The sequence below is a fragment of the Roseateles sp. Mitsp63 genome (assembly GCF_059491535.1).
Genome location: NZ_CP168509.1, coordinates 4,178,398 through 4,236,068 on the forward strand (window position 1 = coordinate 4,178,398; position 57,671 = coordinate 4,236,068).

Here is a 57,671-nt window from a genome sequence, read left to right on the forward strand (position 1 = left end):
CGCCGCCCGCAGCGTCGAGCTGGCCCGCAAGCTGCTGGCCCAGCCCGAGGTGATGCCCATCGGCCTGGGCGCGCGCGACTCGCTGCGCCTGGAAGCCGGCCTGTGCCTGTACGGCCACGACATCGACACCACCACCACGCCGGTCGAGGCCTCGCTGACCTGGGCGATCCAGAAGGTGCGCCGCGCCGGCGGCGCCCGCGCCGGCGGCTATCCCGGCGCGGCCGTGATCGACCGCCAGTTCGCCGAAGGCGCCGCGCGCAAGCGGGTCGGCCTGGTCAGCGCCGAGCGCATGCCGGTGCGCGAAGGCGCCAGGCTCGTCGACGCCGCCGGCCAGGAGATCGGCGTCGTCACCAGCGGCACGCTGGGCCCGACGGTGGGCAAGCCGGTGGCGCTGGCCTATGTCCAGACGCCGTACGCCGCGCTGGGCACCGAACTCTTCGCCGAGGTCCGCGGCAAGCGCACCCCGATGACGGTCTCTTCCACGCCCTTCACGCCCAACGGATACTTCCGCGGCTGATCCGCGATCCTGGATCACGTCCCGTCCTCCGAGACGATTTCCCCTTCACCTTTCCGATTCCACGGAGCCCCTCCATGAGCATCAAGTACACGCCCGACCACGAATGGGTCGACACCACCGACGGCATCGCCACCGTGGGCATCACCGTCCATGCGCAGGATGCGCTGGGCGATGTGGTCTTCGTCGACCTGCCGGAAGTCGGCAAGTCCTTCGCCGCCAAGGAAGTGGCCGGCGTGGTCGAGTCGGTCAAGGCCGCCGCCGACGTCTACGCCCCGGTGTCGGGCGAGATCGTCGAGGTCAACGAGGCGCTGCGCGACGACCCGTCGCTGGCCAACTCCGACCCGCTCAAGACCGGCTGGTTCTTCAAGGTCAAGCTGTCCAATCCGGCGGAACTCGACGGGCTGATGGACACCACGGCCTACGACGAGCTGGTGAAGAACTCCTAAGCCCAGCCCTCACCCCTGCCCTCTCCCGCCCGCGGGAGAGGGAGTTCTTTCCCCAGGATCGCCCCGCCATGTCCGCCCTGCCCTCCTTCGCCGAGCTCGAGAACGCCTCCGAATTCCACGCCCGCCACATCGGCCCCGACGCCCATGACGAGCAGTTGATGCTGTCGGCGATCGGCGCCGCGTCGCGCGCCGCGCTGATCGACGCCATCGTCCCGGCCGCCATCAAGCGCGCCGCGAAGATGGACCTGCCCGAGCCCGTGACCGAGTCGCAGGCGCTGGCCGAGCTCAAGGCCATCGCGGGGAAGAACCGGATCCTGAAGAGCTTCATCGGCCAGGGCTACCACGGCACCCTCACGCCGGGCGTCATCCTGCGCAACATCCTCGAGAACCCCGCCTGGTACACCGCCTACACGCCCTACCAGGCCGAGATCTCGCAAGGCCGCATGGAGGCGCTGGTCAACTTCCAGACCATGGTCTGCGACCTGACCGGCCTGGCCATCGCCAACGCCTCGATGCTGGACGAGGCCACCGCCGCCGCCGAGGCGATGACGCTGGCCGCCCGCATGGCCAAGAGCAAGAGCCAGACCTTCTTCGTCGCCGACGACGTGCTGCCGCAGACGCTGGAAGTCGTGCGCACCCGCGCCGAGCCGCTGGGCATCACGGTGCAGGTCGGCAAGGCCGAGGACGCCGGCCAGGCCGACTGCTTCGGCGCGCTGGTGCAGTACCCCGGCGTGACCGGCGTGGTGCGGCCGCTGCAGGCGATCGCCGACGCGGTCCATGCGCGCGGCGGCCTGCTGGTGGCCGCGGCCGACCTGCTGGCGCTGACGCTGATCGCCTCCCCGGGCGAACAGGGCGCCGACATCGCCGTCGGCACCACGCAGCGCTTTGGCATGCCCATGGGCGCCGGCGGCCCGCACGCCGCCTACATGGCCTGCCGCGACGAGTTCAAGCGCTCGCTGCCGGGCCGCCTGGTCGGCGTGTCCGTCGACGCGCACGGCAAGCCCGCCTACCGCCTGTCGCTGCAGACCCGCGAGCAGCACATCCGCCGCGAGAAGGCCACCTCCAACATCTGCACGGCGCAGGTGCTGCCGGCCGTCGTGGCCAGCATGTACGCCGTCTATCACGGCCCGCAGGGCCTCAAGCGCATCGCGCAGCGCGTGGCCGCCTACACCGCCGTGCTGGCCCAGGGCCTGAAGGCCCTGGGCCTGACGCTGGTCCACGAGACCGCCTTCGACACGCTGCACGTGAAGACCGGCGCGCACACCGGCCCGGTGCTGGCCGCCGCGGTCGCCGCCGGCATGAACCTGCGCCGCGCCGGCGAGGACAGCATCAGCCTGACGCTGGACGAGACCACCACCCGCGCCGACCTCCAGGCGCTGCTGACGGTCTTCGCCGAGGGCAAGCCGGTCGCGGACGCCTTCGCCGGCGCCACGGCCGCCACCCTGGTGCCGGCCGCGCTCTCGCGCACCAGCGCCTACCTGACGCATCCGATCTTCAACATCCACCACTCCGAGACGGAGATGCTGCGCTACATCCGGCTGCTCTCCGACAAGGACCTGGCGCTGGACCGCAGCATGATCCCGCTGGGCTCGTGCACGATGAAGCTCAACGCGACCAGCGAGATGATCCCCATCACCTGGCCCGAGTTCGCGCAGGTTCACCCGTTCGCGCCGCAGAGCCAGCTGCAGGGCTACGCGCAGCTGGACCAGCAGCTGACGGCCTGGCTGTGCCAGGCCACCGGCTACGCGGGCGTCTCGCTGCAGCCCAATGCCGGCTCGCAGGGCGAGTACGCCGGCCTGCTGATCATCAAGGCCTGGCACGAGTCGCGCGGCGAGGGCCACCGCAAGATCTGCCTGATCCCCGAATCGGCGCATGGCACCAACCCGGCGTCGGCGCAGATGGTGGGCATGCAGGTCGTCGTCACCAAGTGCGACAAGGAAGGCAACATCGACCTGGCCGACCTGAAGGCCAAGTGCGAGCAGCACAGCGACAAGCTGGCGGCGATCATGATCACCTACCCCTCGACGTACGGCGTGTTCGACACGCACGTCAAGGAGATCTGCGCGCTGGTGCATGAGCATGGCGGCCGCGTCTATGTCGACGGCGCCAACATGAACGCGCTGGTGGGCATCGCCGCGCCGGGCCAGTTCGGCGGCGACGTGTCCCACCTGAACCTGCACAAGACCTTCTGCATCCCGCACGGCGGCGGCGGCCCGGGCGTCGGCCCGGTGTGCGTGGTCGAGGACCTCGTGCCCTTCCTGCCGGCGCACCGCTCGGCGGGCCTGGGCGAGAAGACCGCCATCGGTGCCGTCTCCGCGGCCCCGCTGGGCAACGCGGCGGTGCTGCCGATCTCGTGGATGTACATCCGCATGATGGGTGAGACCGGCCTGAAGGCCGCGACCGAGACCGCGATCCTCTCGGCCAACTACGTGGCCGCGCGCCTGTCCGACCACTACGACATCCACTTCAGCGGCAACATCGCGGGCGTCAAGGGCGGCGGCGTGGCCCACGAATGCATCCTGGACCTGCGCCCGCTCAAGGACAGCTCCGGCGTCTCCGCCGAGGACGTCGCCAAGCGCCTGATCGACTACGGCTTCCACGCGCCGACGCTGTCCTTCCCGGTCGCGGGCACGCTGATGGTGGAGCCGACCGAGAGCGAATCCCGGTTCGAGCTGGACCGCTTCATCGCCGCGATGATCCAGATCCGCGAGGAGATCGCGAAGGTCGAGTCCGGCGCCTGGCCGCAGACCGACAACCCGCTGGTCAACGCGCCGCACACCGCCGAGAGCCTGCTCAAGACCGAGTGGACGCACGGCTACAGCCGCGACGACGCCGCCTATCCGGTGCCGGCGCTGCGGCATGTGAAGTACTGGTCCCCGGTGGGCCGCGTGGACAACGTCTACGGCGACCGCAACCTGGTTTGCTCCTGCCCGCCGCTTTCGGCGTACGCTGAAGAGTGATCGGAAGTCGCCGGTCCCGCGCCACGAGCGCCGGGATCCGGCCATCGTTACCCACGAAGGTTAGCCACGAGGGTTAGCCACGAGGTCCGCCATGGCAGTTTCCGTCTTTGATCTGTTCAAGATCGGCATCGGGCCGTCGAGCTCCCACACCGTGGGACCGATGCGCGCCGCGCGCATGTTCGTGCAGCGCCTGCGGCACGAGGGCGTGCTGGAGCGCACCGTGCGCGTGGCCACCGCGCTGTATGGCTCGCTGGGCGCCACCGGCAAGGGCCATGGCTCGGACAAGGCCGTGCTGCTGGGCCTGGCCGGCCATGAGCCCGACACGGTCGACATCGAGCGCATCCCCGGCATCCTCGACGCGATCCGCGACGACAAGCGGATTGCGCTGGGCGGCGACCATGCGGTCGCCTTCGACGAGGCCCGCGACCTCGTCATGTACCGCCGCCAGAGCCTGCCGCTGCACGCCAACGGCATGCGGCTGATCGCCTATGACGCCGACGGCAACGAGCTCCAGAACCGCGTCTATTACTCGGTGGGCGGCGGCTTCGTCGTCAGCGAGGAGGTGCTGGCGGACGGCTCCAAGCAGAAGCAGATCGCGCCCGACACGACGGTGCTGCCCTACCCGTTCAAGACCGGCGCGGAGCTGCTGGCGCTGGCGGAGCAGGAAGGCTGCTCGATCGCCGAGATCATGCGCCGCAACGAGCGCCACTGGCGCCCCGACGAGGAGACGCGCGCCGGCCTGCTCAAGATCTGGCGCGTGATGCAGGACTGCGTGCAGCGCGGCTGCCGCACCGAGGGCATCCTGCCGGGCGGCTTCAAGGTGAAGCGGCGCTCGGCGGCGCTCTACCGCGATCTGGTCGCGCATCCCGAGGCGGCGCTGCGCGATCCGCTGCAGGTGATGGACTGGGTCAACCTGTACGCGCTGGCGGTCAATGAAGAGAACGCCGCCGGCGGCCGCGTCGTGACGGCGCCGACCAACGGCGCGGCCGGCATCGTGCCGGCGGTGCTGCACTACTACGCGCGCTTCGTGCATGGCGCCAGCGAGGACGGCATCGTCGACTTCCTGCTGACCGCCGCGGCGATCGGCATCCTCTACAAGGAGAACGCGTCGATCTCGGGCGCGGAAGTCGGCTGCCAGGGCGAGGTCGGCGTGGCCTGCTCGATGGCCGCGGGCGCGCTGTGCGCGGTGATGGGCGGCACGCCGGCCCAGGCCGAGAACGCCGCCGAGATCGGCATGGAACACCACCTGGGCCTGACCTGCGACCCGGTCGGCGGCCTGGTGCAGATCCCCTGCATCGAGCGCAACGCGATCGCGTCGGTCAAGGCCATCAACGCGGCGCGCATGGCGCTGCGCGGCGACGGCACCCATCACGTGAGCCTGGACAAGGTCATCAAGACGATGCGCGAAACCGGCGCGGACATGATGACCAAGTACAAGGAGACCGCCCGCGGCGGTCTGGCGGTCAACATCGTCGAATGCTGACGCGCCGGCGGCGGACCGTCAGCTGTCGTCGCCGGCCCCGGCCGTGAGCGGCGCCGGGGCGGACCCGGCGTCGCGGTCCGCGCCGCGCGCGTCCTGGACCGCGCTGAAGACCAGTCCGATGACCATGGCGAGGCTGCTCAGCAACAGCGCGGTCTTGAACATGCTGGTACGTTCGGTCCTCGCGGCTTTGGCGTGCTTGGTGATGCTCATGGGGTCTCCTGTCGATCTGACGCATGGTCCACCCGCGCTGGCCCGCGAGGCAGACGCGGATGACGCATCACCGGGTCCTGCGATGACGTCAGCGCGCGTCGGCGATCCACCGACAGCGAGGATGACAGCGAGGATGTCGAAATCCGTCAGTCCCGATCGTCGTGAGGCGATACCCCGTCTGTCTTCACGAAGCTGTCACGGGTCCTGCCACCCTCCACTCCACGGACGCGAATCCCCATGACTGCCTCCCTTGATCCGACACGGCGCCGCTGGCTGGCGCTCGGCGTGCTCTGCCTGGGCGTGCTGATGATGGTGCTGGACACCACCATCGTGAATGTGGCGCTGCCCTCGATCCGGGCCGACCTGGGCTTCACCGAGACCTCGCTGGTCTGGGTCGTCAATGCCTACATGCTGACCTTCGGCGGCTTCATGCTGCTCGGCGGACGGCTGGGCGACCTGTACGGCCACCGGCGCACCTTCCTGGCCGGGCTGGCGCTGTTCACCGCGGCGTCGGCGGCCTGCGGCCTGGCGCGCACGCAGGAGCTGCTGATCGCGGCGCGGGCCGTGCAGGGGCTGGGCGGCGCGGCGGTGGCGGCGATCTCGCTGTCGCTGATCATGAACATGTTCACCGAGCCCGCCGAGCGCGCCAAGGCCATGGGCGTCTACGGTTTCGTCTGCGCCAGCGGCGGCAGCATCGGCGTGCTGCTGGGCGGCCTGCTGACCAGCACGCTGAGCTGGCACTGGATCTTCCTGGTCAACCTGCCGATCGGCGCGCTGGTGATCGGGCTGTGCCTGTGGCTGATCGAGCGCGGCGGCCCGACGGCGCCGGACGAGGTGCTGGACTGGGCCGGCGCGATCACGGTCACGCTGTCGCTGCTGCTGGCGGTCTACGCGGTCGTCAACGGCAACGAGGCCGGCTGGACCTCGACCCGGACGCTGGCGCTGCTGGGCGCATCGGCGGTGCTGCTGGCGGCCTTCCTGGCGCTCGAGACCCGGGTGGCGCATCCGCTGATGCCGCTGTCGCTGTTCCGCCTGAGGTCGGTGGCGGTATCCAACGTGATCGGGGTGCTGTGGGCCGCGGCGATGTTCGCGTGGTTCTTCCTGTCGGCGCTCTACATGCAGCTGGTGCTGGGCTACGACGCGATGCGGGTCGGGCTGGGGTTCCTGCCGGCCAACCTGATCATGGCGTCGTTCTCGGTGGGACTGTCGGCTAGGCTGGTGATGCGTTTCGGCCTGCGCAAGCCGCTGTGCGTCGGCCTGCTGACCGCGGCGCTGGGGCTGGCGCTGTTCGCGCGGGCGCCGGCGGAGGGCGGCTTCTGGCTGGACGTGCTGCCCGGCATGCTGCTGCTGGGCCTGGGCGCGGCCATGGCCTTCAACCCGGTGCTGCTGGCGGCGATGAGCGAGGTCGCGCCGAGCGAATCCGGCCTGGCTTCGGGCGTGGTGAACACGTCCTTCATGATGGGCGGCTCGCTGGGGCTGGCGGTGCTGGCGAGCCTGGCGGCATCGCGCACCGGCGAGCTGACGGCGCTGGGCGCCAGCCTGCCGGCGGCGCTGGCCGGCGGCTACCGCGTGGCGTTCGCGGTCGGCGCGGTGTTCGCGGCGTCGGGCGGCTTGCTCGCGCTGCTGCTGAGGGAGCCGGCGCCGCAGACGGGCGAGGCCGCGCCGGCTGCCTCACACGGCTGAGGCGGGCGCGACTGCAAGCGACGACGCATCTGCAGATGCGTCTGCAGCCCCGACAGGCTCCCAGCAAACGCTGCTTGCGCGAACCGGCGCTAGAACCGCGCCTGAACAAGGTCGGCCCCGCAGCGCTGCGGCAACCCGCCTGAGGGCCGGCGCGCCTTCGTGTCAGGCCAGGCGCCTGCCTGTCCTGCCCGCTGTCCTCACGACTGCGGCCCCGACCTGCGCAGAGTCTCGCCGATAAGGTTGATGGCCCTTCCTCTAATAGTCCACATAGACCAGCCCGAAGCTACTCTCCAGTTCAAGCGCAATTTCTCTCGCAGCTGCGTCGGAATCAAGATAGACCCCATCAAGTCCAACGACGAGGTCAACTGATTTAATTTTCGGAGACATGTCAAGGTAGTCCACGCGACTGGTATTAAGCGCGGCGACCAGTGTTGACGTCCCGATTTTTGTCAACTCATCCCACACCAACGATTCACCAATTTTTGGAAAACGCTCCAAAGGAATCCGACCTGCGGAAGTTCCGATTGGATTGGTAGGCGAGGAGAATATCGGTATCGTGACGTGCGCAATCATGGCTTACGGCATAACTCGATGATTCGGGATATAGAGTCCATTTGTCATTGTTATTTCCCTTGACTCGAGACCACGCGAATCCGTGCTGCTTGTCGTAGCTACCACTCCTAGTTGAGGAGCTACTGAACTAGGAAGTGCCCTTCGACTTCGCCATCATTGGAAACATATAGTGTGTCACCTGTCTGTAAGCGACCCTCAATGCTGATGGATACCTTCCTCCAGCAGTCGCAACCGGAATTGAACAGCGAGTTGCTTTTCTCTTCATGCAAAACAAGAGTTGCCCGATGCTCGTTGGTTTCAGTGAGGTACGGTGCCGCCAAAGAACCTCGGCATGGCATCGGCATAGCGCCGGTCACCAGAAGGGTTGCGCCGGTCTGCTTGATCTCGAGATGACGGTTTGCAATGCCTTCATGGCATTCAGACACTTCGATCAGCCGGACGCCGGTGGCGTATGTAAACGTAGCACTATTTTTCTCGGCCTTTGAGCAACCGAATAGGAACCCTAACGCTACGCAAAGTGAAATCAAAGACAAGAATTTCATGGCGCGAGGAGTTCTGGACATATGGACAAATTGCTGCATCAGAGTCCCGAAGACCGAGCCGGTTGGAGAGCGGCCTGGAGCTGGATTCACGCCTGACGCCCGGCAGCGCGCGCTCATCGAAGCTGCGGAGCGGCTGAACCGCGAATCCGTTGAAGCTGGTCATTTTGTCCCGGAGGAGCTTCAGCAGCGCATGCAGTCCGGGGCCGACGTGGGCGTGAACGTGGCGCGATGTCCTTTCTACATCACGATGGGTGCAGCCCTAGATGAGGCTGTCTCGCCGGCAGCATTGGAAGAGCTGCTGGGACCGGAGTTCGACAGGGCCAACCTCTATTGGCGCCGACCCTTCATCCTGGCCGTGGAGCGGCTAGTCGAGGCCGGCACGAGGTTGGAGGCGACGCTGAAGGTCGCGGCGAACATCAAGCGCGCCTTTCCCTCGCGCAGAGATGGTCGACATGAGTGGCCTACCGAGGAACCTCATCGCAGCGCTCGATGAGATGGCAGTGCAGGGCGCGCTGCCCGAGATGGAGCCTGGGGAAGGCGTGATGGATGGAGCGCTCAGTATTCACGAGCTGCGCAGCGAAACCGCCTCGTGGGCCGAGGCCGTGGTGTTCGAGGTCCTAGAAGAGCGCGGGCTCGTTCATCTGCGCGCAAGCGATGAGCGCATCTTCTCCTTCACCAGGGGCACCAACGTCTGGAACGGCTTCGAGAAGGTCGAGGAGGAGCAGCGCTTCCGATGTCTCGTGATGGGACGGTCAGGGGTAGTCCTGCGCGCGGAGCGTTTACTTGGTTGACCGACCACTGCCGCCCATCGTCGACCTGCCGCTTTCTCAGACGCGGCGGGACCCTGGGCAAGGTCTCATACACCTGGCCCTCTGGCGAGTGTTCCTGCTTGCGACCCCTGGGCGTGATGGCCCGGCTATCCACATCGTCGGCGTGAACATGCGAAACGGACGCAGCCGGGTGTCCTCACCGGTCACGCGTATCAACGCCTCCGCCAGATGCGTCGCGACGGAATCAGGACGGGTCTACACGCTGGTCGGTGGCCGCGGCCGTGCCGATATCGCTCTCTCGCTGCTCCAGCGCTTGACCGACGCCTGGGACGCGCCGGTCGTTGCCGACGTCACTGGTTGGCTATTCGAGCCCCTTGTTGCCAACGGTACCGACGCGTAGTGCTCGTGGCGATTGAGAGGGTCCGCGGGCACCGTGAAGCAAGCGCTCTGGAAGTCTGCTGAACTCCGGTTATGCCGCGTCCACCTCACGCACCAAGTCGATTCGTTTGAAGTTCTCGCCAAGGAAACCAAACTTTCGGGTGAACAGCGAGGCGATGCGCGCATCCGCTGTTGCAAAGAAAACTTGCTTTTTGGACGACACTGCCAAGTCGCGCAAGTAATCGAGGAACGACAGTGCATTCAAGTCATCTACGTGGGCGACTGGGTCGTCGATGAGGATGACCGGTGGGGCTTTCGCGGCGGTCCGGTGTACAGCCAGAAATACGGAGAGCGCAAACGCTGCACGTTGCCCAGTACTAACCTTGTGGAGAGTCCAATCTTCTTCACTCTCTTTGGAACGCAGCAGAACGCCATCGCTACCCACGTATTCGTATTCGTTGGGTGAATGAATGCGGGCGAAAGCTTCGTTAATCTCCTTGCCGATGGATTCCAACGACTTGGTTGTTGCACTTTCAAGAGAGAGTTCAGAATTTAACTTGTCGAGGGCGGTGGCTGCTGCGGCAAGTCTCATGTGTCGCAATAGCAATTCAGCCGTATGGTTCTTTTGACTTTCAATCGTTGAGCTGAGGGTGGCGATATCTGCTGACGCCGTTGCCTCTCGCGATACGGCTTGAACTGCCTCGTTCAGCGCGCGAAGCATGCCGGCCAGAGCGGCTTCAATATCCGATAGCTTCGTTTCATTACCCACGTCGAATCTGAGTACCAGTTCCTCGCGCTGTTTTTTCAGCGTCAGCATCTCCTGCTGCAATGTCGCGAAAGCGCGGACCCCCGAAGCTTGGGTGGCGCGGGTCCTCCATCCGTCTGTGAACAATCGCCCAATTTCTTGTGCAACCAGGGCTTCCAGTTCTGTAATTTTCGCCTTAATTGGCTGAATCTGCTCCCGGGCTTGTACGGCAGAATTGGCATACGTCTGACTATGCGTTGCAATCGCTGTCGTATCGTATGCCCGAGTATTTAGCGTGTCGATAGTGTTTATCGACACGAGCATCTGATTGTATTCAGCGTCAGACATCTGGGCGTGATGAAGCCGATTTAACGCTTCAGTCGCCGGAACCAAGTTCGCTTTGGCGTTTTCAAACTCGCGCTGCGCAATAGAAAGTGCGCCGACGATTTCACCGCATGATTGAGTTAGAGGGAGCGATAGGGTCAGAGCAATCTGCTGAACACTTTCCAGCACACCCCTCCATGCCAACCACTGCTTGTGCGTTTCTCGAGCGGCGTTGAGTTGGGCCGATACCTCGGTCAGCTCCGTCGGCTGTGCCAGTTCGGCGGTAATCCTCTCAACATGCGCGGCCAGAGCCGCTTCGCCGTGCACTGTTTTGCATACCGGACAAATGTTTGCCGGTGTGCCAGTTCTGAAGCTCGCGAGCACTGCGCTCTTGAGCTCTTGAGCACTTTGCGCGCGTAGTGCGGCAGCTTGACCAAACGACGCGCTCAGCTTATCCAACGAATCAACGTGATTTGCGGCAGATTCAATGCCTTGAATTGCGCCATTTAGAGCATCCACCAGGCGAACCGTCGTATACCCTGTATCGATTACGGGTGCCGTGGTATTTGCAAATACACCTAGTTTGCTGCCGCTTGCGCTAACCAAGTCGCGGCAGTGGATGTAATGGTCTCGAGTGGGTGCGTAGTTTTCCTGGACGTACTCGCTCCAACGATTTAGCAGCTTTGCCCAATTCTCGAAGTTTGTGGCTTGCGCTTCCGATTCGGCTATACGAGCGGATTCATTTTCAATTTGTCCAATCAGCGGCAGCACTTTGCTGTGAGCGCTCTCAATGTCGTGGGTTCGCCTGTCCAGTGATGCAAGACTTTGGACCGCGGTACCAGCTGCTAACAGTATCTGTACCGCAGAGTAAGCGGCTTGAATTGGTTCGGATTCGCCGACAGAAACAAACGGCGCCGCCGACAGCGGCCCTCGGTAGCCAAGGACTGGAAGACTCGCCCGAAATGCGTCACTTAGAGCCTTAGCTTCTGACGGTCGCTCTTGCAACTCTTCGAGTTTTCCCTTGGAGTCTTCAAGCGTTCTTTGGGCATCTTGAAGATAGAGGAAGGCGCGTTCAGAAGCGGTCTGAACCTCTGGGGTCAGTTTGGCCACATATGACCAAATTTGAGATGCATCAGCCCCAACAATCAAACGGCTGAGGTCTTCCGGAAACTTTTCTGGGTCCAAGTCCGCAGCCACGCGGAAAGCGGCGTCTGTGTCCAAGAAGTTGTATCTGCCGAAGCCGGTAAGCACGCCTTCGGCGGTCCTTTCCTCGCGGTTGTACCAATGAAAGCACCTGGCGCGAAGGCGCGCGGAGTCGGTTGTAGCCAACAGCTCCTTGTCACTGTCCCAAAGGGTCCCATACACCTTATGGGTGCCTGACGTACTGCGCCGGTTCTGACCACAATAGAAGAACTCAATCGCTTCGAGTAGCGACGTCTTACCGGTCCCATTCGGGCCAGCAATTAGTGTGACTTGGCCAAATTCGTACTTTGGTCGCCCGTCATGCACAGGACGGAAGCTAGCCATCCTCAAACTGGACAACCACCGCTCATGCAACTGCTTGTCGGAGGCATGCAGGGTGAGGGCCTTTTTGGAAGTTGGCGCTCTACCTGCCTCGCCCGAACCAATTCGGTCCACCATGGTGGTTCTCGCCGGGCGGTCGAGGATGCCGTCGATTTTCTCGGTGGTGAGAAGCTTGTCCCACTCCCCGACGATGTCGAACTCTTGCGAGCTCGCGGAGGGCGTGAAGTACTTAGCCGCTCCTAGCACCGAGGCAAGCTCATCCTCCGATACGACCAGCTTTCTGGCGAAGTCCTCGTCAGCTTCGATGGTCGCCTTCGCTCGCTGGAAGTCGGGTTGTTCGACCGACTTGGGGCCCGCGACGATGTAGATGTACTTGTTCCAACGGAGGTCGCCGGGCGAACTGAAATAGTCCTCGCCAAGGATGCGTTCCTGAAACTCTCGGAGGCCTTGCGCGCGGCCGACGACGTCATCGGCAAGGTCAACGTAGGCGACCGCAAAGCATTGGCCCTTGTGCAGACGCTCGCCGCGGACAACCGCTTCCTCGACGTCTTCGACGCTCGCCAGCAGCTGAGCGACCTTTTGTCGTGCAGATTCGAGTAGTTGCATAGTCATGCCCGGAGATATGAGGTGGCACTCTTGCCGTCATCGGCGATGTGAGTCAGCTGCTTGATGGGGGCGAACACAGGGCCAGCGAGAGTGAGGTAGCAGACCGCTACGCGAGTCCGTCGTCCGGGCTCGTTCTCACGGTGCAGCAGTCCATAAGCGGCGTCGCAGGCATCCTCTATTCGTCTAGGGGCTGGCTCAAGTCCAAGAAACGCAACGTGTGCGGGTTCAACGCCGTTCTTTACAACGTTGGTGTGCGGCGACTTCTTGGACCAGTAAATCGAAGCCCCGCCACCGCTTAGGTTTCGAATCTGAAGAGGCAGCGGCGCGGTCGCCAGAATCTCGTGCAGGAGCGACACGTTCGTCAGCTGCCCATGCCTGGCGGCGTCTGAATCCTCGTTGCGTTCCAGTCGGACGGTCAGTCGCCTGGTCACCTCGTCATCGCTCATGCTCAGGGACTTCAACGTCCCAGCGGCGTACCAATCATCGGCGCCAGAGGTGAGGCCGCAAGAGAGCGCTACGGCGCGCTCAATTCGAAGGCGACTTTCATTCTTCGCGAGCTCGGAGAAGGCCGTAGTTACCTTTGCATCGCACGCGAACAGCTGAACGAGACCGGTATCAGCGCATGCGGTCTGGGCAACCCAGCCAGTCGTCTCGTCCCAGACGTGTCGCGCTTCCAGCGTCGGGCCAGTGGAGACAGCGTGGAGCTGCAGGCCCGTGTGCACGACCTTGGGCACGCTGAACTCGAAAACCGCCGGCGCGTAGTGGAAGTGGAGTACGTGCCGCTTCCGTCTGTGCCACGAGTAGTAAAGGCCGTTGCGCTCGTTCTGTTCCACAAGAGCGTCGTCGGACGAGGCGCGGTCGTGTGGTAGATACCAGGCAGACCCTGCCTCGTTCTTCCACTCATGCCCATTTCCGCCCTCCCGCTCCATGAAGACAATGTCCTCCGCCCAGTTCAGGCAGACGATGTCGCAATTGCTGGTGCGCTCGGTACGACGGAAGGTATCTACTCGGTACTTCAGATAGTCGGCGTTTCGCGGCTTCGGGTTCAGCTGGATGTGAAGGAGCGTGGAGTTCTCCGTGAGTTGCAGCAGGACGTCCCTGTCGTCTGTGATATTGAAGGCGTCAGAGCAGATGATGGAGGCGAGCGCGAGGCGTTTCCTGGGCCCGTGGAACTGATAGATGAGCTTGCCTGTGCGGAGGACGGCGTTCTCGAAGTACTGGTCGTCCTTCGATGAAATCGTCTTGAACTGGATAAGTACGACGCGTCGCTCTTCCCCCGTCGCCTTGTCTGTGGAAAGGAAGCAGTACGCCACCGGGTCGTAGTAGATGCCCTGTGCGGGAGCTGCCTTGTCCTTCTCATGAAAGACCAAGCACTTCCCTGTGCTCTCTGCCTCGGCCTTGAACGCGGCTAGCTGGGTGGGCGTCATGCTCTCGCAGCCGAGCACCCAGATGGCATCCGTTGCGGGGAAGTTGTTCCCGTGGACGCAGGCTAGAAGCGTCTTGATGGGGAGGTAGTACTCGGGCGTGACGACGAGATGGTGGCCATGCTTGGTCGCCATCTCAAACAGCGCAGTCGCTTGGCGGTCTGCGAAATCCAGGTCAGCCGGGCCGATGCGTGTCGTGTTGCCGATGAATGGGCCTGACGGTTGGAACAGCAACGCGCGATAACTCTTCTCGGTGGCCTGCAGGACCTCCAGCGCCGGGTTCGACAACCCGCGCTCGGCAAGAAAATCGCCGACGTCGACGATGTTGTCGACATTCATTTCATGGCCTCCCTGTAGTGCCTAATCTCGCTTTTTAGGGCATCGTATCAATCCGTTACGGGCGCGTGATGAGAAGGTACCCGGGTGAACTCCCCCCAGTCCGAGGGGAGACGCCAACGAAAGTGCGATGACCGCATCAGGTGCTCGGTAGCACCGCTGAACTGGCTAGGGAGGAAGCTTGAGCGACGAGAAGGAACAAGTCGGCCGACCAGATGGGAAGGCCCCAGTAAAGATTTCGTTGAATCGACCAAAGAAGGTTCTCCACACGACGGCAGGCACGCTCTACTTGAGAGCTATCGGAGGACGTGAGCTGCAGGCGTTGGAGGGCGAGACAGCCGAAATTGGCCGGCGGGTGCTCGCTCAATGTCTTGGCCGAAGCGACGGCCTCCAAGACAAGACGGGCATCGGCGAGGACGACGTCAACCTTCTCAGTGAGGAAGACCTCGCTGCGGCAGGCATCGCGCTCAGAGAACAGAATCGGTGGAGTTGGCTCACGGCCCCGACAACCTTTGAAGAGATTGGTGCGGCGGCGCTCGATGCAAAGAAGCGATGGGATGACCTGGCCAACTCCGCTGGCGAAGCGATGAGGCGCGCCATCGGTGACAAGTACAGCTATCTCGGCGAGGGGCCGATGAGTCGACTCCAGGCGGGCATGGACCAGTTGGCCGAGCTCAAGAAGGCTCAGTTGGCAGCGACGAGCGACAGGATTCAAGCTGCGTTCGGTCACACCGCGGCGGAGGCGCTCAGCGAGGCGCTGAAGGGCGTGAACTCGGGCGGCGTGTCAGATACCCTGTCCAAGTTGATGTCGGCCAACCATCCCAATCAGATGGCCGACGTACTCAAAGGCGCAGGCCTGGGGCCGACCCTCGAGGAGCATCTTCGAAAGACGGAGACCATGACGGCGCGGGCAATGCTTGATGCTCAACGCGTCGCTGACCTTGCCAAGGGATTCAAGGTCACTCCCCCGGTGTTGTCCATGCCTGAGTCGCGCATCATGTCGCCCGAGGTCCTTCGCGTGATGCGGCCTCCTGCCTTCGAGGACACGACGCACGGCAAGACGGCCATCAGCACGTTGGATGAGGTCCGGGCGCAAAACACCCGACTGGAGCATTTGACCAACGTCGTCGTCAGCTTGAACGAGACCCTCATCAAGGACGTGTTGCCCGCCTGGAAGGACGAACTCAAGAACGGTCAGGAAGCGGCTGTGGTTGAGACGGGGCGCTTCAACCGCTCGATTTGGTGGGCGAAGTGGGCGTTCTTCGGAGGCGCGATTGTGTCCGTGTTCGCGACCGCGGCTGCGACTATCTGGCAGGTGAACGTGGCTCGCGAAATCGACAAGGGGAACTCTGACCAGATGAATGCGCTGCAGGAGGTCTTAAAGCAGCAGCTAGAAGTGCAGAAGGCACTTCAGGCGATGCAGCGGCCGACCGAGCAGCCGCAACTCCAGCCAGCGGCCCCCGCAAGAGCTCGCGCCGCAGCAAGTGATGCGGCCATTCCGGTTAAGCAGAACTGACAGCGGAATGCTGGCACTTCGACCGCACGTCCGCGTGTCGGGCCGGCGTCAACCGACAATCCTGCTGGCCAAGTGCAGGAGGCCGCGCTTGTGAAGTACCCACCTCTGCAGCCAATCGTCGAGAACTAGGAAGTCGCCGATGGGGTCGCGGAGCAAGTGGTGGTGGCCGCGACCGAGGACGAGCGCCCTGTATTCACCGCCCGACAGTACGCCTACGCCGTCCGGCGGCTCTTCGGCGACGTGCCATTCGCTTCCGAGCTCCTCAAGCCAACTGTTTCATATCCCACCAAGATGCCACGTGGAGCCACCTTCCTTTTCTCGGCGAGCCGTTCACCCGCTCCTTGCAAGACGGCCGCCGGCACGTCTTGCGACCCACGGACCGGAAACGCCGGACGAAAGGCGCTTCGGCGTGCAACCGCACTGCTCGAAGCGCCAAGGGGCGCGCTGTCAGAAACTGTGCCCCATCCCCGCGTACACCGCGCGCTGCCCGGCGCCCGCGCCCGGTCCGTTGGCGGACACGTCCGCCGCGTAGTTGGCCGCGCCCGAGTTGTTCACGCCGCCCAGCGAGGCGTACAGGAAGCTGCGCTTGGACAGCGCGTAGTCCGCCCCGACCATCAGGACCGTCGCCTTGCCATGGTTGCGGTTCGCGCTGACGTGGTACCCGGCGCCGATCAGCGTCAGCGCCGGCGTCACGTCATGGCGGATGCCCAGCCACGCATGGCGCAGCCGCGTCGGCGCGTTCGCCGGCGCCGCGCCCGCGGTGATGTGCTCGTACGCGGCGAACAGCTTCGACGCGCCCAGGCGGTAGGTGCCGCCCGCCACCGTCTGCTTCGAATGGGTGTAGACGTCGCTGAACAGGCCGTTGGCATCGCGCCGGGCGGTATGGATGCCGCGCAGCTCCAGCCCTTCACGGACGTAGGCGAGCGACACGCCCTCGGCCCGCAGCTTGCGGTTGCCGCCGGCCTGCTCGCCCAGGCTCAGCTGCGCGTTGGCGGTGAAGCCGCCCCAGGACGGCGTGGTGTACTCGATCACGTTGTCCGCGCCCACCCAGCTGCGTCCGCGCACCAGCGTCGCGCTGCTGATGAACTGCTGCCCGGTCGGATCCAGGTGCCAGACATCATTGGTGTTGAACAGGTTCTTGCCGAACTGCAGCCGCCCCCAGTCCTTGCTGCCCAGCCCCACGTACGAGCGGCGGTTGAAGAACGGCGGCGCGTTGGTCCGCCCCGTGGTGCTGCCGAAGCCGCTCTCCAGCAGGAAGTAGGCGTTGAGCCCGCCCCCCAGGTCCTCCGTCCCCTTGAAGCCCAGCATGCTGGTGCCCCACTGGTTGCTGGCGGTGCGGGTGAGCGACTCGGCACGGCCGGACGCCGGGTCCCGCACCTTGTCGATGTACTCGACGCCGGCGACGACGCGCCCGTAGACGGTCACGCTGCTCTGGGCCGAAGCGCCGGCCGGCGCGGCCAGCGCGATGGCGGCCGTGATCGCGCAAGCCGACGTGGAAGCCGACCCGATAAGGCTGTTTTTCATCTGACTATCCAATCCATGAAACGGTGGTTTCCCCCCGTGATTGAGATTCGCGGGCGCAGGGGCGCCCACACCCGCGCCACGGGGTGTGCGCGAGCGTTGCTTGAGTAGGGAGCGGGGGCGGCTCAGCAGGCGCCGGCGGCGCCGGCGGCGCCGCGCGGCCACAGCGCCAGGGCGGCGGCGTCGGCGTCGGCGGCCGCTTCTTCCTGGATCCAGCCGGCCGCCATCTCGGCCAACATCAGCGTCGGGCTGTTGGTGTTGCCGCTGGTGATCAGCGGCATCGCGCCCGCATCGACGACGCGCAGGCCCCGCGCGCCGCGCACGCGCAGCCGGCTGTCCAGCACCGCCATCGGATCGCCATCGCGCCCCATGCGGGTGGTGCCCACCGGATGGAAGATGGTGGTGGCGATGTCACCGGCCAGCCGCGCCAGGTCCTCGTCGGTCTGGTACTGCGGGCCGGGTTTCCATTCCTGCGGCCGGTAGCGCGCCAGCGCCGGCTGCCTCACGATGCGCCGCGTCACCCGCAGGGAGTCGGCCGCCACCTGGCGGTCCTCCTCGGTGCTGAGGTAGTTGGGCGCGATCGCCGGCGCGTCCTCGAAATACGGGCTGCGGATCCGCACCGTGCCACGGCTGGTGGGATTGAGGTTGCACACGCTGGCGGTGAAGGCGGGGAAGTCGTGCAGCGGCTCGCCGAAGGCGTCGAGCGACAGCGGCTGGACGTGGTACTGGAGGTTGGGCCAGGCATGCATCGGGGAACTCCGCGTGAAGGCCCCGAGCTGCGACGGCGCCATGCTCATCGGGCCGCTGCGCTTGACCAGGTACTCCATGCCGATGCGCGCGCGGCCCCACAGGCTGGCCGCCAGCACGTTGAGCGTCTCGGCGCCCTCGATGCGGTACACCGCCCGGATCTGCAGGTGGTCCTGCAGGTTGGCGCCCACGCCGGGCGAGGCCACCTTCACCGGAATGCCCAGCCGGTGGAGCAGCGCCGGCTCGCCCACGCCCGAGAGCTGCAGCAGCTGCGGCGACCCGATGGCGCCGGCGCAGACGATGACCTCGTGGCGGGCCAGCACCGTCACGCGCTGCCGGCCGTCCCAGATCTCCGCGCCGATGCAGCGCGGGCGGCCGTCCTCCGCCACGCCCCACAGCAGCCGCGTGGCGCGGCTGTTGACCCACATCTGGAAGTTGGCGCGCCCCTCGCAGGCGGGCCGCAGGAAGGCCTTGGCCGTGTTCCAGCGCCAGCCGCCGCGCTGATTGACCTGGAAGTAGCCCACCCCTTCGTTGGTGCCGCGGTTGAAGTCCGAGGTGCGCGGCACCCCCGCCTGCTCCGCGGCCTCGGCGAAGGCGTCCAGGATGTCCCAGCGCAGGCGTTGCCGCTCGACGCGCCACTCGCCGCCCGCGCCATGCCATTCGTTGGCGCCGGCGAAATGGTCCTCGTGCTTCTTGAAGACCGGCAGCACCCGGCTCCATCGCCAGGCGTCGTCGGCCAGCAGGTCGGCCCACCGGTTGTAGTCGCGCGCCTGGCCGCGCATGTAGATCATCCCGTTGATGCTGGAGCAGCCCCCCAGCGTCTTGCCGCGCGGATAGCGCAGGCTGCGCCCGTTCAGGCCGGGCTCCGGCTCCGTGGTGTAGAGCCAGTCGGTGCGGGGGTTGCCGATGCAGTGCAGGTAGCCCACCGGGATGTGGATCCACGGATGGACGTCCCGGCCGCCCGCCTCGACCAGCAGCGTCTGGCGATGCGGGATGTCGGTCAGCCGCTTGCACAGCAGCGCGCCAGCCGTGCCGCCGCCGATCACCAGGTAGTCGAAGGTGCCCGCCACCGGCGCGGCCGTCGCGTGCGCCGGGGGCTGGCGGCCGGGCTGGACCGCCGGCGCGCCCGCCAGTCGATGGGGATGAGGATGCGGACGATCGGCCGCGCTCGGGGCCTTGGGGGCCGTCTCGGGAGGGAAGAGGCTCAAGCGGATACTCCTTCGGAAGAGGGGCCGGGGCGCCGCCGGGGTGCCCCGCCAGTGGCGGCTCAGGGCGAGCCATCCAGCGAGTTGAGGTAGACGGTCAGCGCATCGCGGTCCGCCTGCGGGCGGCCCGCCGCGTTGCCGTGACCGGGCTTGCGCAGCACCTCGTCGAGCGAGGCGGCCTGGCCGTTGTGGAAGTACTGGCGGTTGACCCACAGCGCGCGCAGCGTCGGCGTGTCGATGCCCTTGCCCGCCAGCGGCTCGCCGTTGCCCTGGCCGGACGAGGGCTGGAGCGTGCCGACGTCATGCCGCAGCCCGTCGCGCAGCGCCGCGCCGCCATGGCAGGTGGCGCACTGGAGCTGGGTGAACAGGCGCTGCCCCTGCAGGGCGACGGGACTCAACTGGCCGCCGGCCTCGCGATATGGGCTGCGCGGGTAGCGGGTCAGCGAGCCGACGTAGGCCGCCAGGTCGTCCAGCGCCGCGCTGCGGCCGGCCTTGGCCATGCCCAGCGCGTCGACGGTGGCCTGGAAGTCCGCATCGCTCATGAAGCCGGTGCCGCCGAGATGGCGCCGGATGTCGCCCTCGAAGTCCTGCACCTCGTCGAAGTTGGCGCTCCAGTGCAGGCGGCCATGGCCCAGGCCTCCCCTTCCCTTCAGGCTGATCGTGCGCCGCAGGCCCTCGCCGCGCTGGGTGAAGTCCCACACCGTGCCGTCGTCGCCGCCATCGGCATGGCAGCTGGCGCAGGACATGTAGTTGTCCCGGCTCATGCGGGGGTCGGCCGCGTTGTAGAAGATCTTCTTGCCGCGCAGCACCGAGGCCGTCAGCGGCTCCCGCGCCACCACCGGCACGGTCGCGAGCCGCCTCGAGGCGAAGGACGCGGACGACAGCACCGCGCTCACGTCCTGCACGGTGACGCTGCGGCCGAGGAAGTCGTTGATGTAGAGCCGCTGGGTGGCCGCGTCGAGGTACAGCCCGTGCGGCGCCCGGCCGGTCTCGATCTCGCCGCGGATGGCGCGGTTGTAGGCGTCGACGATGGCGACGCGGTTGCCCTCCATCTGCGCGACGAACAGGTAGTCGCCCTTGGGCGAATACACCACCGCGCGGGCCGGCGCCCGGTCGTTGAAGTCGAGCTGCTCCGCGAAGACCTCGACCGAATGGGCCGCCAGCGCGATCTGGCTGACGATGGAACGCACCGTGCGGTCATGTTCCAGCGGCTGCTGGTCGCGGAAGCCGCCGCGCGCGATGTTGTCCTTCTTGGACGGCAGCGCGGCGCGCGTGCCATCGGGCGAGATCACGATCTGATGCAGGTAATTGGGCACGCCGCGGGCGCGGTTCTCCGCATCCACGGTGGTGGTGTCCACCTGCAGCGGCACCGTCTGCGTGAGCCGCCAGGCCGGCAGATGGACGCGATGCACCTGCGCGCCGCCCGCGAGCGAGCGGAAGCGGGTCACGTATGCGTCCTGCGAATCCGCAGTCACCGCCAGGCCCCGCAGGTCGCCGTCCAGCGAGAGCGTCCGGACGGTGGCGCCGCTGACCGGATCGATGCTGATCAATTGGGACTTCGATTCCAGCGTCACCAGGCCGCTCAGCCCGTCCGGCGTGAACACCACGCCATGCGGCCCGCTGCCATAGGCCAGTTGCACCGTCCGCGCCACCGTGCCGTCGGCCGCCAGCGCCACCAGCTTGTCATCGCCCTGCACCGTCACCCAGACGCGCCCGTCCGGCGCCACGGCCAGCGTCTTCGGATCGTTGCCGACCGCGGTCTCCCACACCTTGGACTGCGTGGCCGTGTCGATCGCGGCCACCGTGCCGCTGTCCGGATTGACGCTGTAGACGCGGCTGCCCGCGCCGGTGATGTTGGTGCTGTGGGCCGGCGCGCGCGCGGTGAGCGGCCGGGTGGCCGTGCGCTGGAAGGCGTAGTAGGACTCGGTGCCATCGGACTGGCGCACCGTCAGGACGACCGTGTAGTGGCCCGGCGCGCTGAACGCGTGGGAGGTGGCCAGCGTGCCGCTGAAGGCGGTCCTCGCGGAGCCGTCGCCGAAGTTCCAGCTGTACTGCGCGCCCGCGCGGGCCAGCGCCGCCGGATGGAAATTGACGCGCTGGTTCACGCCCACCCATTCCTCGCCGGCCTGGCCCGGCACGCGGACCGTCGGCCGGGTCAGCAGGCTGGCGGCCTCGGCGTCGCTGAGCGCGCGGTCGAACACGCGCACGTTGGAGAGCACGCCGCGGAAGAACTCGTCGTTGCCCTCGATCTGCCCCAGCCGCCTGAACTTGCTCGCCAGGCCGAAGACCCCGGCCGTGCCGGTGCCCGTGGTCTTCACGCCGTCCACGTAGAGGGCCTGCGCGCCGGTGATGGCATTGCGGGTCATGACGACGAAATGCCACTGCCCATCGTTGACCGGCTGGGGGGACGCCGTGCCCGGGTTGTCCGAGGACAGGTTGCCCACCGACAGCCGCAGCCGGCCGCCGTCGTCCAGCCAGCCCCAGAACATGTCGTTGGTGCCGCCGGACTCGTCCCGCCCGAACAGGCCGGGGGCGCGCCACGGATCGGCGTGGCCGGTCTGCGTCGTCTTCATGTGGAAGGCCACGCTCGCGGACCGGCTCAAGGTGACCGCGACGGCGTCGCTGCCCAGCTCCACGCCGGCGCTGCGGCTGGCCAGGTTCAGGCCGCCCTCGCCAAAGGCGTCGCCCGCGCCCGAGACGCCATGGACGCCGCCCGCGACATCCCGGAGCGTGCTCAGCAGTGGCCAGTGATGCACCACGCCCGCCATCGCCACGGCCTGCGCATCGGTCAGCACGCGCCCGTACACCCGCACGTTGGAGAGGCTGCCGCGGAAGAAGTCGGCGGCGCCTTCGAACTGGCCCAGGGTCCGGAACCTGGTGTTGAGTCCACGCGCGCCGGTCAGCCCGGGCGCGGTGGTGCGGATGCCATCCACGTACATCACCTGCATGCCGGTGACCGCGTCGCGGCTGAGGATCACGTGATGCCAGGCGCCGTCATTGACGACGACGGTGGACGCGACGCCGGGGTTGGCGCTGCTCGCCTCGCCCACGCTGAGCCGCAGGCGCCCCTGGACGTCGATCCAGCCCCAGAACACGTCGTCCTGCCCGCCGGCCTGGTCGCGCCCGAAGATGCCCGGCGCCGCCGCCGGCGTGGCCGCCCCGGCCTGCGTCGTGCGCATGTGGAAGCTCAGCGTGGCGGAGCCGCCCAGCGTGGTGGCGACGCTGTCGCTGGCCAGCGGCACGCCGCCGCTGCGCCCGGCGAAGTTCAGCGCGCCGTCGGCGAAGGCATCGGCCGGCGAGGCCTGGCCGTTGTTGCCGCCGACCACGTCGGCCAGGCTGGCGCTCAGCGGCCAGTTGTGGACGGTCTGCGCCGGCTCGGTGGTGAACTCGGCCTTGTAGGCTTCGGTGATGGCGTTGCCGGCGTAGTCCCGCACGCCCTGGGCGGGGATGCTCACCTCGTAGGTCGTGCCGGGCTGGAGCGGCTGCGCCGGCGCGAAGTTCACGATGCCCAGCTGCACGCTGTAGGTGCCCGCGATCGGGCTGCCGCCCTTGGGCCGCACGATGAAGCTGGCCGCGTTGACGGAGCCATGCAGGATGCTGTCGCTGAAGGCCACGCCGATGCGCGAGGTCAAGGCCTGCCCCTGCGAACCCGGCCGCGGCGACACCGTCCGCACCTTCGGCGGCGTGAGGTCCTTGTTGCGGTCGTGGACGATGAAGCCGCTGCCGCTGCCGTGGTCGTTGCCGACGTAGACGAGGTTGCCCATCGGCATCACCTGCCCGTGGTCGGAGTGATGCGCCGCCTCGGAGCCCTCGGCGAACAGCGCGCCATGGCCCACTTCGAGGTGGTTCAGCGGGTCCTTGACGCTGACCTTGTGGACCTTTTCCTGCGCGCCCTGGAACACGAAATCGTCCTGCGTCGCGCAGTAGAGCTGGTCGGGAATCGCCAGGCGCTGGTCCTCGGCCACGAAGCGGCCCGGATCGCTCAGGTCGTAGCCGAACATCCTGCCGTCGGCATTGCGCGCCGAGCCATACAGCTTCAGCCCGTCGAAGCAGGTCGCGTAATAGAACGGCAGCGCGCCCACGCCGTCGACGAACTTCGGATTGAGCGGGTCCGAGATGTCCAGGCTGGCCAGCCCGGTGCTGGTCTCCATCGACGAGATCACCATGTGGTTGCCCATCGTGAAGATCGGGCCCACGCGGAAGCCGCCGAGCTCGCCGGTGGGGACTGGGTTGGGCCGGCCCTCGCCGCGATTGGCGATGACGGCGTTGGCCGGATCCTTCGCGTCGACGATGTAGATGCCGTCATCGGCCGAGGCCACGTACAGGTAGGGCGCCTGCCACCACAGCTGCCAGCTCACCTTGGCGTAGTCGCCCCCGTCCACGGTGGGCAGCACCACCTTCTTCACCTGGCGGATGTCGTTGACGTCGGTGAAGTCCCAGAACTCGACGCCCTTGGTGCTGGGCACCACGATGTACAGCCGGCCGTTGATCGTGGCCGAGCCGATGGCATGCGGCTCGCGGAACTCGGCGGTGGTGCCGGCGGGGTCGTAGATCTTCTTGACCAGCCGGATGTTGCGCGGGTCGGAGACGTCGTAGAGCAGGAAGCCCCCGGTGGACTGGCCGCTGTCCGGCGCGAACATCGTCAGGAAGTAGCCGTTGACCATCAGCGCCACGTTGGTGCCGTAGTCCTTGCGGCCTTCGTGGCGGAAGGGGATGTCGCCGTCCCCCGCGCCCGGCGAGGTCTCGCTCTTGATCCAGGAGATCGGCTTGAAGAGTTGCGCCTGCGTGTAGGTCAGGTTGCCCAGCCCGGGCCCCGTGGCGGCCAGCCGCGCCTGCGCGAGTGAGGCCACGGCGGCCACGGCCCGTTGCAGGGTCTGGGCGGGCGAGGTGCCGGTGACGGCGGCGTGGGCGAGGAATGCCCCGAGCAGAACAATGAGCGCGATCGCGCCTGAACGGACCTTCATGCGATGTCTCCTGGCGTTGGACGAGGCGGCTCTCTGCGGAGCCGTCATGGCGGGGGGAGTGAGCGCGGGAACGCGGGAACGCGGGGACCGCCGGAACTCAGGCGGCCTGCCGCCTGGGATCGGCCTCCTGGTAGAGCCGCCAGGCGGTCTCGGCGCTGGCGCCCTCGTGGATCATGGCCATCAGGCCCAGCACGACGGCGGCGGGCTCGGCATGCTGGTAGACGTTGCGCCCGTACACCATGCCGGCGGCGCCCTGGTCCAGCAGCACGCGCGAGCGCTGGAAGACCTGGCGCAGGTCCTCCTTGCCGCCGCCCCGCACCAGCACCGGGCAGCGCGCCGCCTCCACCACGCGGTGGAACTCCACCGGATCGGCGGTGGGATCGGCCTTGACGATGTCGGCGCCCAGCTCGCGGGCCAGGCGCACCAGCGTCACGATCTTCTCGGCGTCGCCGTCGACCATGTAGCCGCCGCGCTCCGCGTGCGGCGCCATCACCAGCGGCTCGATCATCAGCGGCATGCCGTAGCGGTCGCAGTCGGCGCGCACGCGGGCGATGTTGGCGATGCACTGCCGGAACAGGTCGGGCTCGCCGGGCAGCATGAAGAGGTTGATCACGGCGCAGGCCGCATCCATCTGCACCGCCGGCAGCACCGGGTCCGCCTCGTTCTGCAGCACGGCCCACATGTGGCGGTGCACCGTGGTGTTGTACGGGTTGCCCATGTCCACGCGCATCACCAGCGCGGGCCGGTCCTTGTGCACGCGGCGCTGCAGCAGGTCGGCCTGGCCGTAGTTCAGCTGGATGGCATCGGGGCGCGCCTCCACCAGCTGGTCCATGACGCGCGGCATGTCCTCCAGCCCGACGAGGAAGGACGGTTCGTTGCAGACGCCGTGGTCCACGGCGATGTCCAGGCATCGGCCATGGCGCAGGAGGCGGGTGAGACGGGCAATCTTGTGGTCGGCCATGAGGCCCTCCGTGTCGGTCGAGGAAATCCAGGCGAAGCCCCTCCCCTGGCGCCGCGAAAGGCGCCATCACGAGGGGCCGGGCCCCGGGGAAGGCGGGAAGTGGTGAGCGGTCGGGAGGCGGGTCAGCCTCCCGCGGGCGCCGGGTCCATCAGCGCCTTGAGGTAGTGGCGGGCCGCCCGGTCCACCGTGAGCAGCTCGGCGGCGCTCAGCACCACGCCGGCGGCTGCGGCGTTCTCCACCGCCTGCGCGGCCCGGCGCGCGCCGCACAGCGCGATGTCCACCGCGCCGCTCTGCGTGGTCCAGGCCACCATCAGCTGGGAGAAGGTCACGTCCATCGCGGCGCGCAGCGGTTCCAGCTCGGCGAAGAAGCCGCGCAGCGCGGCGCGATGCTCGTCGCCGAAGCGCGGGTTGCCGGCGCGCTGGTCATCGCCGGAAAACCGGCGGGCCGCGTCGATGGGACCCGAGAGCAGCCCCATCGCCAGGCTGGCGTAGCCCATCACCGCCACGCCGTGGTCGCGGCACAGCGGCACCAGGTCGCGCTCGATGGCGCGATCCAGCAGGCTGTACTTCTCCTGGATGGCATCCACCGGCCCGTGGCGCAGGTACTCGCGCAGCGTGGGCGCATCCACGTTGCTCACGCCGATCGCGCGGATCTTTCCCTGCCGCTTGAGCGTCAGCAGCGCGTCCATGGTCTCCTCCACCGGCGTGGTGTCGTCCTGCCAATGGGTGATGTAGAGGTCGATGTAATCGGTGCGCAGCCGGCGCAGGCTTTGCTCGGCCTCGTGCAGGATGGCCGCGCGGCCGAGGAAGCGGTGGACCGACTGGCCGTCCTCGTCGAAGAAGTGCCGCCCCTGGCGCGTGTGCCAGACCAGCCCGCACTTGGTGGCGATCACCGCGTCGTGGCGCCGGCCCTTGAGCGCGGCGCCCACCAGCGCCTCCGCATGCCCGAGCCCGTAGGCGGGCACGGTGTCGATCAGCGAGATCCCCGCGTCCAGCGACGCGCGGATGGCGTCGACCGCCCCCTGATCGTCCTGCCCGCCCCACATCCAGCCGCCCATGGCCCAGGTGCCCAGGCCGACGGACTCGCAGCGCAGGCCGGAGGCCCCCAGCCGGACCGGGCCCGCCGCGCGGGCGGACTTGATGGCGTCTTCACTCATCGCGATGCCTTTCGTACGTTCAAGAGATGGTCGATGGTCACGGCGGCCAGCAGGATGGCGCCCTTGATCATGTCCTGCCAGTACGGCGACACGTCCAGCAGGATGAGGGAACTGGTCACCACCGACAGCAGCGCCAGTCCGAGCACGGCGCCCAGCACCGTGCCGGAGCCGCCCTTGAGGCTGGCCCCGCCGATCACCACGGCGGCGATGACGTTGAGCTCCATGCCGGCGCCGAAGGTGGGCGTCGCGGCGCCGAAGCGGGCGGTGTAGATGACCCCGGCCAGGCCGGCCAGCGCGGCGCACAGCACCGTGACCCAGAACTTCACGCGCCCGGTGCGGATGCCCGAGTACAGCGCCGCCTTCTCGTTGCTGCCGGTGTAGAACACGCGCCGCATGACGGTGGCGCGGCGCAGCGCCAGATCGCTCAGCGCCACCACCGCCAGGAAGATCAGGATCACCACCGGCACGCCCGCCACCGCGCCCTGCCCGATGAACTTGAACCCGGCCGGCAGCGCGAACAGCGATTGCGGCGTGCCCTGCGTGAGCGCCAGGCACAGTCCGCGCACGATCACCATGAAGGCCAGCGAGGCGATGAAGTGGCTCAGCCCGATGCCGCTGACGCAGCCGCCGATGGCCGCGCCCACCAGCGCGCTCGCGCCGATGGCCAGGACGCCGGCGGTCCAGGGGTCCAGGCCCATCAGGAAGAGCTTGCCGGTCACCACCATGGCCAGGCACACCACCGAGCCCACCGACAGGTCGATGCCGCCGACGATCAGCAGCACCGTCATGCCCACCACCACGATGCCCTCGATGGAGAAGGACAGCAGCATGGCGCGCACGTTGTCCACGGTGAGGAAGTGCGGCGAGGCGAGGCTCATCATCCCGCACAGGGCGGCGATGATCAGCAGCAGGCCGGCCTCCCGCAGGTGGGCGCGCCGTCCGGCCGCCGGATGGGCGCCGGCCGCCGCCGGCAAGGCCACGCCCGGGGAGATCCCCGTCAGCGGCAGCGCCCCGGTGCCGCCGAAGCGGGACAGATCGAACTTGGCCATCAGGCGCTCTCCTCTTTCGTGAATCCTGAAGCGAGGCGCAGCAGCGCCTCTTCCGTCATGGCGGCGCCGCCGAGCTCGCCGGCGATGCGCCCCTCGCGCACCACCAGCGCGCGATCGCACAGGCCGATGATCTCGGGCAGCTCGGACGAGATCACCACGATGCCCATGCCCTGGCGCGCCAGGTCGCGCAGCAGGTGATGGATCTCGGACTTGGCGCCGACGTCCACGCCGCGCGTGGGCTCGTCCATCAGCAGCACCGACGGCCGCGTGGCCAGCAGCTTGGCGATGGCCACCTTCTGCTGATTGCCGCCGGACAGGCAGGCGGCGCAGACCTCCACCCCATCGGACTTGAGCTTGAGCCGGCGGCCCAGGTCGCGGGCCATCTCGCATTCGGCGGACCGGCGCAGCCAGCCCCAGCGCGAGCTGACCCGGTCCAGCGCCATGGCGGCCACGTTCTGCGCGATCGACAGGTCCAGGAACACGCCGGCGGCCTTGCGGTCCTCGCTCAGGTAGGCCAGGCCGCCGCGCAGCGCGTCGCGATAGCGGCGCACGCGCAGCGGCCGGCCGCGCAGGCGCACCGTGCCGCGGCGCGCGGGCCGCAGGCCGCAGACCGTCTCGGCCAGCTCCGTCCGGCCCGCGCCCATCAGGCCGGCGATGCCCAGGATCTCGCCCGGGCGCAGCGCGAAGGAGACCTCGCTGACCCGGTCCTGCAGGTCGCACAGGCCGTCCACCTGCAGCAGCGGATCGCCCGCGGTGTCGATCGCCTCCGCCTTGGGCGGGAAGTACTGCGTCAGGTCGCGGCCGACCATGCAGCGCACCAGCTCATCGGCGCTGGTCCTGGCCAGCGGCGCGCTGAAGACGTCCCGGCCATCGCGCAGCACCGTGGCGCGATCGCAGTGCTCGAAGATCTCGGCCATGCGGTGGCTGATGTAGACGATGGCCATGCCGCGCGCCTTCAGGCCGTGCAGCACGCGGAACAGCGCGCCCGATTCCTGCCCGGTGAGCGCGGCCGTGGGCTCGTCCAGGATCAGCACCTTGCAGTCCAGCGTCAGCGCCTTGGCGATCTCCACCAGCTGCTGCTGCGACAGGCTGAGCTGGCTCACCCGCCGGGCCGGATCGATGTCCGGCGACAGCCGCGCCAGCACCTGCGCGGCCCGGTACTTCAGGTCGCGGTAATCCATCCAGGGCCGCCCGCCGCGGCCCACCTCGGCCATGAACATGTTCTCGGCCACGGTGGCGTCGTCGCACAGCGCGATCTCCTGGTGCACCAGGCCGATGCCCTGCCGCATGGCGTGGGCCGGCCCGTCCAGCCGCAGCGCGCGGCCGTTCAGGCGCAGCTCGCCGGCATCAGGCTGCACGATGCCGCTGACGATCTTCATCAGCGTGGACTTGCCGGCGCCGTTCTCGCCGCACAGCGCATGGATCTCGCCGCGATGGGCGGTGAGGCTGACCCCGGCGAGCGCCGTCACCGCGCCGTAGCGCTTGCGCACGCCCTGCAGGGCCAGCATCGGAGGACTGGCCGCGCTCATTCGTTGATGCCCTTCCCGCCCCGGCGCGCCAGATACCTGTCCCAGTAGAAATCGTCGGCGTTGGCCTTGCTGACGATGGACAGGCCGTTGTCCAGGAAGGGCACTGCCATCGGATTGGTGCCGTTGCGCCGGGCGTCGTTCATCGGGTCGATCAGCGAGGCATGACGCGCCAGGAACAGCAGCATCATCCCCATGTAGCCCTGCACGCCCTGATTGGGATTGACCGCGCCGAACACATCGCCCGACTTGATCATGTCCAGGATCTTGGCGTTGACGTCGCAGCACATCACGCGGACGTTCTTGCGGCTCTCCACCTTGGCCTGCGCCGCGCCGAGCGCCGAGTTGGCCTCCGGCATGAACAGCGCGCCCAGGTTGGGGTTGGCCTGCACCAGGCTCAGCACCGCCTGGTAGGCCTTGTTCGGGTCCTGGTTGGTGGCGGCGCGGCCGGCCAGCTTCATGCCGGGGTGCCTGGCCTTCATGCGGCCGACGAAGGCCGCGATCCGGCGGTCGTGGTTGTCCTGGCCCGGGTTCTCGAGCACCGCGTACTCGCCCTTGCCGCCCATGGCCGCGGCGATCGCGTCGGCGGCCTGCTCGCCCTCGCGCTGGTTGTCCGAGGTGACGAAGGAGACGCGCCGCGAGTTGGGCGAATCCGCGGCGAAGGTCACCACCGGGATGCCCATCGCCGCGGCCCGGTTGATGGGCTCGATGAAGGGATCCGGATTCATCGGATGCAGCAGGATGCCGGCCGGCTTGCGCGCCAGCTCCTGCTCGAAGGACGCCAGCTGCTTGTTGACGTCGTACTCCGGCGTGCCGCTGTAGCGCGTCTTCACGCCCAGCGAGCGGCCCGCCTGTTTCATCATTTCGTAGACCGGGAACCAGTACTCCACGCCCGAGACCATCACGTTCATCACGTAGGTGTCGGTGGCGTTGCCGCGCAGGCCGGGACCGGCCTGGGGAGTGGCCTGGGAACCGGCCTGGGGATTGGCCTGGTTCTGCGCGAAGGCCGGGCCGGTGGAAAGACCCGCTGCCGTGATCGCGGCAGTCTTGAGGAAGTCGCGTCGCATCTCGTCTCCTGTCTGCGCCGGGCATGGCGCTTGTCCTAGGTTTCTGTCACAACGTTGTTATGACATCTACGTAATATACGCCGCACGAAATAGCCGATTACTAGGGAAAACACTGCTAAGAAAGCGTTAAGACGTCGGCACGATGTTATGACATGAACACACACCTCTTCATCGGCATCGACATGGGTTCCACCGGCCTCAAGGCCGTGGCGTTCGACTCCGGCTCGGGCGCCACGCTCGCGAGCGCGGGATCGGCCCTGCCCTTTTTCCGCCTCGCCGACGGCGGCTGTGAATTGAGCGGCGACGCGATCGAGCGGGTCCTGATGGACGCGCTGCAGGCGGTGGCCGGCCAGCTCGGGGAGCGGCGCAAGCACGTGCGGGCGATCTGCTGCACGGGCCATGGCGCGGGCCTCTATGCGCTGGACCGGGACCTGCGGCTGCTGCGCGGGCGCGCGGTGGCCTCGACCGACCAGCGCGCCGGCGCCCGGGCCCGCGCGCTGGCCGTGCGCTGCGGGCCGGAGCTGTTCGACGAGGTCGGCGGCCCCCCGGGGGCGGGTCAGCCGACGCTGCTGGCGGCGGAGCTGCTCGGGCTGGGCGCCGTGCAGCGCGGCGCGCTGCATCGGCTGGCCTTCGCGAAGGACTACCTGGCGCTGCTACTCACCGGCGAGCTGGCCACCGACGCCAGCGACCTGGGCACCGCCGGGCTGCTGTCGCTGGCGACGGGCACGCCCTCGCGGCTGGCCTTCGAGGCCGCCGGACTGGCCGACCTGGGGCCGGCCGTCCTGCCGCTGCGGCTGCCGCCCGGCGCCGTCATCGGGCATCTGCTGCCCGGACGCGCCGCGAAGACCGGCCTGCCCGCCCATCTGCCGGTGGCCGCCGGCGCCATCGACGTGCTGGCCTCGCTCGCGGCCGTGGGGGCGGACCGCAGCGGCCAGGCCGTGGCGGTGCTCGGCACCTGGTGCGTCAACGCGGTGATGGGCCGGGCGATCGAGCCCAAGCCGGCGGTGGGCGCGATCGTGCATGTCGGCCACGAGACGGAGGGCGCGGACCGGCGGCTCTATCTGGACAACAGCCCGTCGTCGATGGCCAACATCGGCTGGCTGGCGCGGGCGCTGCAGTTCGCCTCGCCGGCCGAGGCGGTGGACTGCGCCATGACCGTGCCGCTGGGCGCGAACGGCCTGCGCTTCCTGCCCTTCATCAATGGCGGCGGCGCCCCCGAAGGCGCGACGGCGGGCTTCATCGGCCTGAAGGCCCATCACGACCGCGCGCACATGGCCCGCGCCGTGGTGGATGCGGTGGCCGCGCTGCATGCCCGGCACCTGGCGCGGCTGGCCTCGTTCGGGCTGGGCGTGCCGGGCCGCGTGGCCGCGCTCGGCGGCGGCGCCCGGGACATCCGGCTGGTGCGGCTGATCGCCACCTTCCTGGGCCACCCGGTGCAGCGCTGCGGCGATGACGAGTCCGGCGCGCGCGGCGCCGCCGGCTATGCCGCGCGCTCGCAAGGACTTCCCGGGCTGCCGGCGCCGCCGATGACCTGGGTCGAGCCCGACCTGCCCGCGCTGTCCGCCCACGCCGACTACTACGACGGCCTGCACGAGCTGGTGGACCACCTGCGCCCGGCCTTCACCCACCTCGCGGAGGACCAGGCATGAGCACGCGCCGCGACCACCCCTTGCCGCCCTCCCATCTGGTCCGCCCCGCCGCGCTGGACGGCCGGCATTTCTCGACCCTGATCATCGGCGGCGGCATCAATGGCGTGGGCGTCTTCCGCGACCTGTCGCTGCAGGGCGTGGACTGCCTGCTGGTGGACAAGGGCGACTTCTCCTCCGGCGCCACGAGCGCGCCCTCGCGCATGATCCACGGCGGCCTGCGCTACCTCGAGGGCGGCGCCTTCTCGATGGTGGCCGAGGCCACGCAGGAGCGGAACCGCCTGCTGCGCAACGCCCCGCACCTGGTGCGACCGCTGGAGACGCTGGTGCCGCTGTCCAGCCGCTACGGCGGGCTGCTCGGCAGCCTGCTGCGCTTCACCGGCCTGAAGGCGGGCACCGAGCCGCGCGGGCTGTTCGTGGTGCAGCTGGGCCTGCGCCTGTACGACCTGCTGGGCCGGCGCCAGCGCCAGATGCCCACGCACCGCATCGAGCAGGTCTCGCGCGACGATGCCGAGCTGCTGCGGACCTCGGTGCGCTGGACCGCCACCTATTTCGACGCGTGGATCCGCCACCCCGAATGGCTGGTGCTGGAGCTGCTGGAAGACGCCTGGCGCGACCAGTCGCAGTCGGTGGCGGCCAACTACTGCCGCCTGATCCGCGTCGAGGGCCGCACCGCGGTGTTGCGGGACGAGGTCACCGGCACGCTGGCGCGCGTGACGGCCGACACGATGGTCAACGCCACCGGCGCCTGGCTGGACCAGACCTCGCAGGCGCTGGCCGGCGCCCAGGACCGGATCATCGGCACCAAGGGCTCGCACCTGGTGCTGGACCATCCGCAGCTGCGCGAGGCGCTGAAGGGCCGGATGATCTATTTCGAGGCGCCGGACGGCCGCGTGTGCATCGTCTATCCCTTCCTGGACCGCGTGCTGATCGGCTCCACCGACATTCCGGTGACGGACCCCGACCAGGTGCGGACCGAGCCGGCGGAGATCACCTACCTGCTGGACGCCTTGCGCGAGCTGTTCCCGCGCCTGCACTTCGCCCAGGAGCAGGTGGTCTACACCTACGTGGGCGTGCGGCCGCTGGGCCGCGCGCCGGCCGATTCCCCGGGGCGGATCTCACGCGACCATGCGGTCGTGGTGGAGCCGGCCAACGAGACGCGGCGCCTGCCGCTGACCAGCCTGGTGGGCGGCAAATGGACCACCTTCCGCTCGCTGGCCGAGCAGGCCGCCGACGAGGTGCTGCGGCAGCTGGGCCGCGGCCGGCTGCGCAGCACCAGCGACATCGCGGTGGGCGGCGGCGCGGGTTATCCGAGCGACGAGCGCATCCTGGAGCGGCTGCTGAGCCGGGTGGGCGCGGCGCTGCGCTCGCCGCAGCGCGCCGCCACGCTGGTGGAGCGCTACGGCTCGCGCGCGGTGGCGCTGGCCGAGCGCTTCGCCGCCGCCGGGGACCGGCCGCTGCGGCACCATCCCGGCTACTCGGTGGCGGAGGTGGACTACCTGTGCCGCGACACCGGCGTGGTCCGCCTGACCGACCTGGTGCTGCGGCGCTCGCTGCTCGCGATCCGGGGAGAATTGCACCCGGCGCTGCTGGAGGAACTGGCGGACCTGGCCGCGGCGGCGCTGGGCTGGGACCATCTGCGCCGGGACGCGGAACTCGATGCCTGCAAGACCGTCCTGCAACAGCATCACCACGCCCGGTTCAAGCCACCTGGCGCCCAGTCCGGCGCGCCAGCCGGTGCATCATTGGCGCCCGCGCCGCCGCCCTGTCCTTCCATTCAACCGCTCGCCACCTGAACTGCCCATGACCCTGCCGCCGCCGGCCCTTGACCGTCAATCCAGCGCCCCGCTGTGGGCGCAGTTCCGCGATGTCCTGCGCGAACGCATCCTCGGGGGCACGCTCGCCGTGGGCACCCGGCTGCCGACCGAAGCCGAATTCGGCGACCAGTTCGGCATCTCCCGCATCGTCGTGCGGGAGGCGCTGGCCGACCTGGTCCGCGCCGGGCTGATCTACAAGATCCGCGGCCAGGGCGCCTTCGTGGCGGCGCGGGAGCGGGACGAGGACTTCGTCTCCACCGTGCTGGGCTTCTCCGACGAGATGGCGCGCAAGGGCCGCACCGTGCGCACGCAGGTGCTGCGGCAGGAACTGCGCGAGGCCACCGACGAGGAAGCCCGCGCGCTGGCCCTGCCGCCCGGCGGCCAGGTGGTGGCGCTGCGCCGGCTGCGCTCGGTGGATGGCGAGCTGCAGCTGCTGGTGGCGACCGCCATCCCCGCCGAGCTGGCGCCGGGGCTGCACCGGGCCAAGCTGGAGAACCGGTCGCTGTACGACGTGCTGCGCCGCCAGTACGGCCAGCGCATCGTGAAGGCGGAGCGCTGGATCGACGCCGTGCTGCCGGACGCGGAAACGGCGCGGCTGCTGCAGGTCGAGGGCCACGAGCCGCTGCTGCGGATCGAATCGCTGGCCTTCAACGCCGGCGGCAAGCCGGTGGAGCACTACCAGGCGCTGCACCGCTGCAAGTCCAGCCGGCTGCACCTGCAGACGACGACCTGAGGGGGATCGGCCGGTCGGCGGCCCCGCCGCGCGTCTACGGGCCTATTTGCCGAGCAAGGGCCAGACGTATTTCACCGGCACCGCGTAGCTGATGCCGCTGGGCGCGCTCAGCGCCGATTCGCGCGTGCCCTTGAGCACCACCATGTTGGCGACGCCCACCACCTTGCCGGTGCGGATGTCCAGCAGCGGGCCGCCGCTGTTGCCGGGATAGGCGGTGACGTCGAGCTGCAGGAACTCGACCGCGCCCTCGCGCAGCTGGCGCACCGCGCGATCCGACAGCGAGCCCGCCGTCGGCGCGGGCAGCGCCGCGCGCGTGATCGCCGCGACGGTGCCGCGATGCGTCGCCATCGTCACGCCCAGCGCGGTGCCGATCGGATAGCCCATCAGCGCCACCGCCGCGCCTTCGCGCACCACCGGCTGCGCGCCGTCGGCCTCGGCCAGCGCCAGCACGTCGATCAGGGCGCCCTTGTCATCGGCCAGCTCCAGCACCGCGAGGTCGTGCGCCGCATCGCGGCGCAGCAGCTTCACGGGCCGCAGCTGCGGCTGTCCCGACGCGTTGGCGGCGGCGGGCACGGTGATCATCAGTTCCTGCTCGAGCGGATTCGGAATCACATGCGCGCAGGTCACGATCCGCCGCCCGTCGCCGACGGCGAAGCCGGTGCCGCGGAAGCCGAAGCGCGGACTGTCGGTCGCCGCGAAGGTGCCCACCGCCACCACCGCCTGGCGGCTGCGGTCGATCAGGTCGGGCAGCGTGTTGGACATCTCCTGTGCCCGCGCCTCCGGCGCGATGCCCGCGAGGCCCATGAGTCCCATGAGTCCCATGAGGCCCGTGATGCCCGCGAGGTCCGCCACGCCCAGCGCGCCCCACGCCCCCAGCCCCAGCAGTTCGCGCCGGCGCGGCGCCCGCGCCGCCATCGCGGCGGCTGGATCGAGGCGGGGAGCAGTGCGGCGGTGGGTCATGCGGCCAGGTCCTTGGTGGTGGTGCCCATCTCCAGCGTGGAGACGAAGCTGCGCCAGTGGCGGTCGGGTTCATCGATGCGGAAGCCGTAGAAGCTGCCCTGCTCGGTGTCCTTGCGGCGCACCGCGCGGCAGGTCACATGCGCGGTCTCGTTGTGGCCGAGCTCGATCTCGACGGTGCCGTCGACCTGCAGCGGCAGCTCATGGTCGCACTCGGCCTGGAAGCCGTGGGCGGAGACCTCGATCACGTCCAGGTCGAAATGGCCCAGCTGGCTGTCGTTGGCGGCGCGGATGTCCAGGTGGCCGGGGCAGCGGATCGAGTAGCGCGGGTACTGCCGCAGCGAGCGCCCCAGGTCCTGCCCGCCGCCGCTGAGCATCGGCAGCACCGAGCGGAACTGCGCGTCCTCGCGGTACACCGACCACAGCAGCGCCTTCTTGCGGTCGTCCATCTGCGGGAACACCGGCACCACGCGGTTGAAGAAGTGGTCCAGCAGCGCCGGCGTCATGACCGGGTCGTTGGTCGTGTGGAAGCGGCGCTCCGGCAGCTGGATGTTGGGCAGCCGGTGGCGGAAGAAGTAATGGTGCAGGTTCTTCTGCGGCCTTCTGCCGCGGTAGTGGCGCTCGAACAGCGCGTCGGCCTCGTGCAGGTCCAGCGTCGCGCCGACGGCCGGCGCGCCGTTGGCGAAGTCGTACTCGGCCACCGTCTGCTCCTTCAGGCGCTGGAAGAACAGCAGCGCCTCGTAGAGCTCGATCTTGTCGGGGTTGACGGCGATCACCAGGTGCCGGGTGTCGAAGTACTCGGTGCAGTACTGGTGCATGAACTTCATCAGCGGGAACAGGATCGCGCCGCCGGTCTTGCGGAAGGCCGGCGCCACCGCCAGGGCCGAGATCTCGGCGATCTTGCCGCCCTTGGCCCGCACGCCCTCCAGGTCGAACACCGACTGCAGCGGGAAGCCGAACACGCCCTCGCGCACCATCGAGATCGTGCCCACCACCACGCCGTCGTACTTGGCGCACAGCGTCGTGGTCGTGGGCAGCGCGTGGTAGATGGTCACGCGCAGGCCGCTCGGGTCCGGCTTCATGAAGCCGCTGCCGACGTAGGCGTCGTGCAGGATGCGGAAGCAGGCGTCGAGTTCCTCCTGCGTGTCCGCGACCTTGAGCTCCAGCCGCGGCGACGGCGCCGGATCGCAATCCACCATGCGGCGGTAGATCGCGAACCGGACCGGCCGCGGCAAGGAGGAGAACAGCCGCCGCAGCCCCTGGTGCAGGCGCTTGCGAAGACTGGATCGTCGAATCTGGCTCATGACCGTCCCCTCCCCGGGTGCGGTGTCTCCGCCGCCTCTCGGCCCGCCAGGGCGTCCGACCTCGTGGTCGGGCGCCTCAGCGGATCGCGGCCTGCAGCTTTCGCACCTCGGCTTGTTGCTCGAAATTCGGTCCCAGGTCCGCCAGGCGCTTGAGTTCCACCTCGGCGTCGCCCTTGTTGCCGCCGGCCACGTACAGCTGCGCCAGGCGCAAACGGTACGCGGGCACGGACGGCGCCTGCTTCACGGCATCCTTCTGCACCTCGATCGCCTTGGCCGTCTGGCCCTTGGCGGCGAGCGCCTCGGCCAGCGTGTCCAGGTAAGGCGGCACGTTGGGCCGGAGCTTGGTCGCTTGCTCGGCAAATTTCAAGCCATCGTCCGGTTTGCCCGCGCGCAGGCGCAGCCAGGCGATGTTGTTGAGCGCGGCCGCGTTGTCCCCGTTCACCGCCAGCACCGCCTGGTAGCGCTGCTCGGCCTCGGGGTAGCGGCCCGAATTCAGCGCCACGTCGCCCAGGTGGTACAGGAACAGCTCGTCGCCCTTGTAGCGGGCGGTGTAGGCGGCGGCGTAGCGCTCGGCCTCGTCGCGCCGGCCCGCTTCGACCAGCGCGCCGTGCAGCGCGATCGCGAGCTCCGTGTTGCCGACGCTGGCGCCGGCCTCCGCGGCCATCTGGTCGGCCTTGCGGTAGGCGGCGATCGCCGCCGGCAGGTCCTTGCGGGCGCGGGCGATGTCGCCTTCCAGCTTCCAGCCCAGGCCGAACCTCGGATGCGCCGCCTGCAGACCCTTGACCGCCGCCGCGGCCAGGTCGGCCCGGCCCAGCTGCAGCGATTTCTCCACCACCTGGCGCGCCAGCTCGGCGTCGCCCGGGGCGATGGCCTGGGCGCGCTTGAGCGCCGCGACGGCGGCCTCCTTGTCGCCGTTCCTGATCGCCAGGTCGGCCAGGCGCATCGCGCCCAGCGGCGAGCGCGGCTGCAGCGTCGCGACCTTGTTGAAGCTGCTGATCGCCTGCTGGCGGTCGCCGGTGGCGGCCTGCACCTGGCCCAGCAGGTCCACCAGCGACGCGTTGTCGGGGCTGGCCGTCACGCCTTCCTGCGCCAGCGACAGCGCCGCCTTGAAGTCCTTCTTCTCCATCAGCAGGCCGACCGCCGCCTGGCGCGGCCCGGCGTCGTCCGGATGCTGGCGGGCGAGCTCGGTCAGCCGCTTCACCGCGGCGTCCGGCTCGATCAGCTTGTGGGTGAGCTTCAGGCCCATCAGCGCCATCTCGGCGCGCAGGTTCCTGGGGTCGGCCTTGAGCACGGTCTCGTAGCGCTTGACCGCCTCATCGGCCTTGCGGTCCTGCAGGTCCAGCGTGACCAGGCTGTTGGCCGCGGTCATCGAGCCGGGCTCGCGCTTGACGGCCTCGTCGAACTGGGCCCGCGCGCCGGCGCGGTCGCCGCGCAGCAGCGCCATGCGGCCGCGCAGCTCGGGCGCGGTCGAGGACTTGGGATCCTTCTTCTCCAGCGCCGCGATCGCCTGCGTCGCGGCGTCGTAGTCCTTCTTGCGCACCAGCACGCTGATCAGCGCGACATCGGCCACCACGTCCTTGTCCGCGGCGGCGAGCTTGCGCAGCTCCGCCAGGCCGGCCGCCTCCTGGCCCTTCTGGATCTGGTTGAGCGCCAGCGCGACGCGGCTGCGCACGTCATTCGGGTTGGCCTCGGCGGCGCGCGACAGGAAGCGTTCTGCCTCGGCGCCCTGCCCCTGCTTGAGACGGATCTCGGCGGCCAGCGCCAGCACCTCGGACGACGGCGCCTTGGCGTCCAGCGCCGGCTGCAGCGTCGCCAGCGCCTGCTCGTTGTCGCCGCCGCGCAGCTGCAGCTGCGCCAGCGCGACGCGCGCCGGCTGCGCATCGGGCCAGCCCTGGATCAGCTTGGCGAAATGGGTCTCGGCCTGGCGCAGGTCGCCGTTGGCCTGGGCCACGCGGCCGGCCAGGAACAGCGCGCGCTCGTTGTTGGGCGCCGCCTTCATCAGCGCCTGCGTCAGCTCGGTCGCCTCCTTGAGCTGGCCGCCATCGAGCGCGAACACCGCCGCGTAGTAGAAGGTCTGCGCGTGCTGCGGCGCGGCCGCCTTCATCGCGGCGACCGCCTCCTTGGCCCCGGCCTTGTCGCCGGTGCGCATCAGCTGGTTGACCAGCCCGGCATGGGCCGACACCAGCTTCTTGTCCAGCTCCAGCGCCTTGCGGAAGCTCGCGATCGACTCGGCCGCCGGCGCCTCGGCCAGCACCTGCAGCTCGCCCTTGAGCTCCCAGGCCTCGGCGGATCGCGGCGCCTTGGCGATCACGCGCTCGACCTCCTCGCGGGCCTCGGGCAGCTTGCCCTCGCTGGTCAGCAGCCGCACGTTGACCAGCCGCACCGCCACGCTGTCCGGCGCCGCGCGCACCGCCGCGTCGATCGCCTTGCGCGCCTGCGGCAGCTGCTGCTTGGCCACGTAGGCGCCCACCAGCGTGGTCTGCAGGTCGGCCTCGTCGGCGGCGCTTTGCAGATGGCGGTTGCCGAACTGGCCCAGCGTCTCGTCGACCTTGCCCTGCATCAGCAGCAGCCGCGCCTGCAGCGCCACCAGCGCATCGCCGTTGAAGCCCTGCGCGCGGGCCTTGTCGGCCTCGATCGCCGCGCCGGCGACATCGCCGCTGTCCAGCAGCGCCTTGGCCAGCAGGTAGCGCGCTTCGGCCAGCGAGTCGTCCTTCTGCAGCGCGTTCTTGAGCTGGATGATCGCGCCCTTGTTGTCCTTCTTGTCCAGGTGCTCCTTGGCGGACTTCACCAGGTCCTGCGCCGACTCCCCGAAGCAGCCCGCCAGCAGCAGCGCCGAGCCCAGCGCGAGCGCGGCCGCGCCCTGCCTGACCGCGCGGCCGCCTCCAACGCGAGGAAGCGCCGGCGCCTCCACGCCGAGGGTTCCTGGAAGGGGGCCGGACTCGCTGTTGTTCTCGGGCTTGCGGGACATGCGTCGTCTCTTTCGCTGTCGGAGTGGATCGGGGATCGGTGCGGTCGCGATGGCGCGCTCAGGCCTTGACGCCGAGCCGGGCCATCAGGTCGTACAGGGTGGGCCGGCTGACGCCCAGCAGGTCGGCCGCCCTGGCGATGTTGCCGTCGGTGCGGGCCAGCGCGGCCACGACGGCCTGGCGCTCGGCGCGCTCGCGCACGGCGCGCAGGTCGAGCTCGGGCTCGCCGTCCGGCGTGTCGCCGCCGGGCGCCGGCAGGTTGAGGTCCTCGGCGGTGATGCGTTCGCCGTCGGCCATGATGGACGCGCGCTTCATCAGGTTCTGCAGCTCGCGCACGTTGCCGGGCCAGCGGTGCGCCTCGACGGCGCGGATCGCGTCGTCGGCCAGGCGCAGGATGGGGCGGCGCTGCTCGGACGAGAAGCGGCGCAGGAAGGCATGGCTGAGCAGCACCGCGTCGCCGACGCGGTCGCGCAGCGGCGGGATGTCGACGACGATCTCGGCCAGGCGGTAGAACAGGTCCTCGCGGAACAGGCCCTGCGCGATCTTGGCCTTCAGGTCCTGGTGCGTCGCGCCGACGATGCGCACGTCGACCGCGATCTCCTGGCGTCCGCCCAGGCGCTCGATGGTGCGCTCCTGCAGGAAGCGCAGCAGCTTGGCCTGCAGCGGCATCGGCAGGTCGCCGATCTCGTCCAGCATCAGCGTGCCGCCATGCGCGGTCTCGATCTTGCCGACCGTGGTCTTGGTCGCGCCGGTGAAGGCGCCGCGCTCGTAGCCGAAGAGCTCGCTCTCGAGCAGCGCCTCGGGGATCGCCGCGCAGTTGATCGCGACGAAGCGGCCCTTGCGCTTGGAGGCGTCATGCAGCGACTGCGCCAGCACCTCCTTGCCGGTGCCGCTCTCGCCGAGCAGCAGCACGGTGGCGTCGCTCCCGGCGACGCGCTCGACGGTGCGGCACAGGCGCTGCATCTGCGGGTCGCGCGTGAGCAGCCGGCCGGTGGGCTCGCCGTCCTGCTGCGTCAACAGGCGCTGGTTCTCCTGCTGCAGCTCGTGCAGGCGCAGCGCGCGCTCCACCGTCAGCACCAGCACGTCGGGATCGACCGGCTTGGCCAGGAAGTCGTACGCGCCCATGCGGATCGCGCGCAGCGCGTTGCCCTGGTCGTTCTGGCCGGTCAGCACGATGACCTTGGTGCCGGGCTCCAGCTCGATCAGCTTCTCGAGCAGCCTGAAGCCCTCGGAGACCGAGTCCTGGTCCGGCGGCAGGCCCAGGTCCATCGTGACCACGGGCGGCTTGTGGCGGCGGAACTGCAGCACGGCGCTGGCGACGTCGTCGGCGGTCACCGACTCGAAGCGGTCCATGGACCACTTGAGCTGCTTCTGCAGCGCGAGGTCGTCCTCGACGATCAGCAACGCCGGCGTCTGCGCGCTCATCTCACCTCCACCAGGCCGGCGTCGCTGCCCGACTGGGCGAAAAACAGCGGCAGCAAGATGATGACCTTGGTGCCTCGTCCGGGCGCGCTTTCCACGTTGATCTTCCCCCCTAGTTCCTGCAGGTACTGGTAGCTCTCGTAGGCGCCGATGCCCATGCCCGCCGCCTTCGTCGTCTGGAACGGCTTGAACAGCCGCTGCTCGATGAACTCCTGGGTCATGCCGCAGCCAGTATCTTCCACTTCGACCCGCGCGTGGCTGCCCACGCGCTGCAGCCGCATCGTGACGCGGCCGTCGATCGGCGTGGCGTCCAGCGCGTTCTGCACCATGTGGCCGAGCACGCGCTCGATGCGCTCCTCATGGCCGCGGGCGCTGACCTCGTCGCGCAGTTCCAGCTCCAGCGCGCGGCCCTTGCTGACGGCCGCCGCGGCCAGGCGCCGCGCGATCGCCGTCAGCGCCACGCCGCCGGCGCTGCCGTGATGCGGCTTGTCGCCCTCGCGCAGCTGCAGCATCAGCTGGCGCATCTTGTCCAGCGAGTTCTCCACCGTGTCCAGCATGTCCTGCTGGAACTCCGGGTTGTCGCGCAGCCGCTTGGCGTTCTTCATCATCAGCGACAGCTGCGTGACGATGTTCTTGAGGTCGTGCACGACGAAGGCCGACATGCGGTTGAAGGCCTCGAACTTGCGCGCCTCCAGCAGCGCCTCGGCCGCCTGCATCTGCGCCAGGTAGCTGGCCGCCTGCTGCGCCGCGGTGCGCAGCAGGTCGCGCACTTCCCAGTCCAGCTCCAGCCGCGTGCGCGGCTGGCCCAGCACCACCCAGCCGGTCAGCGCGCCGGCATTGATCAGCGGCACCAGCAGCCAGTGGCGCGCGTCGCCAGCCAGCGCGCCGGGCAGCGGCGCGTGCTCGTAGGCGCCGGGGTCGCGGCGCCATTCGTCCAGGTCCACGATCCAGGCCCGCTCCTTGAGCAGGCGCAGCAGCGCGGCATCGGCCTGCAGCGGCTGGCGGTCGTCATTGAGGTTCCAGCGCGCGGCCTGCAGGTACTCGTCGCCGGCGCCGGCCGCCGGCGCGCGCCGCAGCCACAGCGCGCCCGACGGGCTCTCGACCAGGTGCGCCAGGCCGCGGATCACCGACTCGCCGAGCTCGGCCGGCGAGGCGCTCGCCGACAGCATCGCGGTGAAGCGCAGCCACTCCTGCCGGTAGTCGTAGCGATAGCTGAAGAAATGCTTGCTGATGTAGACGCGCAGCTTGGCCCGCAGCGAGCCCGACAGCCCCATCGTCAGCAGCGCCAGCACGCCCACCGCCAGCAGCACCTGCTGCAGCGCGCGGCCCCATTCGCCGCCGGTGTAGCGCACGTAGTAGCCGATGCCCGACACGCCCAGCAGGTACACGCCCACGATCAGCAGCGTCGCCGAATGGAAGGCGGCGGTGCGCGAGACATGCAGCTTGTCCAGCCACTTCTTGTGGCGGCGGCTGGCCAGCCACAGCAGCGGCACCGCCAGGCTGTGCACCGCGGCGCGCACGCTGAGCGCATCGCCATCGAACTGGTGGAACAGCGAGGCCTGCGAGAACACGAACACGTCGAACGCGAAGACCGCGCCCAGGCCCAGGCAGACCGGCTTGGCGTTCCAGCGCGCGTCGCTGTCGATGTTGCGCAGCATCTGCTCCAGCAGCACCAGCCCGAAGATGCCCAGGCCCAGCCAGGCCATCGTCATCGGGCGCTGCATCGCGGTGAGCGGCTGGCTGCCCCAGTAGCGCCACAGCGGCATCGCCACGGCCAGCGCCACGCCGGCCCAGGCCAGCGCCTGCAGCGGCCGGGCCACGCCGGCGCTGCGCGGGCGGCCGTCGTCGCCGCGCGCCTCGATCAGCGCCAGGATGAAGGAGAACCACGCGCCGTAGCGCAGCGCGTCGCACACCGGCAGCAGCACCAGCGCGGGCCACTGGCGGTCCGCCAGCCAGCCCTGCTCGACCGCGGCGTCAAGCGCGGCCCACAGCGCGGTGAGCGCCAGCGCGGCCTCGAGCCGCAGCGCGCGGCGCCGGTGCTGGCCGAACTGCGGCAGCACCACCACCGCCAGGGCCAGGTGCGCCAATACCGCGACGATCCCCGACGCGGCGCCGAGGCTCAAGGCGTTGTGCCACATGGATCAAGGTCCCGGCGCGCGCGCCGCGGTCTGGGGCGGGCGCGGGCACGGGACACCGGGAGCGGGACGCTCCGTGGCCGCGCTCAGCGCGCCCCCCGGCCCGTCAGCACCACGGCCACCGTCTCGAGCATGATCAGCAGGTCGAGGAACAGCGTGTGGTTCTTGACGTAGTACAGGTCGTACTGGAGCTTCTCCAGCGAGTCCTCGATGGTCGAGCCGTATTCGTAGCGCACCTGGGCCCAGCCGGTCACGCCCGGCTTCACGCTGTGGCGCACCGCGTAGTACGGGATCTTGGCGACCAGCTCGTCGACGAAGAAGGGGCGCTCGGGACGCGGGCCCACCATGCTCATCTCGCCGCGCAGCACGTTGATCAGCTGCGGCAGCTCGTCGATGCGCACCTTGCGGATGATGTTGCCCACCCGCGTGACGCGGGCGTCGTTCTTGGTCGCCCACTGGGGGCGGCCGTCCTTCTCGGCGTCGTTGCGCATGCTGCGGAACTTGATCACCTTGAAGGTCGCGCCGTTCAGGCCGACGCGCTCCTGCGTGTAGAAGATGCCGCCGGGCGATTCCAGCTTGATGAGCAGCGCGGTGATGGCCATGATCGGCGCCGTCGCCACCAGCAGCACCAGCGAGGACGCCAGGTCGAAGACGCGCTTGACGGCGCTGCGCAGCACGCCCTGGTTGAAGCCGTCGCCGAAGATCAGCCAACCGGCATGCACGTGGCTGATCTTGATCTGCGCCAGGGTCTTCTCGAAGTAGGTGGCCAGGTCCACGACGCGGATGCCGTAGAGCTTGCAGTCCAGCAGCTGGCGCAGCGGCATCGAGCCGCCGCGGCGCTCGGACAGCGCCACGACGATCTCGTCCACGCCCAGGCGCATCGCGGCGTCGGTCAGGGTCTCGCCGGTGGCCAGCAGCTCATGCGCGGGGACCTGGGGGTCGATCTCGTTGGGGCCGGGCAGGAAGCCGACGATCTGCGCGTGCGGGTCGGCGGCGCGCAGGCTCTCGCTGACGGCCAGCGCGGCGTGGCCGCTGCCGAAGATCAGGATCTTGGTCCGGCCCGCTCCCTGGGCGCTGGAGTGCGCGGCGTAGACGCGGTGCACCATGACCAGCGCGACGGCCAGCATCGCGGCGGTGGTCAGCAGGTCGCGGTGGGAGACGGTGGCGGGGATCAGGCTGAACAGGCCATAGGCCAGCGGCAGGCCGATCAGCAGCGCGAACAGCGCGCGGGCGCAGGACTGCGTCAGCGAGCGCTTGTGGGATTGGGAGTAGAGGCCGGAGGCGGAGTTGATGACGAACATGCCGCCCGCCAGGGACAGGCCGTAGGAGGCCGCGAAGCTCATCATGTGCTCGCTGGTGCCCTGGCTCAGCGCCACCGCGAGGACCGCCGCAACGATCAGGCCCAGGTCGAAGAGCACCTGGATCAGGGTACGACGATGGAGGTAGTGGTTAAAGATTCGAATCATGCCCGTCCCCAAAGCTGGTCACGGCATCCTCTGGGGATGCTCTCGCCGACCCGGGTGAACCTCTCAGGACCGCTTGCCGCGAAGCCTTCGCCTCCAGAGGAGGCCCGGTTCGCTGCGGGGGGCATCATGCCTCCCGCCCCTGGCCTTGAAAGCCCCCCGTTTGCAGGGGCCCTCGCCTTGCAATCCGACGCGGTTGAACCCGGTCCGCCGACCGCCGCCGGATCCCCGAATCGATCCCGCGGCACGCTGACGGGGGCCATTGTCTGTAGGCCCCGGGAGGCGCAAACCCCCTGACTGAATGCTTTGAGGGGCTCTCGTGCGGGAATGCACGCGAGTGAGGGGGTGATCCCTCGATCAGGGGACAGTCGCGTGTCGCCCCTGCCGCCGTCCCCGGCGTGCCCTCCCGGCACGCCATGAAAAACGCCCACCGAAGTGGGCGTCCTTCAACCTTGCAGCACTTGGAGGATCAGCGCACCACGGCGATCTGCTCGCGGTTGCCGCCCTTGTACGTATACAGCGTCAGCGCGCCGTTCTTGATGTCGCCCTTGGCGTCGAACGCGATCGTGCCGGTCACGCCCTTGAAGTCCGAGGTCTTGGCCAGCACGGGCAGGTAGACCTTCGGATCCGCGGACTTGGCCTTGACCATCGCGTCGACCATCACGTTGACCGCGTCATAGACATACGGGGCGTAGATCTGGACGTCGACCTTGTACTTGTCCTTGAACTTGGTCTTGAAGGCGTCCAGCGCCTTCTTCGATTCGCCTTCCACGCCGCCCGCTTCCGCGCAGACGACCTGGCTGTCGGCGATCGTGCCGGCGGACAGCTTGGGCAGCTCGGCCGTGCAGATGCCGTCGCCGCCCATGAACTTGGCCTCGATGCCCAGCTGCTTCATCTGGCGCAGCATCGGGCCGGCCACGGCGTCCATGCCGCCGAAGAAGACGACGTCGGGCTTCTTGCCCTTCAGGGAGGTCAGGATGGCGGTGAAGTCCGTGGCCTTGTCGTTGGTGAACTCGCGGCCGACGACCTTGCCGCCCGCGGCCTTGACGCCCTTCTCGAATTCGTCGGCGACGCCCTGGCCGTAGGCGGTGCGGTCGTCGATGACGGCGATGGACTTGCCCTTGAGCTGCGTCACCGCGTACTTGCCCAGCGTGCCGCCCAGGTGCACGTCATCGGCCACGACGCGGAACGCGGTCTTGTAGCCGTTGCGGGTGTACTTGGGGTTGGTCGCCGACGGCGAGATCTGCGGGATGCCGGCGTCGCTGTAGATCTTGGACGCGGGGATGGTCGTGCCGGAGTTCAGGTGGCCGACCACGCCGTTGACCTTGGAGTCGACCAGCTTCTGGGCGGCGGCGGTGCCTTGCTTCGGATCGCCGGCGTCGTCTTCGGCCAGCAGTTCGAACTTGACCTTCTTGCCGCCGATGGTCACGCCCTTGGCGTTCAACTCATCGATGGCCATGCGCGCGCCCAGCTCGTTGTCCTTGCCCAGGTGCGCGATGGCGCCACTGGTCGGACCCACGTGGCCGATCTTGACCACCGCATCCTGCGCCATCGCGGCGCCGCCCAGGGTGATGGCGATTGCGCCCACGATCACATTCAGCTTGGATTGCATCTAGGAACCTCCGACTCGGGATATGTGGAATGACGTTGAGTTCTCAACGCGAGCGACCATACCCCGAAGGCGGGGGAGACTCCATAGTGAAAATGCTGTGAACGCGGTCACGGGCCAAGCGTTGTCGCGCCCCTGTCACCGGGGCAAACCCGGATAGTTTTCGCAGGAGTGCGAAGGCGCGCACAACCCTCGCGCGAGGAGTGCGGAAATCCGCCCAACAAGCCCCCGCCAAGCCCCGCCAGCGCCCTGTCCATGGGCATCGCGGCACCACGCCCGCGCGCGGCGGCACCACGGCGGCGCGATCGTTCGCGGCGATCGATGCCGGCGTTCAAGCCGACATCACATGATGATTCAGAGTCAGTCCGAGGGCCTTGTAGGCCTTGAATCGCGCGCGTCCCGCGGCGACCTGGTCGGCGTCGGCGGAGACCAGCTCCAGCACGCGCTCGAAACGCTCGAGGCCGGGCGGCACGCCGGGCTCGAAGTTCAGCAAGACCTGGCACCCGGCCAGCGCGTCGAGCTGGTCGGAGAGCAGGATCGGGGTGCGTTCGCGCAGCAGCGCCGGCGCGTCGGGACGCAGCAGCAGGTGCGGCAGGAACTCGCCGGGCTCGAAGGTCCAGAGCGTCTGGTCCAGCCGCTCGAGCAGGCGCATCGGGCCCCAGACCCCGACGGTCAGGCCGGCCGCCTGCGTCTTGCGCAGCAGGCGGCAGGCATAGACCTGGCGGTCGGGCACGCCGGTATAGAAGTTGACCTCCGTCACCGGACCCGCCCTTCCCTTTTCAGCTTGCGAGGAACGCGGTCCGCGCTCAGCGGACCTGCGACAGCACGAAGTGCGTCAGCAGGCCGACCGGCCGGCCGGTGGCGCCCTTGGCGCCGCCGCCCTTCCAGGCGGTGCCGGCGATGTCCAGGTGGCCCCAGCGGTACTTGGACGCGAAACGCTGCAGGAACTTCGCCGCCGTGATGGAGCCGCCCTCGCGGCCGGCCACGTTGGCGACGTCAGCGAAATTGGTCTTCAGGCCGTCGGCGTAGTCATCGTCCAGCGGCAGGCGCCAGCACGGATCCAGCGCCGTCTCGCCGGCGGCCGACAGCGCGGCCGCCAGTTCGTCGTCGCTCGCGTACATGCCGGAGCGCACGCCGCCCAGCGCGATCACGCAGGCGCCGGTCAGCGTCGCGACGTCGACCACGGCCGCCGGCTTGAAGCGCTCGGCGTAGGTCAGCGCGTCGCACAGGATCAGGCGGCCTTCGGCGTCGGTGTTCAGGATCTCGATGGTCTGGCCCGACATCGACGTCACCACGTCGCCCGGCTTGACCGCGCGGCCGCTGGGCATGTTCTCGCAGGCGGCGATCAGCACGACCAGGTTGATCTTGGGCTTGAGCTCGGCCACGGCGCGCAGCGTGCCCAGCACGGAGGCGGCGCCGCCCATGTCGAACTTCATCTCGTCCATGCCGGCGCCTGGCTTCAGCGAGATGCCGCCCGAGTCGAAGGTGATGCCCTTGCCCACCAGCACGATGGGCGCCTGCGTCCTGGCGGCGCCTTCGTACTTGGCGACGATGAAGCGCGGCGGCACGTCGGAGCCCTTGGCCACCGACAGGAAGGAGCCCATGCCCAGCTTCTCGATGCCCTTCTGATCCAGCACCTCGACCTTGATGCCGTGGCTGCGGGCCAGCGCCTTGGTCTGGTCGGCCAGGTAGGCCGGGGTGGCGACGTTGGGCGGCAGGTTGGCGCATTCGCGCGCGACCGCGATGCCGGCGCCGATCGCCTGGCCGCGCGCCAGGCCGGCCTTGACCGCCTTGGCCTCGTCCTTGCCGTGCAGCAGCGCGATCTTCGTCAGCTTGGACGCGGCGGGCGCGCTGGGCTTGGTCTCGCGATAGACGTACACGGCCTCCTGGGCGGCCAGCACGGTCTGCTCGGCCAGGGACTCGGTCAGCTCGGCGCCGAAGCCGGCGTAGGCGATCGAGGCGCCGGTGGCGCCCTTGCCCTTGATCTGGCCCAGCGCCGCGCCCAGCGCCGCGCGGGCCGCCTTCAGCGTGGCGGCGCCGCTGGCGGCGATGACCAGGCGCGGGGCCTTCAGCCCGGCCGGACGCACCAGGGTCAAGACCTGACCCGCCTTCAACTCCAGGTCGCCCAGCTTGATGGCGTCCTTGACCAGCGCGGCCACGGTCTTGTCGAGCGACGCCGGCAGGCTGTCGCCCGCGACGATCAGCACCAGGGCGTCGGCACCGTGCGACGCCAGCGCGTCGAGGGACGCGATCTGAGAGCGAAAGTCCATAATATCGAGAAGTAGATAAAGTGCCCGGATGTTATTCGATTCATCAGTACGCAAAGAACTCGCCCGCAGTTTCGGATTGGCCTTCGTGGTCATCCTGACCATCGTCGTGACGATGCTGCTGGTGCGCTCGCTCGGCCTGGCGGCCAAGGGTTCCGTGGCCCCGCAGCACGTGCTGCTGTCGCTGGGTTACCTGGCGCTGGCGCAGCTGCCGGTGATGCTGAGCCTGTCGCTGTTCGTGGCGGTCGTCATGTCGCTGGCGCGCATGTACAAGGAGTCGGAGATGACCATCTGGTTCGCCTCCGGCCTGGGGCTGACGCGCTTCGTGCGGCCGGTGCTGACGATGGCCTCGCCGGTGCTGGTGGTGGTGGCGGTGCTGATGACCATCGTCTGGCCCTGGAGCAACGACAACAGCGCGCAGCTGCGCGAGCAGTTCGAGCAGCGCAGTGACCTGTCGCGGGTCGCGCCGGGCCAGTTCCAGACCTCCAACGACGGCTCGCGGGTGTTCTTCATCGAGCGCGATCCCGCCGACGAGGCCGCCGCGCGCAATGTCTTCATCATGAACAACACGCCGCACCTGGAGTCGGTGACGACCTCGGCGCGCGGCGCGCTGCAATACCAGAACAACCAGCGCGTGCTGGTGCTGGAACATGGCCAGCGCAACGACGTCGACCTGCGCAACGGCGACAAGTCGGTGGCGCGCTTCCAGCAGTACCGGGTGGTGGTCGATGACGAGGTGATGCGCGCGGGCGGCAGCCGCGCGCCCAAGGCCCGGCCGACGCTGGACCTGCTGCGTGATCGCGGCCCGCAGAACGACGGCGAGCTGGCCTGGCGCTTCGGCATGATCCTGGGCTGCCTCAACCTGGTGCTGCTGGGCATCGGCATCTCGGCGACCAATCCGCGGCGGGCGAGCAACTGGAACCTGCTGTTCGCGCTGCTCGCGTTCGTCGTCTATTTCAACCTGATCAACCTGACCCAGAGCTGGGTGGTCGGCGGCAAGGCCAGGCTGGGTCCCGCGCTGCTGGCGCTGCATGGCGGCGCCTTCGCGGTGACGATGCTGCTGCTGCTCTGGCGCGAACAGGGCGCGCGCCTGGGCGCGCCGCGCAGCGGCGTGCTCCGGGCACCGCCCGACAACCCCGCCTACGCGGAAACGGTGCTCGCGCCGCCTCCCGCCGCGGTGATCGCGCCGGCCTCGATGTCCTCGTCCACGCCGGGAGTGCCCACATGAGAACCGTGCGGCGGCTGCTGTACCGCGACATCCTGAGTTCCTTCGCCCTGGTCATGGCCGGGTTCCTGGCGCTGTTCTTCTTCCTGGACTTCATCGACGACCTGGACCGCTTCCAGCGCCTGGGCCTGGGCATCGGGCTGGCGATCTGGTCCAGCGTGCTGAAGCTGCCGGGCCGCTTCTACGAGCTGATGCCGATCGCGGTACTGATCGGCACCATCTTCAGCATGGCGCGGCTGGCGCAGTCCAGCGAGTTCACCATCCTGCGCACCGGCGGCCTGGGGCCGCAGCGCGCGCTGGGCCTGCTGAGCGTGATGGCGCTGGCCTTCGCGGTGCTGGCCTTCGTCGTCGGGGACTTCGTCAACCCGTGGGCGGACCGCCAGGCGCAACTGCTGAAGTCCTCGGCAAGCGGCGGCGTCACCAACGCGCAGGGCGCGTGGATGAAGGACCGGGACGGCGACTTCACCTACGCGGTCCACGTCGGCCGCGCGCGCGCGAACGGGGCGATGGAGGACGTGCTGATCTTCGAGTTCGACAGCAAGGGCGCGATGGCGTCACGGCTGACCGCGAAGAACGCGACCGTCGACGCCGGCGGCCGCTGGCTGATGAACGACGTGCGCCTGACGCAGTGGTCGCGCACCGCGACGCCGCTGAGCCGGCCCGCCGCCGCCGCGCCGCAGCCGGCGGATCCGGCCGCGCCGCAGGACAAGCTGGCCGAGAACCCGGCCATCCGCGAGATCCTGATGCCGAAGTTCGAATGGCAGAGCCAGTTGCCGTCCGGTGTCGTGTCGGCGGCAGTGCAGCCGACCTGGAACATGTCGACGCTGGAGCTCTATCGCTACACGCGCCACCTGTCGTCGCAGGAGCAGTCCTCGGCGCAGCCGGAGATCCAGTTCTGGCGCAAGGCCTTCTATCCGTTCGCCTGCATGGTGATGGTGGCGCTGGCATTGCCGTTCGCCTACCTGCACTTCCGCTCGGGCGGCATCAGCGTGAAGGTGTTCGGCGGCATCATGCTGGGCATCAGCTTCGTGGTGCTCAACGCGGTCACGGGCCACCTGGGCCTGCTGCGCGACTGGACGCCGTGGCTCGTGGCGTCGGCGCCCAGCCTGGTCTATCTCGGCATCTCGATGGCCGCGTTCTACTGGCTGGTCCGCTATCGATGACCCGATCGCCGACCGCCTCATCCCATCGAACTCACGGAGGTCTCTGATGGACGGTCTGCTGCTCTTCGCCCACGGGGCCCGCGATCCGGCCTGGGCCGCGCCGTTCCACGCCATCGCCGCGGAGCTGCAGGCGCGGCGGCCGGACCTGCCGATCGCGCTGGCCTACCTGGAGCTGATGACGCCCGACCTCGCCACCGCCGCCGGCGCGCTGGCCGCGGTGGGCTGCACGCGCATCCAGATCGTGCCGATGTTCCTCGGCGCCAGCGGCCATGTGCGCCGCGACGTGCCGCCGCTGGTGGAGTCGCTGCGCGCGGCGCACCCGCGCGTGCTGTTCGTGCTGCATGACGCCATCGGCGAACAGCCGCCGGTGATCCGCGCGATGGCCGGCGCGACGCTGGACCTGATCTCGGCCGTCACCCTCCCCGCCGACCCCCTCAACCCGGCCACGCCGACCGTCCTTCCCCTGCCGTGACCCCGCCATGAACCTGCACCAGTTCCGTTTCGTGCAAGAGGCCGCGCGCCGCAACCTCAACCTGACCGAGACCGCCAAGGCGCTCTACACCTCGCAGCCGGGCGTCTCCAAGGCGATCCTGGAGCTGGAGGAGGAGCTCGGCGTCGACATCTTCTCGCGCCACGGCAAGCGGCTGCGCAGCATCACCGAGCCGGGCCGGCAGGTGCTCAAGTCGATCGAGATCATCATGCGCGAGGTCGGCAACCTCAAGCGCATCGGCGAGGAGTACTCCAAGCAGGACGTGGGCACGCTGTCGATCGCGACCACGCACACGCAGGCGCGCTACGTGCTGCCGGGGCCCGTCACGCAGCTGCGCAAGCAGTTCCCGCAGGTCAACATCGGCCTGCACCAGGGCAGTCCGGACCAGGTCGCGAAGATGCTGATCGACGAGACCGCCGACGTGGGCCTGGCGACGGAGTCGCTGTCGCAGTTCGAGGAGCTGGTGACGCTGCCGGCCTACGAGTGGCAGCACGTGCTGGTGATGCGCGCGGAGCACCCGCTGGCGCAGCTCGAGCGCATCGACCTGGAGCACCTGGCCGCGCAGCCGCTGGTGTCCTACCACCCGAGCTTCACCGGCCGCACCCGCATCGACCGCGCCTTCGCGCAGCGCCACCTGACGCCCAACATCGTGCTGGAGGCGATCGACTCGGACGTCATCAAGACCTACGTGCGGCTGGGACTGGGCGTGGGCATCGTGGCCGAGATGGCGGTGCGCGAGGACCCACCCGGCGGCGAGCTGGTCTCGCGTCCGCTGGGCCACCTGCTGGGCCAGAACGTGGCCCGCATCGCGTTCAAGCGCGGCGCCTACCTGCGCAACTACGTCTACAGCTTCGCCGAACTGCTGTCGGATCGCCTCAACCGCACGCTGCTGCAGCGCGCGATGAGCGGCGACGCCAGCGACTACGACCTGTGACTTCCTGACTCCGAAGGCTTCCCGACCATGCGCGTCCACACCCCCGTTCCCGCGAGCCGCCTGCCCCATCTGGGGGTGACGGTGTTCAGCGTCATGTCGGCGCTGGCGCAGCAGCACCAGGCGGTCAACCTGGGCCAGGGCTTCCCCGATTTCGAGGGTGACCCGGCGCTGCTGGACGCGGTGAACGCCGCGATGCGCGCGGGTCACAACCAGTACCCGCCGATGCCGGGCGTGCCGGCGCTGCGCCAGGCGATCGCCGCGAAGATCGACACGCTCTACGGCCACGCCTACGACGCGGACAGCGAGATCACCGTCACCGCCGGCGCGACGCAGGCGATCCTGACGGCGCTGCTGGCGGTGGTGCATCCCGGCGACGAGGTCATCGTGCTGGAGCCCGCCTACGACAGCTACGCGCCCAACATCGCGCTGGCGGGCGGCGTGATGGTGCCGGTTCCGCTGGATCCGCTGAGCTTCCGCCCGGACTTCGACCGCATCCGGGCCGCGATCACGCCGCGCACGCGCGCGATCATGATCAACAGCCCGCACAACCCGAGCGGCGCGGTGTGGAGCGAGGACGAGCTGCGCCAGCTCGCGGCCCTGCTCGACGGCACCGAGGCGCTGCTGATCAGCGACGAAGTCTACGAGCACATGGTCTACGACGGCGGCCGGCACCAGAGCGTGTCGCGGCTGCCCGAGCTGGCGGCGCGCGCCTTCGTCGTGTCGAGCTTCGGCAAGACCTATCACGTGACCGGCTGGAAGGTCGGCTACGTGGCGGCGCCGGCGCCGCTGATGGCGGAGTTCCGCAAGGTCCACCAGTACAACGTGTTCACGGTGAACTCGGCGATGCAGCACGGCATCGCCGCCTACATGCGCGATCCGGCGCCCTACCTGAGCCTGAGCGACTTCTACCAGCGCAAGCGCGACCGCTTCCGCGCCGGCCTGGCCGGCACCGGCTTCGCACTGCGGCCCTGCCCCGGCAGCTACTTCCAGAGCGTCGACTACGGGGCGCTACAGGCGCCGCTGGCCGCGCTGGACGACATGGCGATGTGCCAGTGGCTGACGCGCGAGATCGGCGTCGCCGCGATTCCGCTGTCGGCGTTCTACAGCCGCGGCAGCGACGCGAAGGTGATCCGCTTCTGCTTCGCGAAGAAGGACGAGACCCTGGACCTCGCGCTGGAGCGGCTGCGCAGGGTCTGACCGGGCGGCCGCCCTCTCAGCGCGTCAGCGCGTCAGCGCCTCAGCGCCTCAGCGCGTCAGCGCCTTAGCGCCTCTTGGGCTCGCGCGGCGCCTCGTCCTCGACCAGCGACAGGTCCAGGTCGATGGACTGCGTCAGGCTGGACCGCGCCGCCGCCACGCCCGGCGCGGACGGCGGCGACTGCCACACCATCGTGGCCATCTGGTCCGGATGCGAGGTTGCGTCCAGCGGCAGCACCACGTCGATCTCGTTGCCATCGACCTCGTGCTCGGCGCGATCGCGCGCCACCGCGTAGAGCAGCAGCAGGTCGCGGTAGGCCGGCAGGCCGAGATCGCCGCTGTACTCCTGATGCTTGGACAGCAGGTCCTGCAGCAGGCTCATGCTGCCCTCGGGCTCGGACCACGCGGCCTCGAGCCGGTCGATCAGCTCCGGATGCCCTTCCAGGCCGTCGCCCTCGTTGAGATCGTCGCTCCAGGACGGCGCACGCGCATGGAACTGCTCGGCGAAGCGCGCGCCGACGCGGTCGAAGGCCTCGCGGTCGCCGCGGCGCTGGTACAGCTCCATCAGCTTGAGGAATGGCAGCCCGCTGGCCGCGTCGCGCAGATTCAAGCGCGAGGACAGCAGCTCGATCGCCGCGTCGTCCTGACCCAGCACCATGAAGAAATCGACCTGCTGCTCGAGGTCGATCAGCTCCTCGACGGTCACCATGCCGCCGGGCGCGCCGAGGTCCGAGGTGAACGGGGCCGGGCGCGTCTCGTCGCGGTCGAGCTGCAGGCTGAGCGGCTCCATCGCGTCGAGCGCCGCGAGCGCGTCCAGCGCGTCGTCGGCGGCCGTGGTCGGCGGCCGGGCCGGCAGGCGCGTCAGCGGCGCGGGCATCACCGGGGCGGGCATCACCGGAGCGGGCATCACCGGAGCGGGCCGCGCGGGCTCCTCGGCCAGGTTCAGCGGCATCGGGATCGTCGTGGGCGCGGACGAGACCGGCGGCCCATCCACCGACACATGCGACATCAGCGGCGCCGGCGAGCTCTGCGGATCGGTCGGCGTGAAGGGCGATGGCCCCGTCGGCACGGGCGACAGCTGCGGCTCGCCAGCCTCCTGCTCGCTGTGCCGCGAGTCGGTCAGCCAGTGCTGCGCCTCGCGCTTCTGCAGCCGGTTGCTGCGCCACAGCAGCAGGCTGCTCGCGGCCAGCGCCAGGCTCAGCAGGCTCAGGCCCAGCAGCCAGGCCGACGACGCGCCGCCGCCCTGGCGGGCAGCTTGCTCGCGCGCGGCCTGAAGCTCCTGCCGCAGCGTGGTCATCGCGGCCAGCGCGCGCTTCTGCTCGGCCTGCATGTCGGCGATCTGCTTCTGCATCGCCAGCATCTGGTCGCGCGCCTGCTCGGCGGCACTCGCCGCGCTGGCGGCGGCCTCGGCGGCCAGCAGCGCGGGCGAAGGATTCTGCAAGACCTCGGCGGGCTCGAGCGCCAGGCGCGGCGCCGAGGCGCGGGCGGCGGCTGACGCCTCGCGGCTGGCCTTCGACTCACGGAGCGGCCGCGGCGCCGCCGCGCGCGGCGAGGTCTCGGCGCCTTCCGGGGCGCGGCGCGCGCGGCGGGGGCGCTCGGCCGCGCCGGATGCGCCGGACGCGCCACCCGGCTTCGCCGCGGCCTCGAGCGCCAGATCGGCGCTCGAGGCCGGCGTCCGATTCCCGGCGGCCTCGGGCGTGCGCACGACCTGACCCTCGCGCTGCGCCTGCAGCGCCGGCGACACGCCGGGCGCGGGCGGCGGGCCGGACTCGGCCATGGGCTCGGCGTTCAGGCCCGGCGGGTCGATGAAGGCGGTGTACTGGCGCGTCAGCCGCGAGCCGCAGCCCACGCTGAGCTGCACGGCGACGATGGGCTCGTCGATGCGCTGCACGCTGCGCAGCCGCACGCCGGTGACGCGGCCGGGCTCGCCCTCGATCTGCCAGTGCAGCCCGGTGGCGGAGAGCGGGTTGTCGCCGGCGGAGACTTCCGCGCGGACGCAGTCGGGGGTGAGGGATTCGCCCGGATTGAGCTGGACGGGGAACAGCAGGTTCAGCGGCTGCCCCAGGGACGACGCGGCCTGGGGGCGGCCGACGCCGAGGCTCCAGGCGGCCGGCGCCGACACCATGAGGATGGCAAGCACGAGAACGCTATGCGCCGGCAACACGCCGCGCGGGTCGTGATGATCTCGATCCATTCCCGCTGTTTGCTCGTTGGAGTTGCGTTTCACTCTAGCACGGCGCTCCCAGGGAGAAACCCGGAAAAGCGACCCTCCCGCGCCCCGGATGCGCATCGCCCGCGCATCATTCGCGCCGCGGCGCGCCGCCGGCGGGGTCGCCGCGCGTCCTTCACAATAGGCCGGATAAGGACACATGAGGCCGCGACGCACGCGGTCCGTCCGCATCTTCCACAGGAGACGGCTGGCCTGTCACGCCAGCGACAAAGCATGAACAGCTCGGTTCTTACAATTTCCGAACGCAACAACATCGAGTCGGGGCCGTGGTTTTCCAAGCTGTCACTGCCGCTGCGCAGCGACATTCTGGCGCGCGCCACGGTCCGGCGTCTCGCCGACGGCGCGCTGATGTCGGTGCGCGGCGAGCCGGCCGAGGAATGGATCGGCGTGGCGCGCGGCGCGGTGCGGGTGAGCTCGGTCTCGCTGTCGGGCAAGCAGGTGACGCTGACCTACGTGGAGCCTGGCATCTGGTTCGGGGACATCGCGCTGTTCGACGGCCTGCCCCGCACGCACGATGCCAGCGCGCATGGCGAGACGACGCTGCTGGTGATCCGCAAGCCCGATTTCAAGGACCTGCTGCAGCGCCACACCGAGCTGTACGAGGCGCTGCTGCGGCTCAACTGCCGGCGGCTGCGGCTGATGTTCGACCAGGTCGAGGACCTCAACACCCGGCCCCTGGCCTCGCGCCTGGCCAAGCAGATCCTGCTGCTGGCGCGCAGCTACGGGGTGTCGCAGGGCGAGGAGATCCGCATCGGCCTGCAGCTGGCGCAGGAGGACCTGGCGCAGCTGCTGGGCGCGTCGCGGCAGCGCGTGAACCAGGAGCTCAAGGGCTTCGAGCGCGAAGGCGCGGTGCGCGTGGAGCCGACGCGGCTGGTGGTGTTGAGCAAGGAAAAGCTGCTGGCCATCGCCAACCGCTGAGCGCGCCGGGGTGCTCCGCGGAGCGCTCGGGCCAGGCCTCGAGACAGCCGTAGAGAACCACTTCAGGAGACCTTGTGGACGATGCATTCACCGGCACCCGTGCCCCGTCGCAACCGATAGCCGCCGAGGCGCTCGCCGCCTGGCTGGCGCGCGAGATCGAGGGCTTCGCCGGCCCGCTGACGATCGAGCAGTTCAAGGGCGGCCAGTCCAATCCCACCTACAAGCTGATCACGCCGGGCGCGACCTACGTGATGCGGGCCAAGCCGGCGCCGGTGGCGAAGCTGCTGCCGTCGGCGCACGCGATCGAGCGCGAGTTCACGGTGATGCGGGCGCTGGCGGGCAGCGACGTGCCGGTGCCGCGCATGCTGGCGCTGTGCGAGGACGAGGCCGTCATCGGCCGCGCGTTCTACGTCATGGAGTTCATGCAGGGCCGGGTCTTGTGGGACCAGACGCTGCCGGGCCTGTCGGCGCAGGAGCGCGGGGCGGTCTACGAGGAGATGAACCGCGTGATCGCGGCGCTGCATCGCGTGGACTTCCGCGCGGCGGGGCTGGAGGGTTACGGCAAGCCGGGCAACTACTTCGAGCGCCAGATCGGCCGCTGGAGCAAGCAGTATCAGGCGACGGTCACCGGCCCGAACGAGGCGATGGACCGGTTGATCGAGTGGCTGCCGGCGCACATTCCGGACTCCGCGCGGGACGAGCGCGAGGTGGCGATCGTGCATGGCGACTACCGGCTGGACAACCTGGTGTTCCATCCAACCGAGCCACGGGTGCTGGCTGTGCTGGACTGGGAGCTGTCGACGCTGGGGCATCCGCTGGCGGACTTCAGCTACCACTGCATGTCGTGGCACATCCGCAAGAGCGGCGCGGCGCGCGGGCTGGGCGGCGTGGACCTGGCGCCGCTGGGCATCCCCGGCGAGCTGGACTACGTGCGCCGCTACTGCGAGCGCACCGGGCGCGGGGA

41 protein-coding genes (2 of these 41 only partly in view) are annotated in these 57,671 nt (G+C 69.0%); 18 read left to right on the forward strand and 23 right to left on the reverse strand.

Annotation, left to right across the window (positions count from 1 at the left end; translation table 11 throughout):
- From gcvT to ACEN96_RS18200, 4 genes are all read left to right on the forward strand, one after another.
- Positions 1-517: the final stretch of a glycine cleavage system aminomethyltransferase GcvT gene (gene gcvT / locus ACEN96_RS18185; protein ID WP_495584475.1), read on the forward strand. 617 nt of this gene lie to the left of the window's left edge; the window shows 517 of its 1,134 coding nt (coding positions 618-1,134); its start codon lies beyond the left edge, outside the window; its stop codon occupies positions 515-517.
- Positions 518-591: 74 nt separating this feature from the next.
- Entirely contained in the window at positions 592-963 is a 372-nt protein-coding gene (gcvH, locus tag ACEN96_RS18190; protein WP_495584476.1) for a glycine cleavage system protein GcvH, read from the forward strand.
- Between the two features lie 68 nt (positions 964-1,031).
- Positions 1,032-3,923 (forward strand): aminomethyl-transferring glycine dehydrogenase, encoded by a 2,892-nt coding sequence (gene gcvP / locus ACEN96_RS18195; protein ID WP_495584477.1) that lies wholly within the window; start codon positions 1,032-1,034, stop codon positions 3,921-3,923.
- A 91-nt stretch (positions 3,924-4,014) separates the two neighbouring features.
- Complete coding sequence (locus ACEN96_RS18200) at positions 4,015-5,406, forward strand: L-serine ammonia-lyase (protein ID WP_495584478.1); 1,392 nt, start codon at positions 4,015-4,017, stop codon at positions 5,404-5,406.
- Between the two features lie 18 nt (positions 5,407-5,424).
- On the opposite strand, the gene ACEN96_RS18205 is transcribed toward ACEN96_RS18200, so the two are convergent.
- On the reverse strand, positions 5,425-5,616 hold the full coding sequence (locus ACEN96_RS18205) for a hypothetical protein (protein WP_495584479.1): 192 nt from the start codon (positions 5,614-5,616) through the stop codon (positions 5,425-5,427).
- 237 nt (positions 5,617-5,853) lie between these two features.
- Between ACEN96_RS18205 and ACEN96_RS18210 the strand changes: the two genes are divergently transcribed.
- Positions 5,854-7,299: an MFS transporter gene (locus ACEN96_RS18210; protein WP_495584480.1), complete on the forward strand. Its 1,446-nt coding sequence runs from the start codon at positions 5,854-5,856 to the stop codon at positions 7,297-7,299.
- Between the two features lie 255 nt (positions 7,300-7,554).
- Here the strand turns inward: ACEN96_RS18210 and ACEN96_RS18215 are convergent, their stop codons facing one another.
- On the reverse strand, positions 7,555-7,872 hold the full coding sequence (locus ACEN96_RS18215) for a hypothetical protein (RefSeq protein WP_495584481.1): 318 nt from the start codon (positions 7,870-7,872) through the stop codon (positions 7,555-7,557).
- A gap of 119 nt (positions 7,873-7,991) precedes the next feature.
- Positions 7,992-8,414, reverse strand: a complete 423-nt coding sequence (locus tag ACEN96_RS18220) for a hypothetical protein (RefSeq protein WP_495584482.1) — start codon at positions 8,412-8,414, stop codon at positions 7,992-7,994.
- On the opposite strand from ACEN96_RS18220, the gene ACEN96_RS18225 reads away from it, so the two are divergent.
- Both ACEN96_RS18225 and ACEN96_RS18230 read left to right on the forward strand, forming a co-directional pair.
- A complete protein-coding gene (locus ACEN96_RS18225; protein WP_495584483.1) occupies positions 8,413-8,907 on the forward strand; it encodes a hypothetical protein in 495 nt (164 codons plus the stop codon). The genes ACEN96_RS18220 and ACEN96_RS18225 overlap by 2 nt on opposite strands.
- 1 nt (position 8,908) lies before the next feature.
- Complete coding sequence (locus ACEN96_RS18230; RefSeq protein ID WP_495584484.1) at positions 8,909-9,205, forward strand: hypothetical protein; 297 nt, start codon at positions 8,909-8,911, stop codon at positions 9,203-9,205.
- 448 nt (positions 9,206-9,653) lie between these two features.
- Here the strand turns inward: ACEN96_RS18230 and ACEN96_RS18235 are convergent, their stop codons facing one another.
- Positions 9,654-12,767, reverse strand: coding sequence for an AAA family ATPase (locus ACEN96_RS18235; protein ID WP_495584485.1), 3,114 nt, complete (start codon positions 12,765-12,767; stop codon positions 9,654-9,656).
- A complete protein-coding gene (locus tag ACEN96_RS18240; protein WP_495584486.1) occupies positions 12,764-14,524 on the reverse strand; it encodes a hypothetical protein in 1,761 nt (586 codons plus the stop codon). The genes ACEN96_RS18235 and ACEN96_RS18240 overlap by 4 nt, the downstream gene beginning before the upstream one ends.
- 178 nt (positions 14,525-14,702) lie before the next feature.
- Between ACEN96_RS18240 and ACEN96_RS18245 the strand changes: the two genes are divergently transcribed.
- Complete coding sequence (locus ACEN96_RS18245) at positions 14,703-16,037, forward strand: hypothetical protein (protein ID WP_495584487.1); 1,335 nt, start codon at positions 14,703-14,705, stop codon at positions 16,035-16,037.
- A 447-nt stretch (positions 16,038-16,484) separates the two neighbouring features.
- On the opposite strand, the gene ACEN96_RS18250 is transcribed toward ACEN96_RS18245, so the two are convergent.
- The 8 genes from ACEN96_RS18250 to ACEN96_RS18285 all read right to left on the reverse strand — a co-directional run bounded on the left by ACEN96_RS18250 (position 16,485) and on the right by ACEN96_RS18285 (position 30,234).
- Positions 16,485-17,561, reverse strand: coding sequence for a porin (locus ACEN96_RS18250; protein WP_495584488.1), 1,077 nt, complete (start codon positions 17,559-17,561; stop codon positions 16,485-16,487).
- Between the two features lie 122 nt (positions 17,562-17,683).
- Entirely contained in the window at positions 17,684-19,375 is a 1,692-nt protein-coding gene (locus tag ACEN96_RS18255; RefSeq protein ID WP_495588642.1) for a GMC family oxidoreductase, read from the reverse strand.
- A 197-nt stretch (positions 19,376-19,572) separates the two neighbouring features.
- On the reverse strand, positions 19,573-24,474 hold the full coding sequence (locus tag ACEN96_RS18260; protein WP_495584489.1) for a LamG-like jellyroll fold domain-containing protein: 4,902 nt from the start codon (positions 24,472-24,474) through the stop codon (positions 19,573-19,575).
- A 97-nt stretch (positions 24,475-24,571) separates the two neighbouring features.
- Positions 24,572-25,435 (reverse strand): class I fructose-bisphosphate aldolase, encoded by an 864-nt coding sequence (locus ACEN96_RS18265; RefSeq protein ID WP_495584490.1) that lies wholly within the window; start codon positions 25,433-25,435, stop codon positions 24,572-24,574.
- Between the two features lie 122 nt (positions 25,436-25,557).
- The gene (locus ACEN96_RS18270) at positions 25,558-26,592 is read right to left on the reverse strand and encodes an aldo/keto reductase (RefSeq protein WP_495584491.1); all 1,035 of its coding nucleotides are present in this window, start codon (positions 26,590-26,592) and stop codon (positions 25,558-25,560) included.
- Complete coding sequence (locus ACEN96_RS18275) at positions 26,589-27,641, reverse strand: ABC transporter permease (RefSeq protein ID WP_495584492.1); 1,053 nt, start codon at positions 27,639-27,641, stop codon at positions 26,589-26,591. The genes ACEN96_RS18270 and ACEN96_RS18275 overlap by 4 nt, the downstream gene beginning before the upstream one ends.
- On the reverse strand, positions 27,641-29,170 hold the full coding sequence (locus tag ACEN96_RS18280) for a sugar ABC transporter ATP-binding protein (protein ID WP_495584493.1): 1,530 nt from the start codon (positions 29,168-29,170) through the stop codon (positions 27,641-27,643). Before ACEN96_RS18280 ends, ACEN96_RS18275 begins: the two co-directional genes overlap by 1 nt.
- The gene (locus ACEN96_RS18285; protein WP_495584494.1) at positions 29,167-30,234 is read right to left on the reverse strand and encodes a substrate-binding domain-containing protein; all 1,068 of its coding nucleotides are present in this window, start codon (positions 30,232-30,234) and stop codon (positions 29,167-29,169) included. Before ACEN96_RS18285 ends, ACEN96_RS18280 begins: the two co-directional genes overlap by 4 nt.
- A gap of 152 nt (positions 30,235-30,386) precedes the next feature.
- Here ACEN96_RS18285 and ACEN96_RS18290 point away from each other — a divergent pair, with 152 nt between their 5' ends.
- From ACEN96_RS18290 to ACEN96_RS18300, 3 genes are read left to right on the forward strand one after another with little or no spacing between them, the layout of a single operon-like run.
- Positions 30,387-31,883, forward strand: coding sequence for an FGGY family carbohydrate kinase (locus ACEN96_RS18290; protein ID WP_495584495.1), 1,497 nt, complete (start codon positions 30,387-30,389; stop codon positions 31,881-31,883).
- A complete protein-coding gene (locus tag ACEN96_RS18295) occupies positions 31,880-33,676 on the forward strand; it encodes a glycerol-3-phosphate dehydrogenase/oxidase (RefSeq protein ID WP_495584496.1) in 1,797 nt (598 codons plus the stop codon). The genes ACEN96_RS18290 and ACEN96_RS18295 overlap by 4 nt, the downstream gene beginning before the upstream one ends.
- A 7-nt stretch (positions 33,677-33,683) precedes the next feature.
- Positions 33,684-34,430 (forward strand): GntR family transcriptional regulator, encoded by a 747-nt coding sequence (locus tag ACEN96_RS18300; protein ID WP_495584497.1) that lies wholly within the window; start codon positions 33,684-33,686, stop codon positions 34,428-34,430.
- Between the two features lie 42 nt (positions 34,431-34,472).
- On the opposite strand, the gene ACEN96_RS18305 is transcribed toward ACEN96_RS18300, so the two are convergent.
- From ACEN96_RS18305 to ACEN96_RS18345, 9 genes are all read right to left on the reverse strand, one after another.
- Entirely contained in the window at positions 34,473-35,390 is a 918-nt protein-coding gene (locus ACEN96_RS18305; protein ID WP_495584498.1) for a S1 family peptidase, read from the reverse strand.
- Entirely contained in the window at positions 35,387-36,691 is a 1,305-nt protein-coding gene (locus tag ACEN96_RS18310; protein WP_495584499.1) for a GNAT family N-acetyltransferase, read from the reverse strand. Before ACEN96_RS18310 ends, ACEN96_RS18305 begins: the two co-directional genes overlap by 4 nt.
- A 76-nt stretch (positions 36,692-36,767) precedes the next feature.
- Positions 36,768-39,659 carry an XrtA/PEP-CTERM system TPR-repeat protein PrsT gene (gene prsT / locus ACEN96_RS18315; protein ID WP_495584500.1) on the reverse strand — a complete coding sequence of 964 codons (2,892 nt, stop codon included), beginning with the start codon at positions 39,657-39,659 and terminating at the stop codon, positions 36,768-36,770.
- A gap of 58 nt (positions 39,660-39,717) precedes the next feature.
- Positions 39,718-41,082: a PEP-CTERM-box response regulator transcription factor gene (prsR, locus tag ACEN96_RS18320; RefSeq protein ID WP_495584501.1), complete on the reverse strand. Its 1,365-nt coding sequence runs from the start codon at positions 41,080-41,082 to the stop codon at positions 39,718-39,720.
- Entirely contained in the window at positions 41,079-43,217 is a 2,139-nt protein-coding gene (gene prsK / locus ACEN96_RS18325; RefSeq protein ID WP_495584502.1) for an XrtA/PEP-CTERM system histidine kinase PrsK, read from the reverse strand. Before prsK ends, prsR begins: the two co-directional genes overlap by 4 nt.
- 83 nt (positions 43,218-43,300) lie before the next feature.
- The gene (locus tag ACEN96_RS18330; RefSeq protein WP_495584503.1) at positions 43,301-44,680 is read right to left on the reverse strand and encodes a TIGR03013 family XrtA/PEP-CTERM system glycosyltransferase; all 1,380 of its coding nucleotides are present in this window, start codon (positions 44,678-44,680) and stop codon (positions 43,301-43,303) included.
- Positions 44,681-45,146: 466 nt separating this feature from the next.
- Complete coding sequence (locus tag ACEN96_RS18335; protein ID WP_495584504.1) at positions 45,147-46,289, reverse strand: branched-chain amino acid ABC transporter substrate-binding protein; 1,143 nt, start codon at positions 46,287-46,289, stop codon at positions 45,147-45,149.
- A 328-nt stretch (positions 46,290-46,617) separates the two neighbouring features.
- A complete protein-coding gene (locus tag ACEN96_RS18340) occupies positions 46,618-47,046 on the reverse strand; it encodes a DNA polymerase III subunit chi (protein ID WP_495584505.1) in 429 nt (142 codons plus the stop codon).
- 46 nt (positions 47,047-47,092) lie between these two features.
- The gene (locus ACEN96_RS18345) at positions 47,093-48,556 is read right to left on the reverse strand and encodes a leucyl aminopeptidase (RefSeq protein ID WP_495584506.1); all 1,464 of its coding nucleotides are present in this window, start codon (positions 48,554-48,556) and stop codon (positions 47,093-47,095) included.
- Between the two features lie 28 nt (positions 48,557-48,584).
- Here ACEN96_RS18345 and lptF point away from each other — a divergent pair, with 28 nt between their 5' ends.
- From lptF to ACEN96_RS18370, 5 genes are read left to right on the forward strand one after another with little or no spacing between them, the layout of a single operon-like run.
- Complete coding sequence (lptF, locus tag ACEN96_RS18350; RefSeq protein WP_495584507.1) at positions 48,585-49,781, forward strand: LPS export ABC transporter permease LptF; 1,197 nt, start codon at positions 48,585-48,587, stop codon at positions 49,779-49,781.
- Entirely contained in the window at positions 49,778-50,941 is a 1,164-nt protein-coding gene (lptG, locus tag ACEN96_RS18355) for an LPS export ABC transporter permease LptG (protein WP_495584508.1), read from the forward strand. Before lptF ends, lptG begins: the two co-directional genes overlap by 4 nt.
- 46 nt (positions 50,942-50,987) lie before the next feature.
- Positions 50,988-51,413, forward strand: a complete 426-nt coding sequence (locus ACEN96_RS18360) for a sirohydrochlorin chelatase (protein WP_495584509.1) — start codon at positions 50,988-50,990, stop codon at positions 51,411-51,413.
- A 7-nt stretch (positions 51,414-51,420) separates the two neighbouring features.
- On the forward strand, positions 51,421-52,365 hold the full coding sequence (locus ACEN96_RS18365) for a CysB family HTH-type transcriptional regulator (protein ID WP_495584510.1): 945 nt from the start codon (positions 51,421-51,423) through the stop codon (positions 52,363-52,365).
- 27 nt (positions 52,366-52,392) lie between these two features.
- Positions 52,393-53,562 (forward strand): pyridoxal phosphate-dependent aminotransferase, encoded by a 1,170-nt coding sequence (locus ACEN96_RS18370; RefSeq protein WP_495584511.1) that lies wholly within the window; start codon positions 52,393-52,395, stop codon positions 53,560-53,562.
- Positions 53,563-53,626: 64 nt separating this feature from the next.
- Here the strand turns inward: ACEN96_RS18370 and ACEN96_RS18375 are convergent, their stop codons facing one another.
- Positions 53,627-55,699: a type IV pilus assembly protein FimV gene (locus ACEN96_RS18375; RefSeq protein WP_495584512.1), complete on the reverse strand. Its 2,073-nt coding sequence runs from the start codon at positions 55,697-55,699 to the stop codon at positions 53,627-53,629.
- 303 nt (positions 55,700-56,002) lie between these two features.
- On the opposite strand from ACEN96_RS18375, the gene ACEN96_RS18380 reads away from it, so the two are divergent.
- Together ACEN96_RS18380 and ACEN96_RS18385 are read left to right on the forward strand one after the other, a co-directional pair.
- Positions 56,003-56,707: a Crp/Fnr family transcriptional regulator gene (locus ACEN96_RS18380; protein WP_495584513.1), complete on the forward strand. Its 705-nt coding sequence runs from the start codon at positions 56,003-56,005 to the stop codon at positions 56,705-56,707.
- Positions 56,708-56,781: 74 nt separating this feature from the next.
- Positions 56,782-57,671 carry the 5' portion of a phosphotransferase family protein gene (locus ACEN96_RS18385; protein WP_495584514.1) on the forward strand. It continues 193 nt past the right edge of the window, so 890 of the gene's 1,083 nt are visible here — the first part of the coding sequence; its start codon is at positions 56,782-56,784; its stop codon lies beyond the right edge, outside the window.

Excerpts from the sequence above, each read along its gene's own strand:
- gcvH (WP_495584476.1), top strand. The coding sequence starts at position 592 with ATGAGCATCAAGTACACGCCCGACCACGAATGGGTCGACACCACCGAC.
- gcvP (WP_495584477.1), top strand. The coding sequence starts at position 1,032 with ATGTCCGCCCTGCCCTCCTTCGCCGAGCTCGAGAACGCCTCCGAATTC.
- ACEN96_RS18200 (WP_495584478.1), top strand. The coding sequence starts at position 4,015 with ATGGCAGTTTCCGTCTTTGATCTGTTCAAGATCGGCATCGGGCCGTCG.
- ACEN96_RS18205 (WP_495584479.1), bottom strand. The coding sequence starts at position 5,616 with ATGAGCATCACCAAGCACGCCAAAGCCGCGAGGACCGAACGTACCAGC.
- ACEN96_RS18210 (WP_495584480.1), top strand. The coding sequence starts at position 5,854 with ATGACTGCCTCCCTTGATCCGACACGGCGCCGCTGGCTGGCGCTCGGC.
- ACEN96_RS18215 (WP_495584481.1), bottom strand. The coding sequence starts at position 7,872 with ATGATTGCGCACGTCACGATACCGATATTCTCCTCGCCTACCAATCCA.
- ACEN96_RS18225 (WP_495584483.1), top strand. The coding sequence starts at position 8,413 with ATGGCGCGAGGAGTTCTGGACATATGGACAAATTGCTGCATCAGAGTC.
- ACEN96_RS18220 (WP_495584482.1), bottom strand. The coding sequence starts at position 8,414 with ATGAAATTCTTGTCTTTGATTTCACTTTGCGTAGCGTTAGGGTTCCTA.
- ACEN96_RS18230 (WP_495584484.1), top strand. The coding sequence starts at position 8,909 with ATGGCAGTGCAGGGCGCGCTGCCCGAGATGGAGCCTGGGGAAGGCGTG.
- ACEN96_RS18235 (WP_495584485.1), bottom strand. The coding sequence starts at position 12,767 with ATGACTATGCAACTACTCGAATCTGCACGACAAAAGGTCGCTCAGCTG.
- ACEN96_RS18240 (WP_495584486.1), bottom strand. The coding sequence starts at position 14,524 with ATGAATGTCGACAACATCGTCGACGTCGGCGATTTTCTTGCCGAGCGC.
- ACEN96_RS18250 (WP_495584488.1), bottom strand. The coding sequence starts at position 17,561 with ATGAAAAACAGCCTTATCGGGTCGGCTTCCACGTCGGCTTGCGCGATC.
- ACEN96_RS18260 (WP_495584489.1), bottom strand. The coding sequence starts at position 24,474 with ATGAAGGTCCGTTCAGGCGCGATCGCGCTCATTGTTCTGCTCGGGGCA.
- ACEN96_RS18265 (WP_495584490.1), bottom strand. The coding sequence starts at position 25,435 with ATGGCCGACCACAAGATTGCCCGTCTCACCCGCCTCCTGCGCCATGGC.
- ACEN96_RS18270 (WP_495584491.1), bottom strand. The coding sequence starts at position 26,592 with ATGAGTGAAGACGCCATCAAGTCCGCCCGCGCGGCGGGCCCGGTCCGG.
- ACEN96_RS18275 (WP_495584492.1), bottom strand. The coding sequence starts at position 27,641 with ATGGCCAAGTTCGATCTGTCCCGCTTCGGCGGCACCGGGGCGCTGCCG.
- ACEN96_RS18280 (WP_495584493.1), bottom strand. The coding sequence starts at position 29,170 with ATGAGCGCGGCCAGTCCTCCGATGCTGGCCCTGCAGGGCGTGCGCAAG.
- ACEN96_RS18285 (WP_495584494.1), bottom strand. The coding sequence starts at position 30,234 with ATGCGACGCGACTTCCTCAAGACTGCCGCGATCACGGCAGCGGGTCTT.
- ACEN96_RS18290 (WP_495584495.1), top strand. The coding sequence starts at position 30,387 with ATGAACACACACCTCTTCATCGGCATCGACATGGGTTCCACCGGCCTC.
- ACEN96_RS18295 (WP_495584496.1), top strand. The coding sequence starts at position 31,880 with ATGAGCACGCGCCGCGACCACCCCTTGCCGCCCTCCCATCTGGTCCGC.
- ACEN96_RS18300 (WP_495584497.1), top strand. The coding sequence starts at position 33,684 with ATGACCCTGCCGCCGCCGGCCCTTGACCGTCAATCCAGCGCCCCGCTG.
- ACEN96_RS18305 (WP_495584498.1), bottom strand. The coding sequence starts at position 35,390 with ATGACCCACCGCCGCACTGCTCCCCGCCTCGATCCAGCCGCCGCGATG.
- ACEN96_RS18310 (WP_495584499.1), bottom strand. The coding sequence starts at position 36,691 with ATGAGCCAGATTCGACGATCCAGTCTTCGCAAGCGCCTGCACCAGGGG.
- prsT (WP_495584500.1), bottom strand. The coding sequence starts at position 39,659 with ATGTCCCGCAAGCCCGAGAACAACAGCGAGTCCGGCCCCCTTCCAGGA.
- prsR (WP_495584501.1), bottom strand. The coding sequence starts at position 41,082 with ATGAGCGCGCAGACGCCGGCGTTGCTGATCGTCGAGGACGACCTCGCG.
- prsK (WP_495584502.1), bottom strand. The coding sequence starts at position 43,217 with ATGTGGCACAACGCCTTGAGCCTCGGCGCCGCGTCGGGGATCGTCGCG.
- ACEN96_RS18330 (WP_495584503.1), bottom strand. The coding sequence starts at position 44,680 with ATGATTCGAATCTTTAACCACTACCTCCATCGTCGTACCCTGATCCAG.
- ACEN96_RS18335 (WP_495584504.1), bottom strand. The coding sequence starts at position 46,289 with ATGCAATCCAAGCTGAATGTGATCGTGGGCGCAATCGCCATCACCCTG.
- ACEN96_RS18345 (WP_495584506.1), bottom strand. The coding sequence starts at position 48,556 with ATGGACTTTCGCTCTCAGATCGCGTCCCTCGACGCGCTGGCGTCGCAC.
- lptF (WP_495584507.1), top strand. The coding sequence starts at position 48,585 with ATGTTATTCGATTCATCAGTACGCAAAGAACTCGCCCGCAGTTTCGGA.
- lptG (WP_495584508.1), top strand. The coding sequence starts at position 49,778 with ATGAGAACCGTGCGGCGGCTGCTGTACCGCGACATCCTGAGTTCCTTC.
- ACEN96_RS18360 (WP_495584509.1), top strand. The coding sequence starts at position 50,988 with ATGGACGGTCTGCTGCTCTTCGCCCACGGGGCCCGCGATCCGGCCTGG.
- ACEN96_RS18365 (WP_495584510.1), top strand. The coding sequence starts at position 51,421 with ATGAACCTGCACCAGTTCCGTTTCGTGCAAGAGGCCGCGCGCCGCAAC.
- ACEN96_RS18370 (WP_495584511.1), top strand. The coding sequence starts at position 52,393 with ATGCGCGTCCACACCCCCGTTCCCGCGAGCCGCCTGCCCCATCTGGGG.
- ACEN96_RS18380 (WP_495584513.1), top strand. The coding sequence starts at position 56,003 with ATGAACAGCTCGGTTCTTACAATTTCCGAACGCAACAACATCGAGTCG.